General features: G+C 46.7%; 31 protein-coding genes and 1 pseudogene. 17 read left to right on the top strand and 15 right to left on the bottom strand.

Annotation, left to right across the window (positions count from 1 at the left end):
- Positions 1-257: 257 nt before the first annotated feature.
- Both tsaE and H528_RS0109130 read right to left on the bottom strand, forming a co-directional pair.
- Complete coding sequence (gene tsaE / locus H528_RS0109125; RefSeq protein WP_022854015.1) at positions 258-671, bottom strand: tRNA (adenosine(37)-N6)-threonylcarbamoyltransferase complex ATPase subunit type 1 TsaE; 414 nt, start codon at positions 669-671, stop codon at positions 258-260.
- The gene (locus tag H528_RS0109130; RefSeq protein ID WP_022854016.1) at positions 658-2,229 is read right to left on the bottom strand and encodes a bifunctional ADP-dependent NAD(P)H-hydrate dehydratase/NAD(P)H-hydrate epimerase; all 1,572 of its coding nucleotides are present in this window, start codon (positions 2,227-2,229) and stop codon (positions 658-660) included. Before H528_RS0109130 ends, tsaE begins: the two co-directional genes overlap by 14 nt.
- Before the next feature lie 212 nt (positions 2,230-2,441).
- Between H528_RS0109130 and H528_RS0109135 the strand changes: the two genes are divergently transcribed.
- The 3 genes from H528_RS0109135 to H528_RS0109145 are packed head-to-tail and all read left to right on the top strand — an operon-like array spanning position 2,442 to position 5,548.
- Positions 2,442-3,059: a hypothetical protein gene (locus H528_RS0109135; RefSeq protein ID WP_022854017.1), complete on the top strand. Its 618-nt coding sequence runs from the start codon at positions 2,442-2,444 to the stop codon at positions 3,057-3,059.
- Entirely contained in the window at positions 3,037-4,425 is a 1,389-nt protein-coding gene (gene bioA, locus H528_RS0109140) for an adenosylmethionine--8-amino-7-oxononanoate transaminase (protein ID WP_022854018.1), read from the top strand. The genes H528_RS0109135 and bioA overlap by 23 nt, the downstream gene beginning before the upstream one ends.
- Positions 4,412-5,548 (top strand): aminotransferase class I/II-fold pyridoxal phosphate-dependent enzyme, encoded by a 1,137-nt coding sequence (locus H528_RS0109145; protein WP_022854019.1) that lies wholly within the window; start codon positions 4,412-4,414, stop codon positions 5,546-5,548. The genes bioA and H528_RS0109145 overlap by 14 nt, the downstream gene beginning before the upstream one ends.
- Here H528_RS0109145 and H528_RS0109150 read toward each other — a convergent pair.
- The 3 genes from H528_RS0109150 to H528_RS0109160 form a co-directional block, all read right to left on the bottom strand.
- A complete protein-coding gene (locus H528_RS0109150; protein WP_022854020.1) occupies positions 5,536-6,297 on the bottom strand; it encodes an acyl-CoA dehydratase activase in 762 nt (253 codons plus the stop codon). The two genes, H528_RS0109145 and H528_RS0109150, sit on opposite strands and share 13 nt — an antisense overlap.
- Positions 6,294-7,556, bottom strand: coding sequence for a double-cubane-cluster-containing anaerobic reductase (locus H528_RS0109155; protein WP_022854021.1), 1,263 nt, complete (start codon positions 7,554-7,556; stop codon positions 6,294-6,296). Before H528_RS0109155 ends, H528_RS0109150 begins: the two co-directional genes overlap by 4 nt.
- Positions 7,557-7,960: 404 nt before the next feature.
- Positions 7,961-8,491 (bottom strand): coenzyme F420 hydrogenase subunit delta, encoded by a 531-nt coding sequence (locus tag H528_RS0109160; RefSeq protein ID WP_022854022.1) that lies wholly within the window; start codon positions 8,489-8,491, stop codon positions 7,961-7,963.
- Positions 8,492-8,764: 273 nt separating this feature from the next.
- On the opposite strand from H528_RS0109160, the gene H528_RS0109165 reads away from it, so the two are divergent.
- The 14 genes and pseudogenes from H528_RS0109165 (at position 8,765) to fdhF (ending at position 30,713) form a co-directional block, all read left to right on the top strand.
- Positions 8,765-10,528, top strand: a complete 1,764-nt coding sequence (locus tag H528_RS0109165; protein WP_022854023.1) for a formate--tetrahydrofolate ligase — start codon at positions 8,765-8,767, stop codon at positions 10,526-10,528.
- A 186-nt stretch (positions 10,529-10,714) separates the two neighbouring features.
- Positions 10,715-11,617 carry a bifunctional methylenetetrahydrofolate dehydrogenase/methenyltetrahydrofolate cyclohydrolase FolD gene (gene folD, locus H528_RS0109170; RefSeq protein WP_022854024.1) on the top strand — a complete coding sequence of 301 codons (903 nt, stop codon included), beginning with the start codon at positions 10,715-10,717 and terminating at the stop codon, positions 11,615-11,617.
- Between the two features lie 58 nt (positions 11,618-11,675).
- Positions 11,676-13,697, top strand: a complete 2,022-nt coding sequence (gene cooS / locus H528_RS0109175) for an anaerobic carbon-monoxide dehydrogenase catalytic subunit (protein WP_022854025.1) — start codon at positions 11,676-11,678, stop codon at positions 13,695-13,697.
- A 20-nt stretch (positions 13,698-13,717) separates the two neighbouring features.
- On the top strand, positions 13,718-16,786 hold the full coding sequence (locus H528_RS13350) for an FAD-dependent oxidoreductase (RefSeq protein ID WP_157608214.1): 3,069 nt from the start codon (positions 13,718-13,720) through the stop codon (positions 16,784-16,786).
- 18 nt (positions 16,787-16,804) lie between these two features.
- Complete coding sequence (locus H528_RS14340; protein WP_169352792.1) at positions 16,805-17,563, top strand: hydrogenase iron-sulfur subunit; 759 nt, start codon at positions 16,805-16,807, stop codon at positions 17,561-17,563.
- A gap of 3 nt (positions 17,564-17,566) precedes the next feature.
- Positions 17,567-18,127 carry a 4Fe-4S binding protein gene (locus tag H528_RS0109195; protein ID WP_022854028.1) on the top strand — a complete coding sequence of 187 codons (561 nt, stop codon included), beginning with the start codon at positions 17,567-17,569 and terminating at the stop codon, positions 18,125-18,127.
- On the top strand, positions 18,120-18,497 hold the full coding sequence (locus H528_RS13360; RefSeq protein ID WP_022854029.1) for a hydrogenase iron-sulfur subunit: 378 nt from the start codon (positions 18,120-18,122) through the stop codon (positions 18,495-18,497). Before H528_RS0109195 ends, H528_RS13360 begins: the two co-directional genes overlap by 8 nt.
- 11 nt (positions 18,498-18,508) lie before the next feature.
- Positions 18,509-19,192, top strand: a complete 684-nt coding sequence (locus H528_RS0109205; protein ID WP_022854030.1) for a methylenetetrahydrofolate reductase C-terminal domain-containing protein — start codon at positions 18,509-18,511, stop codon at positions 19,190-19,192.
- Positions 19,193-19,205: 13 nt separating this feature from the next.
- A complete protein-coding gene (locus H528_RS14730) occupies positions 19,206-21,857 on the top strand; it encodes an acetyl-CoA decarbonylase/synthase complex subunit delta (protein WP_022854031.1) in 2,652 nt (883 codons plus the stop codon).
- An 18-nt stretch (positions 21,858-21,875) separates the two neighbouring features.
- Entirely contained in the window at positions 21,876-24,098 is a 2,223-nt protein-coding gene (gene acsB / locus H528_RS0109220; protein ID WP_022854032.1) for an acetyl-CoA decarbonylase/synthase complex subunit alpha/beta, read from the top strand.
- Positions 24,099-24,126: 28 nt separating this feature from the next.
- Positions 24,127-25,479 carry an acetyl-CoA decarbonylase/synthase complex subunit gamma gene (acsC, locus tag H528_RS0109225; protein ID WP_022854033.1) on the top strand — a complete coding sequence of 451 codons (1,353 nt, stop codon included), beginning with the start codon at positions 24,127-24,129 and terminating at the stop codon, positions 25,477-25,479.
- A 198-nt stretch (positions 25,480-25,677) separates the two neighbouring features.
- Entirely contained in the window at positions 25,678-26,574 is an 897-nt protein-coding gene (locus tag H528_RS0109230; protein ID WP_022854034.1) for a dihydropteroate synthase, read from the top strand.
- A gap of 38 nt (positions 26,575-26,612) precedes the next feature.
- Positions 26,613-27,137 (top strand): annotated as a pseudogene (locus H528_RS14845) (2Fe-2S iron-sulfur cluster-binding protein); the annotation flags it as partial.
- 57 nt (positions 27,138-27,194) lie between these two features.
- Positions 27,195-30,713 (top strand): formate dehydrogenase subunit alpha, encoded by a 3,519-nt coding sequence (fdhF, locus tag H528_RS0109235; protein WP_342664972.1) that lies wholly within the window; start codon positions 27,195-27,197, stop codon positions 30,711-30,713.
- Positions 30,714-30,740: 27 nt separating this feature from the next.
- On the opposite strand, the gene H528_RS0109245 is transcribed toward fdhF, so the two are convergent.
- From H528_RS0109245 to H528_RS0109290, 10 genes are all read right to left on the bottom strand, one after another.
- Positions 30,741-31,058 carry a hypothetical protein gene (locus H528_RS0109245; protein WP_022854035.1) on the bottom strand — a complete coding sequence of 106 codons (318 nt, stop codon included), beginning with the start codon at positions 31,056-31,058 and terminating at the stop codon, positions 30,741-30,743.
- A 19-nt stretch (positions 31,059-31,077) separates the two neighbouring features.
- A complete protein-coding gene (locus H528_RS0109250) occupies positions 31,078-31,275 on the bottom strand; it encodes a rubredoxin (protein WP_028845886.1) in 198 nt (65 codons plus the stop codon).
- 367 nt (positions 31,276-31,642) lie between these two features.
- A complete protein-coding gene (gene csm5, locus H528_RS0109255; RefSeq protein ID WP_022854036.1) occupies positions 31,643-32,887 on the bottom strand; it encodes a type III-A CRISPR-associated RAMP protein Csm5 in 1,245 nt (414 codons plus the stop codon).
- The gene (gene csm4 / locus H528_RS0109260; protein ID WP_022854037.1) at positions 32,887-33,870 is read right to left on the bottom strand and encodes a type III-A CRISPR-associated RAMP protein Csm4; all 984 of its coding nucleotides are present in this window, start codon (positions 33,868-33,870) and stop codon (positions 32,887-32,889) included. The genes csm5 and csm4 overlap by 1 nt, the downstream gene beginning before the upstream one ends.
- A 461-nt stretch (positions 33,871-34,331) precedes the next feature.
- Complete coding sequence (gene csm3, locus H528_RS0109265; protein ID WP_022854038.1) at positions 34,332-35,045, bottom strand: type III-A CRISPR-associated RAMP protein Csm3; 714 nt, start codon at positions 35,043-35,045, stop codon at positions 34,332-34,334.
- A gap of 15 nt (positions 35,046-35,060) precedes the next feature.
- Positions 35,061-35,474, bottom strand: coding sequence for a type III-A CRISPR-associated protein Csm2 (gene csm2 / locus H528_RS0109270; protein WP_022854039.1), 414 nt, complete (start codon positions 35,472-35,474; stop codon positions 35,061-35,063).
- Positions 35,475-35,483: 9 nt separating this feature from the next.
- Positions 35,484-38,108, bottom strand: coding sequence for a type III-A CRISPR-associated protein Cas10/Csm1 (cas10, locus tag H528_RS0109275; RefSeq protein ID WP_022854040.1), 2,625 nt, complete (start codon positions 38,106-38,108; stop codon positions 35,484-35,486).
- A 296-nt stretch (positions 38,109-38,404) separates the two neighbouring features.
- Positions 38,405-38,842 (bottom strand): type II toxin-antitoxin system VapC family toxin, encoded by a 438-nt coding sequence (locus tag H528_RS0109280; protein WP_022854041.1) that lies wholly within the window; start codon positions 38,840-38,842, stop codon positions 38,405-38,407.
- Positions 38,835-39,089, bottom strand: coding sequence for a hypothetical protein (locus H528_RS0109285; RefSeq protein ID WP_022854042.1), 255 nt, complete (start codon positions 39,087-39,089; stop codon positions 38,835-38,837). The genes H528_RS0109280 and H528_RS0109285 overlap by 8 nt, the downstream gene beginning before the upstream one ends.
- A 432-nt stretch (positions 39,090-39,521) precedes the next feature.
- The gene (locus H528_RS0109290) at positions 39,522-40,640 is read right to left on the bottom strand and encodes a putative CRISPR-associated protein (RefSeq protein ID WP_022854043.1); all 1,119 of its coding nucleotides are present in this window, start codon (positions 40,638-40,640) and stop codon (positions 39,522-39,524) included.
- Positions 40,641-40,941 lie beyond the last annotated feature (301 nt).

Genomic DNA, 40,941 nt, shown 5'->3' on the forward strand with positions numbered 1-40,941 from the left:
GAAAATCCAGCTATAGAATGAAAGTTCAGGAAATAATTATGAGATAGCTATTAAGGTAGGATTATGTTTTGATTTTGTAAAATTTGATGGATTTTTGGTAGGAAAGAAGCTTTTTGCTGCCTAAAAATTTCAGTAAAGAGTTAAGAAAAGCCAGGGGAAGCCTTTTTTCGGAATTTTTATACAGCTATTTTTGGGTTCATAGAGATGAAAATCGCTTTTATCAATAATTACACACCTTATCCGGAAATTAAGCTAATTTAGTTTTTTTCAATTGTGATTTCGCGTTCTTCTGGGCCTAAAATTTTGAGATGAACTTTTATTTCTTTATCAAAAGAAAAGGGTAGTTTTTCACTCCATTCGATAACCAGGATCCCTTGGTCGGCAAGTTCTTCAAGCCCGAGGTCAAAAACATCTTCAGGCTCAAGACGGTAAAGATCAACGTGAAAAACAGGCACTCGCCCAGGGTATTCATTTATAATTGCAAAAGTAGGACTCTGAACATAATAGTCTTGAGGGACCCCCAAGGCCCTGGCAAGCCCTTTGACAAAAGTAGTCTTCCCCGCGCCAAGGTCCCCGAAAAGAAGAATAACTGTGCCGGGCTCAAGGGTTTTCCCAAAGTTTTCCGCAATTTTTTGGGTCTCTTCAGGGCTTTGGGATTTAATTTTTTCCAAACTCTTTCCTCACAAGGAGTTCTTTGATAGCCAAAGGTATAGTTTCAGCCACTTCTTGGGCAGTATATCCCCAGGGGCCTTTTCGCTTGGCTAAAATATCCGCGGCATACCCGTGTAAAAATACTCCCAGGCAGGCTGCGGAAAATGCTTCATATCCCTGTCCTAAAAGGGAAGCGATAAGTCCTGTTAAAACATCGCCACTTCCTCCGCTGGCAAGCCCTGGGTTCCCTGTGGTGTTTACTGCTTCGCGGCCATCTGGGGATACAATAACCGTAGCAGCACCTTTTAAAACAACTACGGCATTGGTTTCCTTGGCCGCAGCCCTGGCTGCAAGTAGCCGGTCTTCTTGGATTTCTTCTTTGGGGACATCAAGTAAACGAGAAAGCTCACCAGGGTGTGGGGTTATAACCCTAGGGGCCTGGGAGCGCCTTAAATGGTAGGGTTCTCCTGACGTAGCAGATAGGGCATCAGCGTCAACTACCATGGGGAGTTCCACCTGCGCTACAAGCTTGTGCACCAGCTCAAAGGTTTCCGGGTGAAGACCAAAGCCCGGTCCCAAGGCCACTGCCTTTTTTCCTACCATAAAGGAAATGATTTGGTCAAAGGCGCGGTATGAAAGGCTTTGGATAGGTGTTTCCTTAGGGAGCGGAAAAGTCATGGCTTCAACGAGGGTTGTTTCAAAAATATGATTAAGACTTTTAGGACACACCAGCGTGACAAGTCCGGCCCCGCCCCTTAAGGCCCCCTGGCAAGAAAGGATGGCGGCTCCAGTTTTCCCTTGAGAGCCGGCAAGCACCGCTACGTGCCCATAAGTGCCCTTATGTGAGTCTTGCGGGCGAGGCTTAATGGTCTCACACGCCCAGTTTACATCAAGACAAAAACGAGCAGGGCCTTTTTCGGCGATTATTTTTGCGGGCATAGAAATGTCGATTATTTCGAGCTCGCCGACATAATCTTTTCCGGGATAAATCAGCTGGCCAACTTTGGGAAGCGCCATGGTGGCACAGACCGTGGCCTTAACCGCAATACCTAGGGGACGGCCTGTATCAGCGGAAAGCCCTGAGGGCATATCTACTGAGACCACTATTTTTTGACTTTTGTTTATGAGTTCAATGGCCTTGGCAAAACGTCCACTGACTTCTCGAGAAAGCCCTGTTCCAAAGATAGCGTCAACAATTATCTGGTTTTTTGAAAGGGCTTCTTCAAGAGGAGATAGATCATCAGTGGTCAAAAAGTAAAGGGGAAGCCCCATGTTTTTGATGATCTTCAAGTTAACTTGTGCATCACCTTTGAATTTTTCTTCTTCTGTAAGGGAAAAGACTTTAAGGGGATAGCCTTTTTGAAAAAGATGGCGTGCTACCACAAAACCGTCTCCACCATTATTCCCAGGACCACAGACAATTACTACTCCTTGGGAAGCTTCTTGGGCAAAGCGTGAAAGAATGAGTTCTGCAATCCCACGGCCCGCATTTTCCATGAGTACTAATCCGGGGATACCGCATTCTTCGATGGTGTAATGATCAAGGGCTTGCATTTCAGAGGCGTAAACCAGTTTCATGTTCCTTCCCCCTGTTTTAATGACATTACTTATACCATGTTTTAAAAGGGAAAGGGATTTGAAAGATTGCAGACTGCTAAAATATCACCTAAAAAGAGTTTAAACCCAATATGAATTAGGCATTAAAAGCCCGAGGCTGTTTAGAATACGTTCCTCTTTTTCGGAACGGAAAGGAAGGGTCCAGTGTCTTAAAAAGATTTTAGGAGTTTATCATGCGCTTTATATTGTTGTTAGTTTTGCCTTTTTTGTTAGGAGCTTGTGGTGGGCCAAAGTACGTTATTAAGGAACGCTATCTTGCCCCCATGGGGCTTTCTGGGGAGATCTGCCTCAAAGAGTGTCAGCAAAAATTCGAAAAATGTCAGCAAAATTGCCAGAAAGAATATCAAAAATGTTTGGCGGCTGTAAGGGTTGAAGCAAAAGAAATATACCAGAAAGAACTTTTATCCTACCAAAATACGCTTACCACGTATGAAGAAGAGTTGCGTCTTTATCGCTTAAAGCTGTCTCGCTATCAGGAGAACTTGAATCGCCTAAAAGAAGACTATCAGTTTTTTAAAAAAATATGTAAGCGGGATAAGGACCAGTTTGCCTGTCGCAGAAAAGACGAGCTAGCTAAAAAACTTGCAAGACTAAAAGGCCAAAGGCCTATAGCTCCCCTTAAACCCAAAAGACCGTCGCTTACTGCCATTATAACCGAGCTTTCTGCTACCTGTGTCTCTGATTGCGGATGTAAGGACTTGTATGATAAATGTTTCCTTTCCTGTGGAGGAAGTATTATTCCTGAGAAAATTTGTGTGGAGAATTGTGATGAAAAAATGGGACAAAAGTAAAATCCTTGAGCTTGACCGTAGGCATATCTGGCATCCTTATACCCAGATGAAAGACTACGAGAACCGCGACCCCAAAGTCATTGTCTCTGCCCAGGGGCTTAAGCTTAAAACCATCGATGGCGAGGAACTCTATGACTCTATTTCTTCCTGGTGGACCAACGTCCACGGGCATCTTCATCCCGCTTTAAACCATGCCATTTGTGAGCAGCTTTCGTTGCTTGATCATGTCAATTTTTCGGGCTTTACCCATCCTTACGCCACAGAAGTGGTCGCAAGACTCAGGGAGTTTTTGCCGCAAGAGCTTTCACACTATTTTTTCTCAGATAACGGTTCTACAGCGGTGGAAGTGGCCCTTAAAATGGCCTTCCAATTCTGGCAAAACAAAGGTGTTAAAGAAAAGACCCGCTTTGTGTGCCTTGAAAACGCCTACCATGGAGACACCATCGGCGCGGTAAGTGTAGGCGGTTGCGATCTTTTTTTCGAACTTTATAAACCCCTTACCTTTAAGACTTACCGTGCACCAAGCCCTTATTGCTATCGCTGCGAAGAACACCAGGGCTTTACCCTTTCTGCAAATCATGATTGCAGCCTTCGTTGTATTGATGGCTTGGAAAAAATCTTTGAAGAAAAACACAAAGAGATCTGTGCCGTTATTGTTGAACCGCGCATGCAAGGGGCAGGGGGCATTTTAATCTATCCTCCCTCCTATCTTAAAAAATTACGCAGGCTTTGTGATCAATATGAAGTGCTTTTAATTTTCGATGAGGTGGCCACGGGCTTTGGTCGCACTGGTACCATGTTTGCCTTTGAACAGGCAGGAGTTGTCCCTGATATCATCTGCCTTGCCAAGGGGCTTACTGGTGGCTATCTCCCCATGGCGCTTACGGTTACCACCGAAGAAATCTACCAGGCCTTTTATGCGGATTATCTTGAAGGGAAAACCTTTTTCCACGGCCACACTTACACTGCCAATCCCATTTGTTGTGCAGTTGCCTGCGCTAATCTTAAACTTTTTGCTGAAGAAGACCCCCTTAACAAAACCAAAGAAGCACGAGAATACTTCCATAAAATCTTGCTAGAGGCCTTTTCAGAGAACCCGCATGTGGGAGATATTCGCTATGTCGGCTATATCGGGGCCATTGAACTGGTGAAAGACCGAAAGACAAGAGAGCCTTTTCCTCAGGCTTTGCGCCTTCCTTTTAAGATTTATATGCGCTCTCTTGAAGAGGGCCTGGTGCTTCGCCCATTGGGGGATGTGATCTACTGGTTTTTACCGCTTTGTATCACGAAAGAAGATGTTTCTGAAATAATTTCTCGCAGCCAGAAAGTTATCGAAAAAGTGCTCAAAGAACATGGGGCTTCCTGACTTAGAAAAAGAATTAGGAGAGCTTAAAGCCGAACATCGTCTGCGCATTTTGCCTCCTATTGAGGAGCACCAAGGACCTTACGTAAAAATCAAAGGACACTGGCTCTTAAATCTTTCCTCTAACGATTACCTAGGTCTTAGCGAAAGACTTAGCCTCCCTGAGATAATTAAAGAGCAAGGGCTTGACGGCTTTGGGGCAGGGGCTGCGCGTCTTCTTTCAGGAAATCACGTGCTTTATCAGGCCCTTGAGGAAAAACTCAGTGCGCTTTATGGCAAGGCCGCCCTGGTGTTTTCTTCGGGATATCATGCAAATATTGGGGTGATTCCAGCTCTTTGTGGCAAAAAGGACTTGGTCTTTGCCGACAAGCTGGTGCACGCAAGTATTATTGATGCGCTTAGGCTCACTCACGCTAAATTTTTTCGTTTTCCCCACCAAGACTTAGACACCCTTGAAAGACTTTTGCGCAAATATCGCGGCCAATTCCGCCGTGCTGTGATTGTTACCGAGTCCCTTTTCAGCATGGATGGGGACTTAAGCCCCCTTGAAGACCTAGTTGCTTTGAAAGAACGCTACCATGCCTTTTTGGTATTAGACGAAGCCCACGCAATCGGTGTTTACGGAAAAAGAGGGCTTGGCGTATCTGAGGAAAAGGAGCTTATCCCCAAGGTTGATCTGATTGTAGGGACTTTTGGAAAGGCCCTTGGAAGCTACGGGGCCTTTGTGATAGCAGAAAAAGCTATCATTTCTCTTCTTGTTAACAAGGCACGTTCTTTTATTTTTACTACGGCGCTTCCTCAGGTAATTGTGGCCGCTAACTTAAAGGCTTTAGATCTTCTTCCCAAATTAGAAAAAGAACGCTTAAAACTAAAGGCCCTTACCCAAAGATTTCGCAAAGAATTAGGCCTTGATGGTGATTCTCCTATTGTGCCCATTGTGGTAGGAGAAAACGAAAAAGCACTTTTTCTTGCGCAGGAACTTTTTAAAAAAGGCTACTATGTGCCAGCCATAAGACCACCCACTGTGCCGGAAGGCACGGCACGCCTCAGGGTTTCCTTAAGGGCAGATATTACCTGGGACGGCCTTGGGCCATTGGTTGCAATGATAAAAGACTATGCCCTCTGATTGAGCCTCTGGGAGCCATAAAGGGCTGCTCCCAGGGCCCCTGTTAGCTGGGGATTCTCTGGGACCAAAATCGAATTTCCAAGTAGTTCCTCAAGGGTTGCTACCAGGGCTTTGTTATATGCCACCCCTCCGGTGAATATGATAGGATTTTTGGCCCCTACTTTTTTAAGGAGGGTTAAAGACCGCTTGGCAATGGAATTGATAATACCTTTGGCAATTACTTCACGGGCTTCACCTCGTCCGATAAGCCCGATAACCTCACTTTCAGCAAAGACAGTGCAAAGAGAACTTATTTTGGCTGCTGTTTTAGCGGAAAGCGCCAAACTTGAAAGTCCTTGAAGATCCACACCAAGGGCCCTGGCCATTACCTCAAGAAAACGTCCTGTGCCAGCTGCGCAACGATCGTTCATCTCAAAGCGCAAAACTTTGCCAGAGGAGTCAAGCAAAATAGCTTTGGTGTCTTGTCCGCCTATGTCCAAGATGGTGCGTGCGGTGGGAAATATATGGCGCACTCCTAAAGCGTGGGCCTGGATTTCCGTAAGGATTTCTGCTCTAAAATGCTCTTTGGCTAAATAGCGGCCATAGCCTGTGGATACTAAGTAGTCATATTTAAAGTTAGATAACAAGTTAGCAATTTGTTCTTTGGGATTATAAGATGTTTCGGTGCATAAGTATTCTTTAATATTGCCATCTTTTAGAAAAACGAGTTTTATGCTACGTGAACCGATATCAAGGCCAATTATTTTCATTTTAAAATTTCTAAAAAGGCTTCAATTCTGGTGCGAAGTTGTTCTATATCTTCCTGGCTATAATCTGTTTCAATATTCAAAGTGGGTACTTTGTCAATTTTTTTGTTAACTTTATAAACTTCGGTAGTATAAGGATCACAAAATTTTAAACTATAATTGATCAAACCATGTGCGGAAAATTCATCTATCATCGATTTTATATTCTCAATGCGTTCGGCATTAGGTGTAAAAATGGCGCAGTCTATTTTTAGATATCTTGAGGCAATATCTTCCAAGAGATCTTCTACGTTAGAACCTTTTGGTTCTACGAGGTTGCGGATATTTCTTGTCCCTACGCATGATTCTTCTCCTACGATTATCGCTCCTGAGGTCTCCACAAGATAATGTAGTTTCCAGTTTGGTATTGCCATAGGACAACCAGAAACGATTATTCTAGGAGTGCCAGGCGGACAAACGCCTTCTTTCCTTTTAATACGTTCTTCTAACTCATCGCATAATTCATTTACCTTAGCGGTGAATCTTTCTGGATCATCATAAAAAGAGATTTGGTTGATAAGTAAAACATCGAGCCCTGAAATTGGAGGAGGATCAGCTTTTCTTAAAGAATTTAGCCTTTTTAAGGCTTCGCGGCGTTTATTTATAAGTTCTATGGCTTTTAATAGGTCGTCTTGCGAAATTTTATTTCCGGTGCGAGATTCTATTTCGCTTTTGAAGTTGATAACTTCGTTTTTCCATAAATCAAAAGAGGACTTGTCTTTCTTTTGAGGAACGTGCATAACATATGTTTCTTTGTATTCGTTAAAGATTTCGTAGGCTTTCTTTTTCCCGTCACAAGTAGTTTCTCCTACTACGAAATCACAGATTTCTACAAAAGGGCAGACTTTAGACAATTTGAAACCAAAAAAGGCTTTTATAAGGGGGCAAATGTTTCGCGGAAGCACTTCTTCTGCCAATTCAAAGCCGATTTCCGCCCCAGCACAAAGCCCTACACATATTCCGTTTGCAGCCCATACTATTTCTTCTGGCACAAAGACACAAAAGGTACCCAATACCAGGCGGTTTTCCTTTTTGGCTTTGAAAAGCTCCTGTATGCGGGCCCCATGGATACATGAGACAACTTTGTCAAAATATTCCATGCCTTCTGGTCTATTTTTTTGGGAAAGGTAGATGTTTTCGTAAAAGCCCTCAAGCACGTGCAAGAGGTTATCGTGGGCCTCAAGGTTTATGCCAAGTTCCTGCCACATTTTTTCGTAGCTCATTTTAATCCCCCCTGCTTTTAGGGTTTGTAGATTGTAATCCTAACGATGTCGGGCTTTTAGTATTCTATCGATCTGTGGATGCTTGAGTCGCGTACGCTCCTTCAGCATGACGGTGTCAAGTCGTCATCCTGAGCCTTCCCCTCAAAATAATTTATTTACATGAAATGTAAAATAGTTTTTACCAATAAATATTTCCTGATATATAGCTTTTGCGAAAAAATAGACTCCCTGATTGGAGGATAAGACGTTTTCCAAGATCTAAGAGAGACCTTTGCAAAATTGTTGGGATAAGTGTTGTCAGCACAAGCGCAAGGGATCCGTTCCCATTTTTCGGAACGAAAAATAGGAACGGTTGCTCGAACGGGCCTTAAGAGAAGGTATTTTGCAAAGGTCTCCTAAGGGCTTTAGAAGACTAAGTTTTTAGCGCTTATTAAGTCTTTTACGGAATAGATACGGCTAACTTTGCCAATATTTTCTTCAAGAATTTTTCTTTTTACGATATTTATTACCTTTCGAGCGGCTTTAATGGCCTTTATACTAATAATTGCTTTTCTAGTTTGTTCAACAGAAATGCTAATGATTGTAATATCTTTGGGTAAAGCGTCTATTAATTTTAGTAAATAGAAAGAATCGTATATCTTTTTATATGGCTGAATATGAGATACCAAGGGATATCTTTTTAAAAAGTCGTCATAATCCCAGCAAAGTATTTTGCCAGGTTTTAGGTTTAAAACAGCAGGAACAATGATAATAGCTTCTTTCTTTTTGAAGAGAAAAACGTCAAGTTTTTCGGTTTCTTCTGCTAAAAAGACCAATTTTGCCTTCTTTTCTAATCCTTCCAGGGCAAGGGCTTCGATAATGTAATAGCTAATTCCCAAATCACCCTTAAGAAGATGCCCCAAACCAATGAGGATTGTTTCTGCTTCTATAATCATTTCGTCTTTTCATGTTATTTTTCAAAAATTAGTAACACCAAAAGGAAAAACTGTAAAGGTTGTTTATTTTCAAAACGCAAAAGTATTTATCTTTAAAGCTTTGAATTTTTCAAATAATTCTATTTTAGCTTTCAAAAATTATAAAATTTAAACTTTAATTTGCTTGCATTTTTTTATAAAAATAGTTTATATAGACAATTTATCTCGGATTTAAATATTTTGGTCATTTAATTCCCTTTCCAGACTTTAAAAAAATTAAGAAAGGAGGTCTTCATGAAGCTTGATCCAACCAAGATGAAGGATTGGGAGATTGCCGCTGAAGCAGAAAAGAACATGAAAACCGTTTATCAGTTGGCAGAAGAACTTGGCCTTGAAAAAGAGGAACTGCTCCCTTACGGCCACTATGTGGCAAAGATTGATTATCGTAAAGTGCTTGAGCGCTTAAAAGATAAGCCTAATGGCAAATATATCGACGTAACCGCAATTACTCCCACGCCCTTGGGTGAAGGTAAATCCACCACTTCGATTGGTTTAGTAGAAGGCCTTGGTAAACGCGGTCAAAAAGTAATTGGGGCTCTTCGTCAGCCTTCTGGTGGCCCAACAATGAACATAAAGGGCTCTGCTGCTGGTGGCGGCCTGGCACAAATTATACCGCTAGATAAGTTTTCCTTGGGGCTTACCGGAGACATCAACGCCATTATGAACGCCCACAATCTTGCCATGGTAGCGCTAACCGCCCGTATGCAACACGAGTTCAACTACGACGACGAGACCCTTGCTAAACGTGGGCTTAAGCGTCTTAACATTGATCCCAAACGTGTAGAGATGGGCTGGATAATTGACTTTTGTGCTCAGGCCCTGCGCCATATCGTTATTGGCCTGGGAGGTAAAAAAGACGGCTACCCCATGGAAAGCAAGTTCTGGATTGCGGTAGCCTCAGAGGTCATGGCCATTCTGGCTGTAGCCAAAGACCTTAAAGATTTCCGTGAGCGCATTGGAAAGATAGTCGTGGCCTTTGATAAGTTTGGAAATCCCGTAACTACTGAAGATTTAGAAGTAGCCGGGGCTATGTGTGCCTGGATGGTAGATGCCATCAATCCCAATATGATTCAAACTATCGAAGGCCAGCCCGTGCTTATTCATGCGGGTCCTTTTGCCAATATTGCTATTGGGCAGTCTTCTATTATTGCTGATTACGTGGGGCTTAAACTCGCTGACTATAACGTCACAGAGTCTGGTTTTGCGGCTGATATCGGCTATGAAAAATTCTGGAACATCAAGTGCCGCTTGTCAGGTCTTACGCCGGATTGCGTGGTGGTAGTAGCTACTATCCGGGCACTCAAGTGCCATGGAGGGGCACCAATTCCTCTTCCAGGTAGGCCCATCCCTAAAGAATATCTCGAAGAAAACCTTGAGTGGGTGGAAAAGGGCTGTGAAAACCTCTTGCACTGTGTGAACATTGTGAAGAAAAGCGGTGTGACCCCTGTGGTCTGTATCAACGCCTTTTACACAGACACCAAAGACGAAATAGCCCTGGTAAAACGTATTTGTGAAGAACATGGCATCCGTGCCGCTGTCTCTGAACACTGGCTAAAAGGTGGAGAAGGTGCCCTTGAGCTTGCCGATGCGGTGATGGACGCCTGCAACGAGCCGTCTAACTTCCGTTTCTTGTATGAACTCGACGAACCAGTGAAAGACCGTATCGAAAAAATTGCCAAAGAAGTCTATGGTGCAGATGGGGTGATTTATCTTCCTGATGCGGAGGCCAAGATAAAGCTTATTGAAGCAGACGAAGAACTGCGCCGTATGCCTATTTGTATGGTGAAAACGCATCTTTCCCTTTCCGACAACCCTGCCTTAAAAGGGGTGCCCAAAGGCTGGCAGCTTCGCGTAAGAGACGTGCTAATCTATCGTGGCTCTGGCTTTATTGTTCCTGTTGCCGGAGACATAAGCCTCATGCCAGGTACTGGCTCTGACCCTGCCTACCGTCGCATCGATGTTGACGTAGAGACTGGCAAAGTGAAAGGCCTATTTTAAGCCGAATGACTGGGGAGAAATTCCTCGTCAAGTGGGGAATTTCTCCTCAGTAGAATTTCCCCTTGGGAATCTTTTTTGTTTGGTTTAGTGCAAAAATTTTTTAGAAAATGATTAATAAAATCGCACTTTTTCTTGGCACATCCTTTGCTTTCTAGGTCGGCCAAATTTGTGGGGGAGGTATGCTAAATGGCGGCTAAGATAATAAGCGGTAAAGAAATTTCACAGGAAATAAGAGAAGAGCTCAAAAAAGAAGTCAAAGAGCTTAAAGAAAAACACGGCGTTACTCCGGGGCTGGTGACCATCCTTGTAGGGGAAAACCCGGCCTCGGTTTCTTACGTGACTGCTAAGCAGCGTACTGCTCATGATCTCGGGTTTCATTCTGTGCAGGAAAATTTGCCAGAAGATGTCTCTGAGGATGAACTACTCAAGATGATAGAAAAGTATAATAACGACCCTGCTATCCACGGCATTTTGGTGCAGCTTCCTTTGCCAAAGCACATTTCCGAGCAAAAAGTCCTTTACGCCATTGACCCGCGCAAAGACGTAGATGGTTTTCACCCCGTAAACGTTGGCAAGATGGTCATTGGAGAGCCCTGTTTTATTCCCTGCACCCCAGCAGGCATCCTTGAAATGCTTGCACGCACAGATGTAGAGGTAACCGGGGCTGAGGTCGTAGTGGTTGGTCGCAGCAACATTGTAGGGAAACCTGTGGCCATTCTTCTTATGCAGAAAAGAAAGCCTGTGGGCAACGCCACGGTAACCGTGTGTCACACCGCCACTAAGGACATGGTTTTTCATACTAAGCGAGCAGATATCCTTATAGTCGCAGCAGGGCGCCCCAAAGTAATCACAGGCGATATGGTAAAAGAGGGGGTGGTGGTAATTGACGTAGGCGTAAACCGCATTGGCACTACCCCTGAGGGTAAGGCCATTTTGTGTGGGGACGTTGATTTTGATTCAGTCAAAGAAAAAGCCGCGGCCATTACCCCGGTTCCAGGAGGCGTTGGTCCCATGACTATCACCATGCTCATGAAGAACACCGTAGAAGCCGCCAAGATGTGGGCGGGGCTCCCTAGTTCAGTTGGTTAGATTTGATAGTTTTTAAAAATATGTTTAAATTAAATGAAATTCTAAACAGGAGGAACCCATGGAGCCTCGTCTAAAGAAAAAAGAATCCTGTCTTTCGTGTGTAGTTAATCAAGACGTTTACGAAAAAATTCAGGGCAAAGTGCTTACGGCTCCAGATCGGGTCGGTAAAAGGGGAACAAAGCCCTGTCTTTTTGGAAAGGGCGGCACCTGTTGTCACGTCTGTAACATGGGGCCGTGTCAGATTATCGAAGGCGTAGAAGAAATGCGAGGTGTTTGCGGCGCAACTGCGGCTACAGTGGCGGCGCGGAACTTTTGTCGCATGGTAGCTGCTGGGTCTTCAGCGCACTCGGATCACGGCCGCGGGATTGCTGAGGTTTTTTACGCCACGGTTCACGGAGAGGCCGAAGACTTTGAGATAAAAGATGAGAAAAAACTCCGCATGGTGGCCTATTATTTCGGCCTAGACCACAAAAAGCCCGTAAAAGAGCTTGCCAAAGAAGTAGCGGTTAAAGCCCTGGAAGAATTTGGCAAACAACATGGCGAGCTTGCTTTTATCAAGCGTGCACCAGAAAAGCGTCAGGAAATATGGCGCAAGCTCGGGGTAGTACCGCGCGGGGTTGACCGGGAAGTCGTTGAGATGCTTCACCGCACCACTGTTGGTGTTGACCAGGACTATCGTAGCCTTCTTAAGGCCTCAGTGCGTTGTGCCCTGGCTGACGGCTGGGGAGGCTCCATGATTGCTACTGAGCTTCAGGACATTCTCCTTGGGACACCTCAACCAATTAGGGCTACGGTTAATCTTGGCGTGCTTAAAGAAGATATGGTGAATGTAACGGTCCATGGGCATGAGCCAGAAGTGGCAGAAGCCCTTGCTATTGCCGCCCAGGATCCCGAGATCCTTGAAGAGGCCAAAAAAGTAGGGGCCAAGGGTATTAACCTTGCGGGCATTTGCTGCACCGGAAACGAAGTGCTTATGCGCCGCGGGATTCCTATTGCGGGAAGCTTTGTGCAACAGGAACTTGCCCTGGCCACTGGGGCGGTTGAGGCCATGATTGTTGACGTGCAATGTATCATGCAAAACGTGGCCACGGTGGCCCAGGCTTATCACACCGCGGTGATAACCGTTAGTGACAAGGCTGAGATCGAAGGGGCCATGCACATGCCCTTTGACCACCATCACCCTGTGGAAAGTGCTAAGAAGATCCTGCGCGAGGCCATCTCTCGTTTCCCCAAAAGAGACAAAAGTGCCGTCTATATCCCGAAAGACAAAATGGACGTGGTGGCTGGCTTTAGCCACGAGACCATCCTTTACATCCTTGGTGGGCGCTTCCGGGCGTCTTATAAGCCCCTTAACGAAAATATTATTAACGGTCGTGTTCTTGGGGTTGCGGCCATCGTGGGTTGTGACAATTTCAGGGTTTTTGAACGTACGCATGCAGAGCTTGCTAAAGAACTTATCGCCAACAATATCCTGGTGGTGGTCACAGGGTGTGCGGCCACTGCTATTGCCCGTGAGGGGCTTCTTTCTCCTGAGGCCGCAAGTCTTGCAGGAGATTCTTTGCGGGAGGTGCTTGAGGCAGTTGGTTGCCCACCGGTACTCCACATGGGGTCCTGTGTTGATAACAGCCGTATTTTGATTGCACTTACTGAGATGGTTAATGCTGGTGGTTTAGGCGAAGATTTTGATGATCTTCCAGCCATTGGATGTGCGCCGCAATGGATGAGTGAAAAGGCGGTAGCTATTGGGAATTACTTTGTAGGAAGCGGTGCCTGCGTGGTCTTTGGGCCGAACTTCCCCACGGAAAAGAGCCAGGTGGCTACCGATTATCTTTTCCATGAATTCTACAACATATTTGGTGCGCCCTGGGTGGTAGCTCGTGATGCCAAGGATTTTGCCGCGGTAATGATCGACAAAATCAAAGAAAAGCGCAAAAGGCTTGGGATCGACAAACCTAAGCCGCGCATTCTCTTTGATATGGCTATGCGTCGGGCCCTTGAGGCACCAAAAGTATCACCGTTCCACGGCCTTGGTTGCTTTGGTCCCACCCACCTGCGGGTGGAAGAAGAAGCCGAAGCTTAATCTTTTGGTAGGGGTGTTTGATGGCTAAAGAAATAAAAGGAAAAGTGATGGTATTGGGAGGCGGCATTGCAGGGGTTCAGGCCGCCCTGGATTTGGCTGAGCTCGGCTTTTACGTCTATCTGGTAGAGAAGAAGGCCTCCATTGGCGGGGTGATGGCCCAGCTTGATAAGACTTTTCCTACTAACGATTGCAGCATCTGAATACTTGCGCCCAAGTTGGTGGAGGCCGGGCGGTCTCCCAATATCGAAATAATCACGCTGGCAGAGCTAAAAGAAGTCTCCGGCACCGCTGGGGACTTTAAGGCCAAGGTGTTGATTAAGCCGAGGTACGTTGATCCCAAGAAATGTACTGCCTGTGGGCAGTGTATGGTTTATTGTCCGCGCGAGGTGCTTGACGAGTACAACGAAGGTCTTGTCTTTACCAAGGCGGCGCGGATTGACTATCCCCAGGCTGTGCCTACGGCCTATTATCTTGACGCCAAGGCCTGTTTAAGGGTCCAGCACGAAAGTTGCCAGCTCTGTGCCAATGTTTGTGGTCCCAATGCCATAGACTTTGATCAAAAGGCTGAAGTGCGTGAGCTTGAAGTGGGAGCCATTGTTTTGACCCTTGGCTTTGGCCGCATTCCTGAAGAAGTGCTTAAAAAATACGGCTACGGCAAGTTTCCTGACGTGCTTACCAGTTTGGAAATTGAACGCATGACCTGTGCTTCTGGCCCAACAGAAGGCGAAATCGTGCGGCCTTCTGATTTTGCACATCCGCACCGCATTGCCTTTTTGCAATGTATCGGCTCAAGGGATGTAACCTGTGGCAACGGTTATTGTTCGTCGGTTTGTTGTATGTACGCCATGAAAGAGGCCTCGGTGGTGAAAGAACACCTTCCTGAGGCCGAGATAGACCTCTTTTTTATGGATATCCGCACCCAGGGTAAAGGCTTTGATGAAGCTTTCAAACGTGCGGTTGAAAAATATAATTTCGGAACCATCTATGCCCGGGTGCCGAGGGTCGATCAGGTTGGACGAAAGCTTGCCCTTACTTACGTGACCGAAGACGGAAAAAGCCACCGCAAACTCTACGATATGGTGGTTCTTTCGGTGGGGCTTGATGCGCCTAAGGATGCCGAAGCCCTTGCTAAAATTTTAGGCATAGAGCTTAACCCTTATGGCTTTGCCAGGACGAAGACCGCGGCTCCCCTTGAGACCAATGTGCCCGGCATCTTTGTGGCCGGAGCTTTTCAGGGGCCTAAAGACATTCCCGAAAGCGTTGTCCAGGCCCAGGGAGTAGCGGCAAGGTGTTCTGAGCTTTTGGCAGAGGCCCGTGGCAAAGACGCTGTCTTAAAGGAGTTTCCTCCTGAAGACGAAGAGCTCGAGCGTCTTGAGCCACGCATTGGCGTGTTTATTTGCCATTGTGGCGTAAACATTGCAAGTGTAGTGGATGTTCACGAGGTAACACGTTACGCTGCTAAGCTCCCAGGGGTGGTGCTTGCAGAAGATGTGCTTTATTCCTGCTCTCAAGATGCCTTAAACGAGCTCGTTAAAAAGATTAAAGAACACCGCCTTAACCGCATTGTCATCGCGGCCTGTAGCCCAAGGACACATGAGCCCCTTTTTCAGGAAACCTTAAAAGAAGCAGGCCTTAATCCGGCCCTCATCGAGATGGCCAACATAAGAGACCAGTGTTCCTGGGTTCACGCCTTTGACCCTTACGCTGCCACCGCCAAGGCCAAGGATCAGGTGCGCATGGCCGTGGCCAAGGCTGCCAGGCTAACTCCCCTTGAGGTGCAAAAGGTCGAAGTTACTCCTTCTGCCCTGGTTATCGGGGGTGGAGCAGCCGGGCTGTCAGCGGCCCTTTCCATTGCAGAACAGGGTTTTGACGTCTTTTTGGTGGAAAAAGAAAAAGAACTAGGCGGCAACCTTCGCCGGGTAACAGGGCTTCTTTCAGGAGAAGAACCACAAAAAATTTTAGAGGACCTGATAAAACGCGTAGAGGCCCATGAACGGATAAAAGTTTATAAGGAAACCACGGTAGAAAACGTCTCAGGTTACGTGGGGAATTTCACTTCAACCCTCAGGGGCCCTTCTGGGTCTGAGGTCATCAACCACGGGGTGGTGATTATCGCTACCGGTGGACGCGAGCACCGCCCTGAGCTCTTTGGCCTTGGCAGAGAAGAAAAAGTCCTTACCCAGCTTGAGCTTGAGACGGAGTTAGCAGGGAAGGCCGAAAAGATCTCCCGCGCAAGAAGTATCGTGATGATTCAGTGTGTGGGCTCACGAGGCGAAGACCTTGCTTATTGCAGCAAGCTTTGCTGCCAGCAGGCAGTTAAAAACGCCCTGCGCCTTAAGCGACGCTATCCCAAAAAAGACGTTTACATCCTCTTTCGTGATATGCGGACTTATGGCTTTGCTGAAGACGCCTATCGTGAGGCAAGAAATGCCGGCGTTATCTTTATTCGCTATCAACCTTCTCAAAGGCCTGAAATAGCCAAGAAAGGCAAGCAGAGGTTTGTCAAGGTCTATGACGCGCTGTTAGGCGAAGAGCTTTTGATCCCAGCAGACGTATTGGTTCTTTCGGTAGGTATTGCTCCAGGGGAAAACGAAGATCTTGCCAAGATTATCAAGGCCCCGCTTACAGGGGATGGGTTTTTCCTGGAAGCCCACGTAAAGCTTATGCCTGTTGAGCTTGCGGTTGATGGAGTCTATGTGTGCGGTCTGGCGCATAGTCCCAAGCCCCTTGATGAATCTCTTGCCCAGGCACGGGCAGCCGCAGCCAAAGCTGCTATTCCCCTTGCCAAGGGCTTTGTTGAGGTGGCGCCCATTGTTTCTCGCGTTGACCAGCAAAAATGCATTGGTTGTGGGATTTGCGCTGCGCTTTGCCCATACGGTGCTATCCAGATGGTTAAGGTGGGTAAACGTAAAAAGGCAGAGACTATCACCGCATCTTGCAAAGGTTGTGGTATTTGTGCTTCGCACTGCCCAGTTTTTGCCATAAGTATGGGCGGTTTTACCGATGAGGCCATTTTGGCCCAAATAGAGGCCTTTGGAAGTTTTGTTGAGAAAGAAGAGAAAACAGAAACTGACGAAGAGGCAGCGTAAAACTTAGAGGAGTAGGCTATGGGGTTTGAGCCGAAGATACTTTCTTTTTTGTGTAACTGGTGCTGTTACGCTGCGGCAGATTCTGCCGGGGTGGCACGTTACCAGTATCCGCCCAATAACCGGGTGATAAGGGTGATGTGTACCGGGCGTATTGACCCGGTCTTCATTATAGAGGGTTTCCATGTAGGAGCAGATGGCATCCTGGTAGGCGGGTGACACCTTGGTGAGTGTCATTACCAGTCTGGTAATTACGAAGCCATCATAATAGACGAAGCAACCAGGAGGATTCTTGAGGCGGTGGGCATTGATCTTAACCGCCTGGCCCTTAAGTGGGCTTCTGCGGCAGAAGCTCCTCTTTTTGTGCAAATCGTTACTGATTTCACAGAAAACATCAAAAAACTGGGCCCTCTTGGGGAAAAAGAAGGTATATCCCCTGAAGACTTAAAGTTTCGCCTAAAAGCTGCGCGTAAAGTAGCAGAAAACATGCGTTTTCGTACGGCCATTGGAAACATTGCCCGGGAGCTTAAAAAAATGGGTGATTATGCCTATGAAACCATTGCCCAAAAAATAGACGAAAAGATTACTCCTCTGGTGAAAAAACTTCTACTGGAAGAAGAAGTCAAAGAACTACTCAAGAGGGGTCCGGCATCAATTGATACTTTACTTCAAAAAACTGGTGCAAGTAGCGATGATATCGTTCCTATTCTTGAATCCTTAGCTAAAAAGGGTAAGCTTGAGAAACAAGGCGACCTCTGGCAACCAAAGGCCAAGGAGTAAAGGATGCTTGAGCTTAAAAAAGATGCATCGCTGATAGAAGAAATCAGGCAACACGAAGCCCCGGAATATTTTACCCAGTGTTTTCGCTGCGGGGCTTGTTCTGGCATATGTCCGGTTGAAAAAGTCGCTCAGGATTTCGATCCACGGGTCATTGTGCATGCCCTTCTTTTAGGGCTTAAAGAAAAGCTTCTGGCAGACGATACCATCTGGAAGTGCTCAGGGTGCGGTTCCTGTATCCCCGTTTGCCCCATGGATGTTAAGCCCATGGAAGTAATCAAGGCGTTAAAGGCCTTGGTTGCGGAAAAGGACCCTGAGTTTGCGCTTGAGATGCGGTTTAAGGCGGGAAGGCTTGCGCGCGTTAATCCCGAAAAATGTATAGCCTGTTTGACCTGTGTCAGGGATTGTCCTTTTTCAGCACCAGCTATTGTGCCTGATGGTTATGCGGTTATTGATCCGGAAAAATGTAGGGCGTGTGGTATTTGTGTGGTGGAGTGCCCTGCTCGGGCTATTGAGCTTAATCCGTCGCCGGAAATGGCCGCGTCCTTAGGAGGCCAGGATGTCTAAGATGAAGCTTTGTGTACTTTGTTGCCATTATACTAACGAAGCCATGCCGGAAGAGCTTGCAGATATTCCGGCAGAGATCCATATAAAGCGTTTTCCGTGTTCAGGACGTATTGAAGTGGTTGATATTTTGCGGGCTTTTGAAGACGACGCTGAGGGTGTTCTGGTGGCTGGGTGTGAGCGCAATTCCTGTCATAATCGCACAGGTAGCCTTCGCGCAGCAAAGCGCGTAGAGGCCGCCCGTGAGCTTCTCAAAGAGATAGGCTTTAATCCTCAAGTGGTGCAGATGGCCTTTGTACCTCGCCTTGATACCGGGGCCTTTATCGAAGAAGTAAAAAAACTTTTTGAAATCATTTTAAAAACTAAGAGTTAGAGAGGATAAGTATGATTATTGCTGAAAGAAAGCCTATTGAGCGTATTCTGCAAATGATTGAACCATATCAAAAAATAGCGGTCTTGGGTTGCAGGGGGTGTGTGGCGATTTGTTCTGCTGGAGGAGACCGAGAAGTAGAAACTCTCGCTTCGGCCTTAAGGCTTGCCCGTAAAAAGCAGGGCAAACCCCTTGAGACCATTGAAGAAACTTATGTCAGGCAGTGTGATCCTGAGTATTTAAAACCCCTTGCTGAACTCAAAGAAAAAGTAGAAGCGGTGGTGTCTTTAGCCTGTGGGGTAGGGGTGAATCTCTGTGCGGATTTGTATCCGGATCTTAAGATTTATCCCGGGGTGGATACCACTTTTTACGGGGCTAACCCTGCCCTTGGTGAGTGGGAGGAAAAATGCAGGGGCTGTGGCGACTGCATCATTGATCTGACCGGGGGGATTTGTCCCATTGCCCGTTGCGCCAAAAACTTACTAAACGGCCCGTGTGGTGGTTCTCAAAATGGCAAATGTGAGATCAACCCTGATACTCCCTGTGTATGGCAAGAAGTCTACGATAGGCTTAAGGCACGGGGGGAGCTTGATCGGCTTACAAAGATTTGGCCAGCCAAGAACTGGATCCCTGCAGGATATGGCGGCCCGCGTAGGAGGGTACGCCCAGATCTCCAGATAAACAACAAAAAAGCTTAACCAGGAGGAGCAGGTGAGCGAGGAAAAGAAATACATAAGCCACTTGGAAAAAGTCCTTAAAGAAGGCCATTTTGCTGTTACCTGTGAAATAGGGCCTCCCAAAAGCGCTGATGGCGATGTGGTGCGGAAAAAAGCCCGTATTATCTGCGGCTTTGTAGATGCGGCCAATATCACCGATTGTCAGACTGCTATCGTGCGCATGTCCTCTATTGCCTCTGGGGTTTTGGTGCGCGAAGAAGGAGTTGAGCCTGTCATTCAGATGACCTGCCGTGACCGCAACCGCATTGGCATACAGGCAGATCTCCTTGGGGCTTCAGCCCTTGGGATGCGAAATCTCCTCTGTCTTACGGGAGACCACCCTAAATTTGGCAATCATCCTGAGGCCAAGGGTGTTTTTGACCTGGATTCTATCCAGTTGCTTGACATGGTGCGTCGCATGCGCGACGAGAAAAAATTCCAATGTGGCGAAGAGATAAAAGGAAAGGCTCCAGCGTTCTTTTTAGGGGCTGCGGAGAACCCCTTTGCAGATCCCTTTGAGTTCCGCGTACAAAGGCTTGCCAAGAAGATGGCTGCCGGGGCGCAGTTCATCCAGACCCAGATCGTCTATAACCTTGAGCGTTTCCGCAAGTTTATGGAAATGGCAAGGGACATGGGCTTAACAGAAAAGATTTTTATCCTGGCAGGTATTACCCCGCCCAAATCTTTTGGTATGGCGCGGTATATGAAGCATTTTGTCCCAGGGCTTGATGTGCCTGATGAGATCCTTAAACGCCTTAAAGATGCTAAGGACGCCCGGGAAGAAGGCATAAAAATAGCAGTCGAAATAATCGAAGCATGCCGCGAGATCCCAGGTATTGCTGGTGTTCATATCATGGCCATTGAATGGGAAGAAGCCGTGCCAGAGATTGTAAAGCGTGCTGGGCTTCATCCACGGCCTCTGGCTGAAGAAGTCAAGCCCCCGCGGGTGGAAAGGCCTGTGGAGATTGTTCCGGAAAAGGCCGCCGAAGAGGCTCCCGCTGAAGTCCCAGAGGAAGTGCCTCCTAAGGTGGAGGTGCCTGTTGAGGCCCTCAAACAGGTGTTTTCATCTTTACATAGCAGCCTTGAGGCCCTGCGTGACGGGGTGAACATGCTTCATGACGGGCTTGCGAGCCTTGAGCGCCTTCTTCTTGGTGGCAAAGCCCCTGAAGTAGCGCCTGAGGAAAAACCAGCACCACCTGAAGCACCAGCTGTTTCCAAAGAAGAAGAAAAGGCGAAAAAAGTTGCCGATCTTCTTTCTGCTGCCAAGGCCGCTGAGGAGGGAAAAGATCTAGAGAAGGCCCTTTCCCTTTATAAGCAGGTTCTTTCCCTTGAGCCTGAAAACGAACTTGCCAAGACCCGTATTCCAGATATCGAAAAAGAGCTGAAGATAGCTGGGTTAGTTAAAAAGGCCCAAGAAAAACTTGAGGCTCAAGAGCTTGATGAAGCAGAAAAGCTTTTTAAGGAAGTCCTTGCCTTAAATCCTGAGGAAGGGCAGGCCAAAGAAGGCCTTGAAAAGATAAAGGCCTTACAGGCTGAGCGAGAAAAGCCGCCAGTTGCCGAGCCAAAGCCAGAAGAAACTAAACCAGAAGAAGCTAAGCCGGCAGAAGCGGCAAGGCCTGTGGCAGAGGCCCCGGAGGTCTCTGAGCTTTTCGTTTTTCCAGATCTTGGCACCGAGTATCGGGATGTTTCTGAGCGTGCCGCGGGGATCCCTGAAGATATATACAAAGAGCCAGGCACTGCCTGGATCAAAGAGGTAACTCTTGGGGACGGAGACAAGAAGATAGCCTTTGGAGGGACTAATGTTTTACCCTTCCATCTTTTTGAAGGTGAGATGAAAAACCCGCCGCGGGTGGCCATGGAAGTATTAGACGTTAAGCCTGAGGACTGGCCTGAGTCCCTGGCCAAATATTTTTCAGATGTTTTTGATGATCCTGGTGCCTGGGCCAAAAAATGCGTTGAGGTTTATGGTGCTGAGGCGATCAACGTCTATCTTGTTGGAACGGATCCCAATTTTCTTAACCTTGGTCCTGATCATGCGGCCAAGGTGGTTGAAAAGGTGGCCAAGGCGGTAGATGTGCCCCTGGTTATCTGGGGTTCTGGCTCTCCTGAAAAAGACGTTGAAGTCATCAGAGAAGTGGCCAATGTGCTTGGCGCCAAAAACGTCATGGTTGGCCCGGTGGTAGATACGAATCACAGGGCCCTTGGGGCTACGGCCATGGGATATGGCTACGCCCTTATCGCCTCAAGCCCCATTGATGTTAACCTTGCTAAACAGCTCAACATCTTGCTTGAAAACGTAGGGGTGCCTCTTGATCGCATTGGCATGGACCCCTCTGTTGGAGCGGTGGGTTACGGGCTTGAATATACCTATTCAGTAATGGAGCGCATCAGACTTGCCGCACTTTATGCCGGAGACGATAAGCTCCAGGTGCCTTTTGTCATCAACGTAGGCCGCGAAGTCTGGAAGACCAAAGAAGCAGGGCTTCCCACCGACGAAATCATCGGCGAGCAGGAAGTGCGCGGCATAGCCCTTGAGGCCATCACGGCCATTTCTCTTCTTATGGCTGGGGGAGATTTCCTTGTGATGAGGCATCCTAAAGCCATAGAAGTTACCCAGAAAATTATCAAAGGCCTTATGGCCCAATAAAAATTAAGGGGGTTTTGGATGTCGAAGATTATTGCCACGGCAGCAATTAGAGGCGCTCATAAAATCGTTGAAGAAGCGCTTGCTAAATATGAAGAAGCCGTAAAGAAATTCGGGAAAGACCAGGAAATAGGATTTCCGAACACGGCTTATTACCTCCCCATTATCTATTCCATGCTGGGATATCCGGTGAAAAAACTTGGAGATTGTCAGGAGGTGCTTGAAGAGGCCAAAAGGCTTTTGCCTCCGGTGCCAAGTGAACACATGTGGCTGCCGTATCTGGGGCCCGCCCTTGATGCCGGCGTGGCGACCTTTTTCGCCGAGGAAATCATTGAAGCTATTCGCTATCTGGAAAACCCAAATTTTTACACCAAAACCGAAGAGCCTTTGGAAGACAACATCTGGCTTGGGGCCGCTGATGACGTCATCTTTCGTAAGAGGGGCGTTGAGTTTGTGGATGGTACTGCTCCTGGTTTTGCAGCTTGCCTTGGGGCGCCACCTGACAAAGAAATAGCACAAAAAATTGCCCATGAACTCCTTGAGAAAAACCTCTACGTCTTTATGCATTCAGACACCGGCGGGGTGCGCATGGCCGAGCAGTTAAAAGAATTGAATGTCCAGCTCGGCTGGCCTACACGCCTAATACCTTTTGGTCCTTATACCAGTTCGGTGGTTTTTGCTATTGGTTTTGCCTGCCGTGTGGCCCTTGCCTTTGGTGGCATAAAACCTGGTGATTACATGGGTAACCTTCTTTACAACAAAGACAGGACTTTTGCCTTTGTGCTGGCCTTTGGGCCTGTTTCTGACGAATGGTATGCCAATGCGGCGGGTGCTATCAACTGGGGGTTTCCCACCATTTCTGATTGGGATATTCCAGAGATCAAGCCCTGGGGTGTTTGCACCTACGAACACGTTGTTTCCAAAGTTCCGTACGAAGAGATGGTTGATAGAGCCCTTGAGGTAAGAGGGCTCAAAGTCACGGCGGTGAAGCTAGATATCCCGGTGGCTTATGCTCCGGCCTTTGAGGGTGAGCGCGTGCGTAAAGGGGATCTTTACCTTGAATGTGGTGGTGGCCGCACCCCTGCCGTAGAGCTTTTGGTAACCAAGTCCGTTGATGAAGTCGAAGACGGAAAAATCGAAGTCATTGGTCCGGAGATTAACGAAGTTGAAAAGCTTGGCCTTGAAGGGCCACCTTACCGCCTTCCTTTTGCGGTCCTGGTAGAAGTGGCCGGGGCTAATATGCAAGAGGATTTTGAGGCCATCCTTGAGCGTCAGTTCCACCACCTAATTAACTATGCCCAGGGCATCATGCACGTTGGGCAGCGAAATATCATGTGGTTGCGCATAAGTAAGGCTGCCGTGGAAAAGGGCTTTCTCTTTCGCCATATCGGGGAGATCCTTTACGCTAAACTGCGCCAGGAATTCGGTGCTATCGTGGATAAATGTCAGGTAACCATCTACACCGAAGAAGAAAAAGTTAAGGAGATTCTTGAGCTTGCCAAGCAGGTCTATGCCCGTCGTGACGAAAAGATTGCGGGCATGACGGACGAAAGTGTTGATGTTTACTATTCCTGCACGCTTTGCCAGAGCTTTGCGCCAAGCCATGTCTGTGTGATCACTCCTGAACGGATTGGCATGTGCGGGGCGTATAACTGGCTTGATGGCAAGGCCTGCTATGAGATTAACCCCACTGGCCCGAATCAACCTATTGAAAAAGGCGAGCTCATTGACGAACGCCTCGGGCAATATAGCGGGATAAACGAATACGTTAAGCAGGCCTCTCGCGGAAAGGTAGAAAGGGTAAGCCTTTATAGCATCATGGTTGATCCCATGACGGCTTGCGGATGCTTTGAGTGTATCGCAGCCATGCTCCCCACCTGTAACGGTATCATGATAGTGAACCGCGATTATCTAGGTCTTACTCCCTCGGGGATGAAATTCACCACCATGGCCGGGATGGTTGGTGGTGGTCAGGTTACTCCTGGGTTCATGGGTGTTTCCAAACATTATATTACCTCGCGCAAGTTCTTGATTGCTGAGGGAGGTCTTAAGCGGGTGGTATGGATGCCTAAAAATCTTAAAGAAGAGCTTAAAGACAAACTTAAGGCCCGCGCCGAAGAACTCGGTATTCCCGATCTTATCGACAAGATAGCCGATGAAACCGTGGCTAATACCGAAGAAGAGGTCCTTGAGTGGATCGAAAAGGTGGGGCACCCGGTAAAAGAATTGCCACCACTTATGTAGCGTAAAAAAGAAAAGAGAGGGGTAGAAGATGGGACTCACTGGCATTCAGATTCTTGGCATGCTTCCTAAAAAGAACTGTAAGGAATGTGGTTTTCCTACTTGTCTTGCTTTTGCCATGAAGGTAGCAGCTGGGCAGGCAGATATAGCAGCTTGTCCCTACGTTTCAGAAGAAGCCAAGGAAAAGATAGCTGAGGCTTCAGCTCCACCTATTCGTACGGTAAAGCTTGGAAGCGGCGAAAACGTCCTTGCCATAGGTGGCGAGACTGTGCTTTTCAGGCACGAAAAACGCTTTGAACATCCACCTGCTATCGGCATTCTGGTGCGCACCAACATGGACGAAGCCGAGATAGACGCAAGGATTGAAAAGTTCAAAAAATACCGCTGGGAAAGGGTCGGGGTGGAGCTCAGGCCTGAGGTTATAGCAGTAGAAGATGTTGATGGTGATGCGGCAAAATTTGCGGCTTCAGTCAAAAAAATTCGCGAAGCTGCTCCTGAAGCCGTCCTTGTCTTGATGAGCGAGAAGAAAGAGGTTCTTGCCGCCGGGGCCAAGGAATGTGGTGAATACAAGGCCCTTCTTTACGGTGTCACCCTTGATAACCTGAAAGAAATGGCTGAGCTTGCCAAAGAGGTTGGCTTTCCCGTGGGGGTAAAAGCTGATTCTTTGGCTGAGGCCTCGCGCATATCTGAAGAACTAATGAAAGCAGGCATCAAAGACATTGTTCTTGATACAGGCCCACGAGGTGTGCGTGAGCTTTATGAAGACCAGGTTATTATGAGGCGTGCGGCCATTAAAAAGCGCTACAAGCCCTTTGGTTTCCCAAGCATTACTTTTCCTTACCGTTACACGGATAACATTGTCCTGGAATACATGATTGCCTCGGTGTTGGTGGCTAAATATGCGGGGATGATTATGCTCTCAGACTTCAGGCCGGATCTTCTCTTCCCGCTTATGGTGGAAAGAATGAACATCTTTACCGACCCGCAGCGGCCTTTGGTGGTGGAAGAGGGCATTTATCCGTTAAACGGGCCAGACGAAAATTCTCCAGTTATCATCACCTGCAACTTTGCCCTTACCTACTTTATTGTTTCTGGCGAAGTGGAGGGAAGCAGGGTCCCCACCTGGATGCTCATCAAGGACACCGAAGGCCTTTCAGTGCTCACGGCCTGGGCTGCAGGAAAGTTTGGTGCTGATACCATTGCGGATTTTGTAAAAAAATGCGGCATTGCTGAAAAAGTGAAACACCGAAAGCTTATTATTCCGGGCTATCTTGCGGGGATAAAAGGGGAGCTTGAAGAAGAGCTTCCTGACTGGGAAATCATCATTGGCCCGCGCGAGGCAAGTGGTCTTCCTTCATTTTTAAAGGAATGGAAAGCAGCCTAAGTCCCTGAGCATGGATAAATGGATTATGACTTAAAAAAAGAGACCTTAAGGATCCGTTCCTATTTTTCGTTTCGAAAAATGGGAACGGATCCCAAAATAATACGATATGATAGAATGTTATTTCCCGCTCAATAAATACGCAGAACTTATGCGGCAGCTTTTACTTCGTATGAAAAACACTTTAGAGGAGGAGGAAATATGAGTCAGACAGTGGTTTGTATTGCTGAGTCCATCAACATTATGTCAAAGACTATTGGTCCGGCAATGCGGGAGCGCAACCCTGAGCCAATCCAAAAAATGGCCAAGGAAGAGACAGAGCTTGGCGCTGATTATCTTGATTTGAACATTGGGCCTGCCAAAAAAGACGGTCCAGACCTTGCTGCCTGGATTGTAAAGACAGTTCAGGAAGTAGTAGATACACCGCTTTCCCTTGATACTACTAACCCTGAAGCCATGATAGCAGGTATTAAGGCCGCTAAGGATCCCAGTAAGGTGCTTATGAATTCTATTTCTGCCCAGCCTGAGCGCATGGAAAAGCTTATACCCTTTGCCGCTGAGGTTGGTTGTGACGTGGTGGCTCTTTTGTGGGGTCCTGAAGGGATGCCGCGTGATGCCAACGAAAGGGCGGCTATGGCTGTTGATTTGATTATGGCGCTTAACGAAGCCGGTATCCCCAACGAAAAGATCTGGGTTGATCCCATCGGCACTCCTATCACCCTTGGTGCAGACCAGATTCTTGAAGGGCTTAATTTCCTGGCCATGCTTTCTGACATTGCCCCAGGGTGTAAGAGCACCATTGGTCTTTCCAACGTTTCTAACGGGGTTCCCAAGCACCTGCGGCCTTATCTTGACCGGGTTTATCTGATGATGCTCATGAAATACAACATCTATTCCGCAATCCTTAACATATACGACCAGGAGCTTGTTGAAATTGCCAAAGGAAAACACCCAGAGTGGGTAAAACTGGTGCACGATATGATGGACGGCGACGAACCTGATCCTGCAACCCTTTCACCCAAAGAACTCGAGATTTATAAGACCGCACGGGTCTTGCTCGGAAAGACTATCTTCTCTGAGTCCTGGCTAGAACTTTAAAATCCTGCCTTGTAGGCAAAAGGGCAGGGGGAGGCCAAATGAAGATATGGGTTAATGACGAGGCGATAAATATTCCTCAAGAGGCGGAAAATTTACTTGAGGTTTTGAGGGCTTCAGGAATTGAGATTCCGAGCCTTTGCTATGTTAAAGGGCTTTCTGAACCCCCGGTGCCCTGTGGTATGTGTGTGGTAGAAATCGAAGGAAGGGGTATTGTACGGGCCTGTGCCACCAAGCCAGAAGAGGGCCTGCGGATTAAAACCGACACCGAAACGATAAAAAACATTCGTCGCCAGAAACTCGAGGCCCTGGTTGCCAACCACTATGGGGATTGTAAGGCCCCGTGTCATGGGCCCTGTCCAGGGGGGATAAATATTCAGGGCTATATCGCCTTTATTGCCAGAGGTGAATACGCTTCTGCCCTGAGTCTTATCAAAGAAAAACTTCCTCTCCCTGCCCTGGTTGGTCGGGTGTGTCCTCGTTTTTGTGAGCCCCGCTGTCGTAGGGCCTTGGTTGATGTACCTGTAGGTATAAATAACCTTAAGCGTTTCGTAGCTGATTGGGGTTTAAAGAATAAAACCGTAAAGCCTGAAATTTCACCTTCCACAGGCAAAAAAGTTGCTATTGTTGGGGCTGGACCAGCGGGTTTGACGTGCGCTTATTTTTTGCGCTTAAAAGGCCACGATGTCACCATCTTTGAAGCGCGGGATGAACCAGGTGGTATGCCGCGCTGGGCGTACCCAGATTATAAGATTCCAAAAGACATCTTGCGCCTTGAGATAGATCAAATCCTTGAGTTAGGCGTTGAGCTGCGCACTGGAAAACGCTGGGGTTATGACTTTGCGATTGAGGACCTTTTTAACGAAGGCTTCAGCGCGGTTTTCCTGGCCATAGGTTCTTACAAGTGCCGTAGCACTAACTTCCCGGGTGAAGAACATACCGTCACCGGGTTGTCAGTTCTTTACCAATTAAACAGTGGCGATATTCCTAAGGTTGGGAAAAAAGTGCTGGTGCTTGGGGGAGGTTATACCGCAATTGATGTTGCCCGCAGCCTTTTGCGTTTGGGGGCAGATGTAACGCTGGTTTATCCGCGTTCGCGCATGGAAATGCCGGCTCCCCAAAGAGAAGTGCTTGAGGCTGAAAAAGAAGGGGTACATTTGTTTCTCATGGCGCAACCCCTTCGTATTGCAAAAGAAGGCGAAAAATACAGAGTCCTGATCGCTAGAACGCGCCTTTCTTCACCTGAAAAGTCAAAAGCAAGAAAAGTCGAACCAGTGCCCGGTACAGAAAAAGAATTCGAGTACGATTTTGTGGTACGGGCCTGGGGTGAGGAACCAGACATTGAATTCAAAAAATACGGAAAAATAGAAGCAAAGCTAGCGGTAAATCCCAAGGGTATTATCAAAGTTGCCACAGGCACCCAGGCAACCAATATCCCCGGGATTTGGGCTGGTGGTGATTTTGTCTCTGGGCCCAAGACCGTTATCCAGGCGGTGGCTTCTGGCAGACGCGCTGCTGAAAACATCGATAAGTATCTCCGTGAAGAAAAACAACCCACTAAAAAAAGTGCGGTCACGGTCAAGTTTGATTTTAACCGGGGAAGGCGCTTTGAAGATATGGACCTTGACTTTTACGCAGACTTTCCCGTGATTCCTCGGGAGCGTCCCGGGGAAGTTTCTTTAAGTGAACGTAAGAACTCATTTAAGGAAATCTATGAAACACTCAGCGAAGAAGCTGCACGTAAAGAAGCAGAAAGATGTCTTAAGTGTGGGTGTCTGGGTTATCACAAATGTAGTTTTAGGGATCTTCTCATAGCAGAGAATGTTCCGGCAACCAAGGGGCGCAAACGCGCCAAATATAAACTTGAAACTGACCACTTTTTCATCGAAGTTGACTCCAATAAGTGCGTGGGATGTTATCGTTGTGTGCGGGTATGCCAGTATGGGGGGATAGAACTTACGATTTTTGCGCAAGACACCCCTGAAGAAGAAATCCATTTTTCCTTTACCGAAGATTGCGTTTCCTGTGGTGCTTGTGTTGATGCGTGCCCAACGGGTGCCCTTACCAGAAAAGACTCTTCGGTGCCTTTTGTCAGAGAAGAAGCCAAAGTGATAAGGACGGTGTGTCCGTATTGTGGCACGGGTTGCAATGTTTTGGCAAGTGTTAAGAACGAAAGCATCCTTGAGATGCGAGCGGCTTCCGGCCCGCCAAATTATGGAGATCTATGTGTAAAGGGTCGCTTTGGCTATCAATTTTATAGGAGTCCTGAGCGCTTAAAAAAACCACTTTTACGAGAGAGTCGGGATGAGGATTTTCGCGAAGTATCCTGGGAGGAAGCCCTTGACTTTGTCGCAGAAAGACTTCGCAAGATAAAAGATGAATTTGGTCCCGATGCGATAGGGGTATTATGTTCGGCACGTACCACCAATGAAGATACTTATGTAGCGCAAAAATTTGCCAGGGCGGTTATCGGCACCCATAATGTTGACAATCCTGCCAGAGTCTGACACGCACCTTCGGTCGCTGGGCTTGCGGCCACTTTTGGTTCTGGTGCAGCTACAGGTCCTTTTGATGAATTAGAACGCACTGATCTCTTAATCCTCTGGGGAGCAAACACCACTGAGGCCCATCCTGTAATAGGGGGGCGAATTTTAAAGGCCCTTGCGCGGGGTATGAAACTAATAGTAGTGGATCCCCGAAAGACAGAGCTTGCGGAAAAGGCCCTGCTTTGGCTTCCTATTCGTCCAGGAACAAACGTTCCCCTGGCCAATGGCATTGCCCACGTGATTCTCAAAGAGAATCTTTGTAACCAGGAATTTATTGAAAAACGTACTGAAAATTTTGAAGCATACGCTAATTACATACTTTCTGAATGGCCCCTTGAAAGGGTAGAAAGACTAACCGGTGTTCGTCGTGAGTACATAGTACAGCTAGCCCGTCTTTATGCGCGTAGTGAAAAAGCCCTTATTTTTTGGGGGCTTGGAGTAACAGAGCACCGTAGCGGCAGCCAGGGAGCAATGGCCCTTGCTAACCTGGCTCTGCTTTGCGGGCATGTGGGACGCCCGGGCACAGGGGCCATGCCCCTGAGGGGACAAAACAATGTTCAAGGGGCCTGTGACATGGGGGCCTTGCCCTATGTCCTTCCAGCCTACCAAAAGATGGCAGACCCCCTGGTAAAGAAGAAGTTTCTCGATATATGGGGAGTGCCTTTACCTGAGAATCCCGGGCTTACGGAAACCATGATGTATAGGGCTGCTCTGGATGGCTCTGTTAAAGCGCTTTATGTCATAGGATATGATGTGGCAGCTACCCACGGAAACTTAAAAAGAGTACATAATGCTTTGTCTTCTTTGGATCTTTTGGTGGTTCAAGATATATTTTGGCCTGTAACCGCAAATTTCGCCCACGTGGTGTTTCCGGCAGCCTGTCTTTTTGAAAAAGACGGTACCACAGACAATGGTGAACGCCGGGTACAGCGTATTCGAAAACTAATCGACCCGCCTGGAGAGGCCTGGCCTGACTGGAAAATCGTAGCAGAAGTCTCAAAACGCCTTGGTTATCATATGGACTACCGTTGTGCTGAAGACATTTTTAATGAAATGCGCAGGATTATGCCTTCTTTTGCAGGAATTACTTATGAAAGACTTGAAAAGGAAACCCTTTGTTGGCCGGTCCCAGACCTTGATCACCCGGGCACAGAGCTTATGTTCCAGGAGAAATTTTCAAGGGATTCTGGCAAGGGCTTTTTTGCTATTCCCAAGTACTATAGCTCTCTTGATAAAATCGAGTCTTCGTATCCCTTAATCCTTATTACCGGGCGAAGACTTATGCACTACAATTGTGGCTCTATGACAAGAAGAGTGGAAGCCCTTTATGAGGCCCTTCCTGAAGAGTTGGTAGAGATTAATCCCAAAGATGCAAGAAAATTAAAAGTTAGGGAACGAGATCCCATAAAAATAATTACCCCCAGGGGAGAGATCGTCGCACGGGCTCACATTACTACCAGAGTACGACCGGGAATTATTTTTATGGATTTTCATTTTGAAGATCCTCTCACTAATTTGATTACCAGTGCAGGAATTGATACCGAGGTCCACACCCCAGAATACAAAGTAGCCTGTGCCAGGATTGAAAAGCTGTAAGAAAGGGCGGAAAACCGCCCTTTCTTCTTAATCCATAGGATGCATGGGCTTTCCGCAACAGACAGGAGCTTCTCCGCGAGGGAATTCTTCCATACGATTGCATTCCATGCACACGTAGCGAATCTTTTCTTGGGGTGTGCTTGCTTGGCCCTTGGGAATTTTTATCCCTTCCACCTGGAACATGGCTTCCTTGCTTGAACCCGGCATATAAACCCCAATTGGAGTGAGTTTCAGGCTTTCGCCTTCACAAGAGACGATATATTGCCAGAGTTTGTTTAGTTCTTGTTCTTCCTGTTCGTTTTCAGGAATAAACTTGACTATTTGCTTGTCTATTTCAATTCTCATAAAAGCCCCCCTATTTGCTTTATTCTTCGACTTCTTGCATAGGACGGAAAGCCTTTTTACTTGCCCCGCAAACCGGGCAACGCCAATCCTCTGGGAGTTCTTCAAAAGGAGTGCCTGGAGGGATTTTTCCCTTGCGGTCTCCCTTAGAGGGAATGTACATATAGCCACAATTGCTGGTGGAACAAATATACGCTCCTTCATACATATTAGCAGCCATTTAAGACCTCCTTATAGTTATTTTAAATAATTCTAAGATACTAGAGTTTTCAAGTCAATAAATTATTTAACAAAAATATATGAAATGAGACCTTTGTAGAGAACAGGATCTGTTCCCATTTTTCAAAACAAAAAATCCTTGCGGTCGTGCTTTCAACACTGTTCTCGGTAATTCTGCAAAGGTCACTATAAAAGTATTTATCACACGAGTGACTCTTTCCTCTGCTAAGGGTGGTAAGGCCCGAAGCATCTACAGGTCGATTCATGGATCCTTCGCCTTCGGTTAAAGGCTAAGAGTATAAGACTGAGAGTGATACTGAATAGAAGGCTCTTTTGCGGGGTGCCAATAGCTTTCTAAGGACATAGTTCTATTTCTTCTTGACCACCAGTTTAAAGCGCTTGCCAAGTTTAGAGACGTCTAGCCCAGGCTTGGTTTCTTTTGTTGAAGAAGTCTTCCCTGAAGACTTGCTCCCTTTAGCATCTGGTTTATGGAAGACAACCCAGCCAAAGGGCTTGAGGCCTGAGGGGTTGTGGACCTTGGAAAATTCTCCCGCCAGCCAGAGGGTGGTGGCATGATCTTGATAGGTGTTCTTCCCCTTCCCGCGGATCAGGATGTGACGGAAGCCCTCGATGGTAACGCATTCTGCCCCGCTATGACGCCCGACCCGGAGAGGAGTCCCCTCTTCGGGAAAGAGGGGAACGCTTGCTCCCATTTGGGAGAGGTCTTCAAACTCCCGGTCCCTTTCTCCTCCGTAAAAGGCAGTTGCTGCCTGGATTAGCTCTTCAAAGCTTACGGGAGCACTGATAAGACAAGTTTTTCTAGAATCTTTTGTTTTTATTCTGGGAGGAGGATCATGGATAGTTATTTCTCCTTCAAAAATCGCCCCGGGCTCGATGACTTCAAGAATTTGATAAGGCCCGCGGGCACTAGTGCCGTCTTTTTTGCGGTTTACCGCATAGACGATTCTGGTCTTTACCGGGCCTTTGGGGCGAAAGTCAGAGACCTTTATCAAGCGGAAGGGATCATTTTTGAAGTTTTCGTAATTTAGAATTTCTTGTTCTAATTTTTTAGCTTCACATTTTATTCTTCCTCGGCGATTTTGACGGCAGTAATCCTGGTATGACTTTCCCTGGACTTTGTGGCGCCTTTTGTTGAGCACCGCAGTGCGCAAAGCGCCTTTTACCGAAGAGCCCGGAATGATGGGCTGGTTATCATTGGGAGAAAAAGCCGTGCGATAGATAGTGAATTTATTAAATTCCTTTTCTAATTGTTTACCAGTGAGTGACTGCATCCGCCGGTAATGTTCTAAAAACCCCTCACAAAGCTCTATGCGCCTTACAATAAAATCCCTAAGTCCCTGGTTGAGAAAGTTGAGACAGGTTTGGTCAACAAAAGCGTAAAGATTTAGCAAACTTTGTAATGTTCCGGCAAAGCATATTTTCTTAAATTTTTGCAGCTCTGAAGCAGAAAAGTGCGCGCAAAATTTTTCAAAGTCGATGATACAAAGCTCTCTCCTGGAAGGGTCTATGAAAAACTCCGTGGGCTCATAGACTTCACCGGTCCCGATATGGAGAGGAGAAACTACCTGTGCCTCTATTTTAAAGGTCTGCATCAAAGGCCCTCCAGCGGTAAAACGATACTAAAGCCCTGGCCTAAGGTATTGCTTTCGGCCTTAGAAAGCCCGGTTAAGGCCCGGCCAAGGTATGGCCCTTTTGGTTCTTTGCATTGAACCACAGCGCCTTCATCAGCCATAAGTATTGGATTTTTAAAAGGGTTTTTGCTCAACACGAGATAGCTTCCGTGGCGGCCAAAACGGACAAAAGGCTGATACCACAGGCGTTCGTATTCATTTTCCCGGGGAACATATGGAGAAAGGGTATAGAGCATATTTTGGGGCTCAGGAAGGGGGTGTTCCTTTATACTTATTAGGCGGAAGCGGCCCAGCCCACTTGAGGCGTCTCTTCCAAAACCAGTAAGACCTATGCGTAAAAAGGCCTTTTTAATTTGTTTAACATCAAGAACTTCTTCCCTGTAAAGCACAAACACGCTGAGTTTCATCTCGGGCAGAAACCATGAGTTTTCAAGTTGGTAAGGGGCAAATCCTTCGCCGGTGCTAAAGGTCTTACGATTGATAGCGTTATGTGGTTGGGCAAGTTTTTTTACAAAACTTTTTACTTCCTGCGCGGCAAAATAGTCCCCGATTTCCTGTCTTAAAAGGTCTGTTGCCTCGGTATCGTTTAAAAACTCTGTATTTTCGAGGTTTATTTTGAGCTCTTTTACCAGCATCCACTTCTTTTTCTTTTGGTCTTTGCGTTTGCTTAAGGTTTCAAAGCAGTCCTGGCCTTTTTCTGTGTGAAAATACTTAAGAGGAAGAGAAGGTCTCGGCATAAGCCAGCCTTCTTTTAGCCGGGGGAAGGCCGAGGAAAACACCACAATGGGCTCGTGGCCGTAGGTGTCTTTCAGATGAGAAAGATTGCCGCTGATTAATTCTGGGTCGTAGATTAGCTGCCAGAAAAAGTGCCCGAAGATAGTGTCTCCCTTCAGGGGAGTGCCAAAGGCGGAAAGTGGTTCAATGATTATTTCGAGAAATTTCATAGGCTATTTCCACTTCTTCGAGTTAAAAAGTCTTTAATAACGCTGTTTTTTGTCATCCTGAGCCGCTCTTTTTGTCATCCTGAGCGAAGCGAAGGATCCGCCAATCAACCTGTGGATTCTTCGGGTGCTAACGCGCCCTCAGAATGACAGAGGTAATTTGTCATCCTGAGCGAAGCGTCAGTTTCCTGTCATCCTGAGCGAAGCGTCAGCGGAGCGAAGGATCCACAGATCACCGCCACAGAATTCCCGTTAACTTCCTCTTGAGATTGCTTGGGTCGCTTAAGCTCTTTCACCATGATAATGGTTTAAGGTCATGGGACCTTTGCAAAATTGCCGAGATCAGTATGCAAGCACAACCGCAAGGGATCCGTTCCCATTTTTCGGAACGAAAAATGGGAACGGATCCAAAACGAGCCTTAAAAAGATATTTTGCAAAGGTCTCGTCATATATTTTTGAACCTCTAATTAAAAGCTTTTATCTTCTTAAATTTCTCCTTAAGCTCGTTGTCATCAAACTCAAACTTGATGCGGCCGTAGCCACGGCTGCCAGAGCCGCCAAGGGCGTCGTACTCAAGGAGCTTAAGGCCCTCCAATAGAAGCTCCTCAAGTCCTTCATCACCTTCAAACTCCTTCAGGGTAATGCTGAAGCAAAACTCCACTCCTGCAGGCACCCTTTCGGTAAAGCGGGGGTTTTCCGCTGTTCCCGTGATGCGATTAATAGAATTTTCCGCCTTGACCTCGGTAAGAACAATTTCGCCTTTTTGGGCTTTTTCTCGGCATTTTTCAGTTAAAAAACAGTCGCTAAAAGAGACTCGCGTGGGGCCCAAATTTAAATCTTCTTTAGTTTTAGTGTCTGCACTTGCACCAAAAAGTTTAATTATTTTTTCTGCACTTTGTTTCTCCTCTGGAGATAAGTGTTCTTTCATTAAAATTTTTGCTGATAGAGGTTTACGAGGATCTTCATTTTTTGAAATAAGTCCGCTTTTAAGCTCAAGAAGAGAACGTACTTTGCCTTTAAGGGAAGAGCCAGGGATGTATGGCTCGTGGGTAAAGGGGTGTTTTACCACGGGATTATCTGTGCCACCGATGTGCATTTCGATGTCTCCTGCGCCGATATGAAGACCTGTTTCAAGGATGATTTTTCCCGTTATTTCTTTGATGGCTACGAGTTTCATGTTGGGCCTCCTAGATTAATTACGTGGACGGCATTCTTTGTAGTAGGCCATAAAGGCCTCAAGAAAATCGGTAATTACCTGCAAATCTTTCTGGTTATTAACGGCCTTAATCAACTCATCCATCATGGAAACAAAAGAATCTGTTATTAAATCTCGTCCTTTAGAATAATGAACTAATGCTAATTGCTTGTGCAATTGAGCTAATATTACATTCCATTTGGCTTCATCGAGTTGACTTTTAGCTCGTTGGTTGAGATTAAAAATGACATCATAATATTTTCGTAATTGTGTAGATTTATTTTTACGTCCTCGAGGCCCACCACCTTCTTCGCTTATATGGTGCGCCAGTTTTTGGGCAAGCGCTGAAAAGGCAAGGGGATTAACCTCACCCTTGGCTTTGTCTTTCCAGATTTGTTCCACTAAAGCCATGGTTCCCTCCTAGAGGCGTTGTTTACGCGTCTCATAAAGAAGCGGCCAGAGGGCCAGCACAAAGCTTCCGCGATACTGAGCAAGCCAGGTGTAAAGCCTCCCTACCACCTGTTGATAAGTTGCTTGCCAATTATTTTTCACCTGGCGCTCTACCATGCGCACGAGAAAGTAGCGCAAAAAAGCCGGCCACTTTACACACTTAAGCCTGTGCCAGGGTATAGAAGATGACGAGAGAAAAAGGGCTTCTTCTTGTGCCAGGGCAGCCAGTTCGTTTAAGCGATAAAGCCCGCGACGGGTGAAAATATTTTGGCTATACCAGTTTGCAAGGGTTTGCTCTATTCCAAAAAGGTTTTCGAAATCCTGCCACTTAACAGCCATGCCAAACATGGAAATGGCCTTTTTCCCCTTACACCCCTTGGCAAGGTTCAGGGCCTCTTCTGCCTCTTCGGCCATAAGATCAACAGGCACGTGAGGCTTGTGAAGTGTTATGCCCGCGGAAAAGTGAAGTTTCGGGTTTTCGCACACGTAAGCAGCAAACTTTTCCCGCAAAAAAAGGGCCAGCTCGCGCACCCTGTTCCACGGGCCGATGAGGAAGAGATCGTCACCGCCGGCAAAGACCGTATAAACGTCTTGAAAACGGCCGTTTTCTTCGTGTTCCAGGGCATAAGGGAGGTAAATCGTAAAAAAGTTGTTTAGCTGGCGACTCATGGTGGAAAGCCGCGAGATGGTAAAAAGCCCTTCTGGAAGCCCGCAGCCAAAAATGGCCCCAAGGTTATCCACGTCAGCCTTAAGCACCCCCAGGGCCGGCAGGCCGTAGAACTTGCGTTTTTCTGGATTTTCTTCCGCAGGCTTTTGTTCCAGGGCAAGCTGCGCCAGATGATAAAAAGTCTTCGGAGCTCCTACCTCTATTTGGTCAATGAGAGAAAGAACTTTTTCTTCTTTTTTCTGGCCTACGAGATAGCGGTCATCCTGTTGGTCCTCTTTTTTAAAGACCGGCACGTAGCCGTTAATAGGCAAAAAGGTAGCCCCAACAGGGGCCTTGCCTTCTTTTACGTTTAAGTCGTAAAGACGAATAAGTTTTTTGTTGTCAGCAAGCTCTTTCGCACAACTATTTAGGAATTTTAGTTGATAAAGGCCGAAAAGTGGCTCTTTAAGATCACCGGCATCGTCTTTGATAACAGCCAGGCGCTCGCCTTTAACAAGCTTTGTGCCCAAAAAGGCCTGGTCCCTACAGAGCTTACAAGCGCAAGCCTTTTCTTCTTGTCCCCTACGTTTGATGTAGTCGTCGTTCAAGACTTCCTTGGCCGAAGGCCGCGTGTCACAGAGCGGACAAATTGCTTGGGGAAGCTCGTTGTCAAAGCTATCAAGGTAGTCTTCAAATACGCCACCATAGTGCGCAAGCTCAAACCTGTTGAACTTGGCCTCTTCAAGGTTATCAAGGTGCCTTTGCCAGAGTTTTACGAAACTTCCCCCGGTAAACTCAGAAGGGCTGGCCTCTGTGACGGCAAACCCAATGGCACATTCCCCAAAAAAGTTTTCGTAAAGCCAGCGATTTATTTCCTCGCGCACCTCGCCTATGGCCTTTTTGGCATTTTCCGTGTTGGGGGCAAGGAGATGAAACTTACCCGCAGCGGAGAAAAATACCGAAAGGAAGCTCAGGCCTATTTTTTCACAGAGCATTTCCGCAGCAAGCTCCATCAAGAGAGACACCAGAAAAGAACGCCCCCTCAAGAGCTTGGCCCGGTGGTGACGCTCCTCTCCGCCGCCGCGGAAGATGAAATGCTGAATGCCGTAAAAATCCCCTGAGACCAGGAAAAATTTTTTCGGGTTGTCATCACTTATGGCCTTCTCGTTAAGGCTTTCATTTTCGCGATGGTAGAGGTAAAGGGCCCCGGCTAAGGCCGCGGTGGTGCGCAGGTGGTCATAAAGAGAGACGTCATGGACGACCTTACCCACCCGCGCTGCCGGAATGTGGCTGGCATAAATACGCAGTAAAGAGTCAAAATGTTGCGCCCACAATTCCACGTGCTTCCTATGGCAAAGGGAAGTCAGGTCTTTTTCAAAATTTTCGAAAAGCCTGCGATATTCCTCTTTGGCTTCTTGCTTTTTTGGGTCTTTTGATTTTACCGGAAAGATGTTTTTCGCGGAGACGGGCGCAAGGGGATAGCGATACTCAAAATCTTCAGGCTTGTCGAATTTTTTGTCTTGTCGAAGAAGCCGCTCAAAAATAGGCAAAAGCCTGGTCTGCCGGTACTCACGAATACCAATCTCTTCGCCTTTTTGAAATTCGGCCCGGTCAAAACCGCTGCTAAGCCTGTCGGCCTGAGTGATGATGAACTGAAGAGCAGTTTCTGGCTTATGGTGCTTGGCCGCAAGGTTAATAAAGGAATCAACGCGTTCTCCTTCTCCCCAATCACGCGCGTTCAGTTCTTCCGGCAGGATGGACTTATATTTTTCAATAAAGGCAGCGGTATAAAGGGCGTGGGCATGAGTATGGTGACCATCTCTAAAAGGTTGGTAAAGATCAGCGTTGTTTTCTTGGTAGCCGGCAGGAAGAGCTAAAGCCTCTTGTGCAAACTTACCAATATCGTGAAAGAGGGCGGCCAGCGATATCTTTAAAACAGTATCTTTCATGCGCTTTTAACCCCATTATCCCCGCCCCCTTAAATTAAGAAGCCTGTGTATCATTTTTAGTTATCCCTGTCAAACATTTTTTGTTATTAATTGGGAGCCTTTTTACCTAACAAATCATCATCACTAGGAGGCCCTCATGGCCGATAAAGTGATCTCAGGAAATTACTACGATAGCTGCATTAGCTCAGACTTAATCTGACAGGGAGCCTTTCAAAAAGGAGTGGTTCAGACTGTCTTCCTAAGAGATCCACCAAAATCACTAAATAGGAGGATTAGCTATGACACTCCCTTACAATTTACCAGATCCTCTCCATATATCCGTCAAAATCTGAATCGAAGCTCACAATCTTTTCCACACCGTACACACCCGCCCCGAAAACCAGAAAGGCGTCGTTGAAATTGAGTTTCCCTCCTGACTCTAGACATATCTTCTTGATCTCCCCCATGTGCTCCTTCAGTAAGGGATACCACAACCAGAGACGATCCCATATCCATTCGTCAAGTAGTCCGACTTTCTCCCTGAAAACTTCCGACTTTTTCTCTTCCGGTACCGTCCTTCTCCCCCATATCCGTCTCGAGAACACCGAAATGGTCTCCGTATATACCACGTCGGTGAACATCAAATCATAATGTCCAATTTTCTTCAGAATATTCCTGGCCTTCTCGTGCAGGACGTCTTTCCCGTCCACCAGTGCCACCAGAAATGAAGTGTCCACCAGAAGAATCTCATTCATCCCAGACGGCCTCCGAATCCTCAAGAGCGTCGCCCCCGCAAGAAACGATACCTATCAGTTTCTCAAGTTCACTTGCCCTTATAAGCTTGCGGTCCATTTCTTCTTTGAGTTTACGCTTAAGTCCCTCGGCAAGAATCTCTTCCACCACTCGGCTGGCCGGAACCCCTCTTTCGGCAGCATAGGTCTTTAAACCTGTAGCCAGTTTTTTTGGGATAGTATAGGAAACAGTTATCCTTTCTCCCCTCATGTGTCATTCTCCATGTCTATTTTTCAATATGCAATATAATTCCTCTGCGGTTAAAATCAACTTTAACCCGAAATTATGCATAAGGATTTTCCAATGAGGAACGCTTGAATCTGACCCGCAGCAGGCTTACCGGACTACTCAACAGGCTGAAAGTCTCTTACGATCTCAACTGTCAACGGCCAAAGATTTTGACCCACCTACGGCCAATAAAATTGACCCGCCCGCGGTCAACGTCCTAGTTTCTCCCTCAAACGGTAGCTCTTTCCCTCCAACATGAAAATGTGCGAGTGGTGAACAGCGAGTGGCGAATGGTGAGTGGTGAGTGTCATTGCGAGCGAACACAGTGAACGAAGCAATCTCGGTAAGCGAAGGGACAGGGATCGCGCGAGCGTACAAGTCGCCTCGATATGACGCCTTGTCGGATAAAAATCTTTATAAATGTTTTTCCAATTTTTCTATTTCAAAACGTTCATGTCCGAAGCAACGGCCATAAATACGAGCAGCGTCTCTGTCACTCCAGGCATAAATTTCGTGAGTGCAACCAGGCAAGGGCTTCCCTCTGAGCTTATGGCAATTGAGAGAACCCGGGTTAGGATGCTCCGGCTTTTCGAGATGAAGAGCTAGCTCATCCAAGCGTTTATTTATTTCATAGCGTCTATCAGGTGGAAGCTCGTTTACCGTTTTTTCAAATTCTCTGGTCCAGGAAATTCTTTCTGAAGGTGGAGGCCAGAGACATTCTTCGTAGATTTTACGCTTGGATTGTTGCCACACCAGTTCTCCCCAGGGAGAAAGTGTAATTTCGTAGTCTATCTCTATTAAGAAGCTGTCAGGAATCGCTTGAATTTCTTCTCTGCTTACGGGAAGCCCTAAAGCTAATCTGCGCCAAATATTTAGCGCATTTTTTATAGAAGTAACAACCTCAAGTGATATAGGGATGCGTGGAATACGCAACAACTCTTCGCTAGACTCGAAAATATAAACTGCTTCGTCTGCATAAAACTGAGCAAGTGTTTGTAATACTCCTTGAATACTTTTAAAGCCGCCAGTGAGGTTAAAAATAATTCGATAACCAGCCCTTTTATAGTCAGGAAGAACTTGGTGAATATGTTTTACCAGCTCTGCTATTGCACAATGAAAATTGTCTAGGCTATCAGTTCGTAAACCCGCAATATTATCCCACACCTGAATCTGGGAAAATCTCTGTTTTTCAAGCCAGTCTTTTACCATTTTTGCTGTTTCTTTACCAAGCCAGGTATCAGTAGTAAGTAGAATATGTATATCATCATGTTTTGAAGCTAAATTTTCGTTATATATACGATAAATACCGTTTATTTCTGCTGAAAGTTTTGCGGCTTCTTCAGGTTTGCTAGTTAATAAGTAATTTTTTCTCTCTTTTATGTGTTCTGAAAGCTTCTTTCCTTCTTCGCCAGAAACAGGAGAGACTAGATTAGCATACTTGAAGACCAAGCTTCTAATTTCACTTGAGGTATTATTCGTCAGAAGACTGGTGCCACAAGGCGAGAGGATGAGGCGTCTCAAAGTTTCTAACATACCATTTCCCTCCATTTTTCTGGTGATTCACTATTCATCGATCACTTATGGTCTCAATACCTTCTTATTTAGGCAAGAGACCTTTGCAAAATATCTTTTCTTAAGGTCCGTTCAAGCATCCGTTCCCATTTTTCGGCACTAAAAATAGGAACGACTCTCCTTGAGCTTGTGCTCCGCAACTCTAATCTCGGCAATTTTGTAAAATCTCAAACAAGGTATCCTCATTCGTGGACAAGCAATAGGCTATCTATACCACTAAAGAGGGCCTAATGCCTTCTTAATCAGGCATGGTTTTCTCACT

This window comes from Thermodesulfatator atlanticus DSM 21156 (genome assembly GCF_000421585.1).
Lineage (GTDB): Bacteria > Desulfobacterota > Thermodesulfobacteria > Thermodesulfobacteriales > Thermodesulfatatoraceae > Thermodesulfatator > Thermodesulfatator atlanticus.

Coding starts and splice junctions, on each gene's coding strand:
- H528_RS0109130 (WP_022854016.1), bottom strand. CDS start 2,229: ATGAAACTGGTTTACGCCTCTGAAATGCAAGCCCTTGATCATTACACC.
- H528_RS0109135 (WP_022854017.1), top strand. CDS start 2,442: ATGCGCTTTATATTGTTGTTAGTTTTGCCTTTTTTGTTAGGAGCTTGT.
- bioA (WP_022854018.1), top strand. CDS start 3,037: ATGAAAAAATGGGACAAAAGTAAAATCCTTGAGCTTGACCGTAGGCAT.
- H528_RS0109145 (WP_022854019.1), top strand. CDS start 4,412: ATGGGGCTTCCTGACTTAGAAAAAGAATTAGGAGAGCTTAAAGCCGAA.
- H528_RS0109150 (WP_022854020.1), bottom strand. CDS start 6,297: ATGAAAATAATTGGCCTTGATATCGGTTCACGTAGCATAAAACTCGTT.
- H528_RS0109155 (WP_022854021.1), bottom strand. CDS start 7,556: ATGAGCTACGAAAAAATGTGGCAGGAACTTGGCATAAACCTTGAGGCC.
- H528_RS0109160 (WP_022854022.1), bottom strand. CDS start 8,491: ATGATTATAGAAGCAGAAACAATCCTCATTGGTTTGGGGCATCTTCTT.
- H528_RS0109165 (WP_022854023.1), top strand. CDS start 8,765: ATGAAGCTTGATCCAACCAAGATGAAGGATTGGGAGATTGCCGCTGAA.
- folD (WP_022854024.1), top strand. CDS start 10,715: ATGGCGGCTAAGATAATAAGCGGTAAAGAAATTTCACAGGAAATAAGA.
- cooS (WP_022854025.1), top strand. CDS start 11,676: ATGGAGCCTCGTCTAAAGAAAAAAGAATCCTGTCTTTCGTGTGTAGTT.
- H528_RS0109195 (WP_022854028.1), top strand. CDS start 17,567: ATGCTTGAGCTTAAAAAAGATGCATCGCTGATAGAAGAAATCAGGCAA.
- H528_RS13360 (WP_022854029.1), top strand. CDS start 18,120: ATGTCTAAGATGAAGCTTTGTGTACTTTGTTGCCATTATACTAACGAA.
- H528_RS0109205 (WP_022854030.1), top strand. CDS start 18,509: ATGATTATTGCTGAAAGAAAGCCTATTGAGCGTATTCTGCAAATGATT.
- acsB (WP_022854032.1), top strand. CDS start 21,876: ATGTCGAAGATTATTGCCACGGCAGCAATTAGAGGCGCTCATAAAATC.
- acsC (WP_022854033.1), top strand. CDS start 24,127: ATGGGACTCACTGGCATTCAGATTCTTGGCATGCTTCCTAAAAAGAAC.
- H528_RS0109230 (WP_022854034.1), top strand. CDS start 25,678: ATGAGTCAGACAGTGGTTTGTATTGCTGAGTCCATCAACATTATGTCA.
- H528_RS0109245 (WP_022854035.1), bottom strand. CDS start 31,058: ATGAGAATTGAAATAGACAAGCAAATAGTCAAGTTTATTCCTGAAAAC.
- H528_RS0109250 (WP_028845886.1), bottom strand. CDS start 31,275: ATGGCTGCTAATATGTATGAAGGAGCGTATATTTGTTCCACCAGCAAT.
- csm5 (WP_022854036.1), bottom strand. CDS start 32,887: ATGCAGACCTTTAAAATAGAGGCACAGGTAGTTTCTCCTCTCCATATC.
- csm4 (WP_022854037.1), bottom strand. CDS start 33,870: ATGAAATTTCTCGAAATAATCATTGAACCACTTTCCGCCTTTGGCACT.
- csm3 (WP_022854038.1), bottom strand. CDS start 35,045: ATGAAACTCGTAGCCATCAAAGAAATAACGGGAAAAATCATCCTTGAA.
- csm2 (WP_022854039.1), bottom strand. CDS start 35,474: ATGGCTTTAGTGGAACAAATCTGGAAAGACAAAGCCAAGGGTGAGGTT.
- cas10 (WP_022854040.1), bottom strand. CDS start 38,108: ATGAAAGATACTGTTTTAAAGATATCGCTGGCCGCCCTCTTTCACGAT.
- H528_RS0109280 (WP_022854041.1), bottom strand. CDS start 38,842: ATGAATGAGATTCTTCTGGTGGACACTTCATTTCTGGTGGCACTGGTG.
- H528_RS0109285 (WP_022854042.1), bottom strand. CDS start 39,089: ATGAGGGGAGAAAGGATAACTGTTTCCTATACTATCCCAAAAAAACTG.
- H528_RS0109290 (WP_022854043.1), bottom strand. CDS start 40,640: ATGTTAGAAACTTTGAGACGCCTCATCCTCTCGCCTTGTGGCACCAGT.